Origin of the sequence: Bradyrhizobium sp. SYSU BS000235, from assembly GCF_049747295.1 — a bacterium.
Lineage (GTDB): Bacteria > Pseudomonadota > Alphaproteobacteria > Rhizobiales > Xanthobacteraceae > Afipia.
Map to the genome: position 1 here is coordinate 1,143,833 of NZ_JBMHJM010000001.1, position 57,671 is coordinate 1,201,503.

Here is a 57,671-nt window from a genome sequence, read left to right on the forward strand (position 1 = left end):
TAGCGTGTCAGATTGAGCCCAAGGCTCTCGGCCGCGATTTGAGAATCCCTGATTGCCCGAAGGCCGAAACCAAAGCGATTGCGCAAAAGCCAGTAAGTCAAGCCGACAATAAGCAACCAGAGGAACACGATAACGTAGAAGTAAGCCACCTTGTGGGCGGCATCGAACGTCACCGGGCCGATGATCGGGAGCGAAAAGGATGTGAACGGCGGAATGCCCCACAGTCCAAGTTCGCCACGCGTGAAGTCCGTCAAATTCGAACAGACGATGCGCACAATCTCCGCAAATGCGAGGGTCATGATCGCGATATGGGGAACAGAGCGGATCCGCAGCACCGGCATCGAAATGAAACATCCCAGTGCAGCCGACATCACGCCTGCAATCCACATGGTCAGCCACGGGCTCAAACCCAGCTTCATGCTCATCAATGCGGAGCCGTAAGCGCCGAGACCAAAGAAGGCCTGATGGCCGAACGTGAAAATGCCGGCGTAGCCGTTGATCAAATTCCAGCTCGAGGCGAGAGCGCCGAACAGCAAGGCCAGAATGCAGACGTGCAGAAAATACGCCTCCTGCGTGACGAGCGGGACGATGCAAAGAAGCACCGCGATGCCGATCAGAATGTACGGATTGTTGAGGGGCTTTCTGTTGTCGGGTGTGGTCATGACTTTAGCTTTCCTTCACACCGAACAAGCCCCATGGACGGAACCATAGAATAAGAATCAGGACGGAGAACGAGATGACCTCGCGCCACTGCGAGGACCACACGATGACGCCAAGCGTTTCCACGATGCCGATAAGAATGCCGCCGACGATGGCACCCTGGAAGCTGCCTAGCCCCCCAAGCACGACCACAACGAATCCCTTGAGCATTAAGGGAGCTCCCATCCAGGGACTGATCGAATTGATGCTTGCGAGCATCGTTGCGGCGAGGCCAGCAAGCGCCGCCGCGATACCGAATGTCACGGTGAAAACGCGATAAACGTTAACGCCATAAAGAACGGCAGCATCGCGATCCATCGCAGTCGCCCGCAAGGCCATTCCGAAGCGCGTGCGTCGCAGAAGGTACCACATCGCCAACATGGTCCCCGCTGCAACAGCGAAAATGAGAAGGCGTTGATACGACAAACGCATGCCCATGACGCGCATGACGCCGTTGATGAAATACGGAACCGTCTTGAATTTCTCACCCCAGATATGAAGAGCCGCATTCTGAAGAAAGATCGAAACGCCAAGCGTCGAGACCAGCGTGCTGAATTCCCACTGCGGCTTACCGAGCAACGGGTGAACCGACACACGCTCGACCGCGAGGCCAGCGATGAAGACCAGCGCAATAGCGAGCGGCACCGCCATCGCGGCTGGCATTCCCATGGACGACATCAGCAGGAAGAAAAAATAACCACCCAGCATGTAGAACTCGCCATGGGCGAAGTTCAGCATGCGCATCGTACCCCATATCAGCGTCAAGCCGCTCGCAACGAGGGCATACATCGATCCAAGAATGATACCGTTGATAATTTGCTCGGCAAAAAGCGGCAGCGGCATTGAAAACATGATCCAGGCTCTTTCTCAGCGATCTGCGTCAAAGACCGAGATAGGCTTCACGAACAACATCATCGTTCATCAGGTCTGAAGCTTTCCCGGTTTTGACGATGCGGCCGTTCTCCATCAGATAGGCGCGCCGTGCGGTTTCAAGCGCAAGCTGCGCGTTTTGTTCGACGAGGACGATACCAACGCCTTCCGCATTGATGTTGCGGATGGTGTCGAAGACCGTTTCGATAATCTTTGGGGCGAGACCGAGGGACGGTTCATCGAGCAGAAGAAGCCGTGGCTTCGCCATCAAGGCGCGTCCAATGGCAGCCATCTGCTGCTCCCCGCCCGACATGGTGCCGGCCATTTGCTCCCGTCGTTCCGCGAGGCGTGGAAAAAGAGTGTAAACGCGCTCAAGATCGGCGCGCCCATCCGCATTGCGATGGTACGCGCCCATCATCAGGTTTTCCTGCACACTCATGTCGCGGAAAAGCCGTCGTCCCTCGGGGACATGGGCAATACCGCTCGATACAACCGACCAGGGATCAATTGCTGCGAGGTCCCGGCCATCGTATTTCAGAGTGCCCTCGCGCGGCTTCACCAGACCGGAAATGGTCCGCAGGACGGTGCTTTTTCCGGCGCCGTTGGAGCCGATAATGGCCACGATCTCGCCAGGCTCAACGATAAGATCGATACCGAACAGAGCTTGCGCGTCGCCGTAAAACGCCGAAACGTTGCTGAGCTCAAGCCGAGACATTGGCGGCTCCTCCAAGATAGGCCTCGATGACCGCCTCGTTCCGCGTGATTTCGGCCGGTGATCCTTCCGCGATCAGCTCGCCGTGGTGCAAAACGACGACACGATCGGCAAGACCCATCACGGCACGCATCACGTGCTCGATCATGATGATGGTCACGCCCGTCGCGCGAACCTGCCTGATGGCTTCCATGATTTCGGTCACTTCGTTCGGCCGTAAGCCACCCATCACTTCGTCCAATAATAGAAGGGTGGGCTTTGTGGCAAGCGCACGGGCAAGCTCGAGCTTCTTGCGAGCGCCAAGAGGAAGTGACGATGATTCATCGAAGGCCCATCGTTCCAAACCAACCTGGGCAAGAATGCGCGACGCTTCATCTTCAAGCTGGCCCGTATGCCCACTCGCTCCAAAGTGCAGCGCCACCATGACGTTTTCGAAGACACTCATTTGCGAAAACGGCTGCGGAATCTGAAAAGTCCGAGCGATGCCCAAATGGCATCGCTGATCGGGACGCAGACGGGTGATATCCTGCGAGCGAAAATCAATCGCACCGCTTGTCGGCTGTTCCTTACCTGCAATCACGTTGAACAGTGTCGTCTTGCCAGCGCCGTTGGGGCCAATCAGGCCGAGAATTTCGTTTTCCCAAACGTTAAGCGAGACATCCTTCAGCGCGACGACGCCGACAAAACTTTTGCGGATTTTCTTTGTCTCAAGAAGAGAGGTTTTCGTCATGCTTGTCTTGTTCGCTCCGTCGGGCAGACGTGGCTTAAGCGGGGAAACGGGAGAGAGATAACATCATCTCTCTCCCGCCATTTATCTTCTTACTGAAGATTGGGCTGAGTCTTGTACTTGCCGGATGCCCGCTGCTGCGGCCAGATCACGACGTTCTTGCCCCCTTGAATCTGCGCCGCGGGGAGCGGAATGAATTCAGGGCCCGCTTTTGCGGTGTGGTTCTTCGGATCGAAAACCCAGGTTCCATGCAAACCCGTGTACTTGGTCTTGCCGATAGCATCTGAGATCTTGTTGGCGTCACGCGATCCTGCAGAATCGATCGCGCTCAGTGCCACATTCATAATGCCGTGACCGAAAGCGTGATCCGATGAAGCGCCGGTGTTGTACTTCTGTTTGACGAGCTTGTCGAACTGCGCGTGGTCCTTGTTCGACGCCGCATCGAACTGCATCGGCACCCAGACCAATCCTTCTGCTGCACTGCCCGCCTGATCGAGGAATTCAGAACGCAGCGGATAGTAGACAGCAAGATGCAGGGCTTCGACGCCCAGTTCCTGGAACTGCTTCACAAGGCCCGCGCCGGAATTCACCGAGGTGAAGATCGACACCAGCACGTCAGGCTGGAGCGAGCGCATTTTGGTCAGCTGCGGATAAAAGTCAGCATGGCCGAGAGGGACGGTTTCCAACGCGACGACATTCCAACCGTCTTTCTTGAAGAGGTCCGCCGTCATCTCCGCATTCGAGCGGCCGTAATCCGTATCCTCTACCACGAATGCGATAGTTTTCTTCTTCGGCTTAAAGCCGGTTGCAGCAATGTCCTTATAAACATCGTGCAAAGCCTCGCCGTAAGCCTCGCTATTGAAGTCACCCTTCCAGAACAGCTTGTACTTCTCCGGATCGGCTTCGATCTTTTTCGAGATTTCGGTGCTGACCGGTTCGCCGCTCAATATTGGAAGCTTGAACTGGGACGCGAGCTCCATCAGAGCGATGGTGACCGAGCTATGGAACGCTTCACCGATGAGAAGATCGATCTTGTCGCGGTTGATCATCTTCTGAGCCGCACTCACACCCACCTCGGGGCGCGACTGGGAGTCTTCAAAGATCACAGTGACTGGGGTCTTCTGACCATCGATGGTAACGCCGCCCTTGGCATTCCATTCTGCCGCGGCAATTTCCATGCCCTGGCGCAGCGCGATGCCCGAATTGGCGGCGGGTCCGGTGAGCGGAGCAACCACGCCAATCTTGACGGGCTCCGCTGCAAGGCTCGGCTTGATCGTGAGACTGAGCGCGCTCACTCCGGCGCCGACCATCAATGTTCGTCGGTTTAATGTGATGTCTTTCATGGTTCCTCCTTTAAGGATGATGATTTTGCCTTGCTTCTCGTAAATCAGCCGGCGGCATAACAAGCGTAACGCGCGCGAGATGCACCGGTTCTGCCGTCTTAGGCGACCAATGCTTTCGCCAGAATGTCGAGCCCTTCGTCGACGATCTCATCCGACGCTGTCAACGGGACCAGGATACGGATCGTGTTGGCATTCGTGCCACAGGATAGCAACACAAGCCCTTCCTCAAATGCACGCTTCGTCACCCGGCTAGTGGCAGCCGCGTCCGGCGTATCGGTCCCTCGCTCCTTCACAATATCGAAGGCAACCATGGCACCGGGGCCACGTATCGCGGCGATCGGCAGAAGATCATTGCGATGCTGCAGCGCTTTGATGCCATCTTTCAACCGCTGACCGATGGCATTTGACCGGCCGAGGAGTTTTTCTTCCTCGAAAACGTCGAGCACGGCGAGCGCAGCCGCACAAGACAACGGATTGCCTGCATAGGTGCCGCCTAGTCCGCCGGGATCTGCTGCGTCCATAATGGGCGCGCGTCCGATGACGCCGGAGAGCGGAAAGCCGCCAGCCAGACTCTTCGCAACGCAGATCATGTCGGGCGAGACGTCATAATGCTCCATCGCAAACATCTTGCCGGTACGGCCAAAGCCTGTCTGCACTTCGTCTGCAATGAGAATGATGCCGTGCTCATCGCAGACCCGCCGCAGCGCGCGCATCAGTTCTGGTGGCGCCATGTGGAATCCGCCCTCGCCCTGAACCGGCTCGACGATAATCGCCGCAACACGGGAGGGATCGATATCGGCCTTGAAGAGAAATGCCAGATATTTGAGCGCGTCCTCAACCGTGACGTCATGCTGTGGTACGGGGAAAGGTACGTGCCACACGTCGGGGACCGTTGGACCCAAGTTCTTCTTATAGGGAACGACTTTGCCTGTGAGGCTCATTGCCATCACCGTCCGGCCATGGAAGCCGCCCGTAAAGGCGATAACACCGGGGCGGCCTGTCGCCGCGCGCGCGATCTTGATGGCGTTTTCGGTCGCTTCCGCGCCCGTTGTCAGAAGAATGGACTTGGCAGGCCCTGAAATGGGAGCCAGCGCGTTGAGACGTTCGCAGAGCTTAATGTAGGGCTCGTACATCACGACCTGGAAGCAGGTGTGCGTGAAGTGCTCCATCTGTTTCCGAACAGCCTCCATCACGCGGGGATGGCAATGTCCGGTGTTGACGACAGCAATGCCGCCAGCGAAATCGACGTAGCGCTTTCCTTCCACATCCCAAATTTCTGCATTGAGCGCGCGTGCAGCGGAAATCTGAGACGCGTGCCCTACGCCACGAACAACGGCCTCTTGCCGGCGGGCTGACAGTTCGGAATTGGTCGGCATGATTTGTTGTTCCTCCCAGGTGACCAAAATTGCGATGGCAACTTCCCGGTTAGTTCCTTGGAGAACAATTGCTTAATTTGCTTCGTTTTGGTGCTTTTTTAGCACCAATCTGAAGTCATTGTAATATCAATCGTTCTTGCGATTAACGATCCGCATGTGGCTCGGGGCGTAATGAGAGTCCCTGCAGCCAACTCCGCAGCGCCACCATGGCGGACTCGTTCCACCGCTCGGCTGGAGCGCGAAGGTAATAGCCCCAGAAACGGATGTCGGACGGAATGATCTCAATGAGAGCGCCCGTTTTCAGATCCTCCTCCACCAGCAACTCATTGGCGAGAGCAACGCCTTGACCAAGGCGCGCCGCCTCAATCGCAAGATGAGCATGCCAAAGGCGAGGACCGCTCAGGGGGTGCGGCGCGGCCGTCCCCGCGAGGCTGAACCACCGATCCCATTGATCAGTCGACTCTTCATGGATCAGTGGAAGGCGCAGGAGATCGCTGATTGTACCAATACCCGGATAGCGCGCCATGAAGGTTGGACTGACAACGGGAAAAACACGCGGACACGCCAATAATTCGGTGCGCACGCCGTCGGTGCTTTCAGTCCTGTCGGTGTAGATGACTTCGGCATCCGCCTCGCCGCCAACAAGGTCGGAGCGCGCAAGCGTTGGATGAAGAAATATCTCCCATTCCGGCAGCAACGCCTCCAATTCTGGGAGGTGGACCAGCAATCGACGGTTGGCCAGGCCCGGGAAACACCAAATGACAAGCTTACGTTGGGCAGCGGGTCTCAGATCAGCTGTCGCACGCGCGATGGCCTCAAACGCTCGCCCGATTTGTTCATGATAACGCGTGCCCTCGGCCGTGAGGACGACCCCTCGACCACGCGCTTCAATCAGCTTGACGCCCAGCCATTCTTCCAGATTCCGCAGGTGGCGCGAAACGACCGTGTGACTCACTGCGAGTTCATCACCGGCGCTGCGAATACTCTGCCTTCGGCCAACCGCATCGAAGGCACGCAAGGCAACGAGAGGAGGAAGGCGGGCATTCTTCATATGTCATGCCAATCTGAAATTGGCGCTTGTCTCGTGATAGCTTGTCCCGAATATCGCCGCTCCCGCGTATTCTGGCACGGATAGTATAATGCCGGCCTACATCCATGCCAGCCAGCACGAGAGCTGACAATGCTCGTTAGGTTCTGGAAAATAGGCCAGCAAACGAGATCAATAGAAGCGTTTACATTGCTCGGGGTCCGCATCAAGTCCTGCTGAACATCTTCGAGCCGACCTCCGCGGTCGCTTTCAAGAGACGGTCAAGAAACCTCGGCTTGCCGTTCTGCACCAATTGAGCCGTCAACGTTGTCATACTGAGACTTCCGACAAGCTGTCCCTTTCGATCGAAAATTGGCGCCCCCAGAGCGGCAAGACCTACGACAAAATCATCGACTGCCAGCTCCCATCCTCGCTGCCGGATGTGCGCAGCTTCTCGCGCAAGCAATTTGGGATTTATCTGACTCTTTGCGGTGCGTTTTATCAGTTCCAGGGAAAGCGCGTACTTCAACTCTTCCGGAGAAACAAATCCCAGAAGAGCCCTGGGGCCGCCCCCACTGTTCAGAGGCGCGCGGGAGCCCACTGTAAACCAGGCTGCATCGACATTCGGTATCGAGGCGCGGACGCGCTCGACACAGAGCGCATGACCTTCGTGATAAACCCAAAGATAGGCCGTCGTACCCGTCTGCTCAGTCAGCTCTCTCATGTATGGCGCGGCGACCTCGCGCAAATCTCTGCCGGTCTCGACGGACGAAGCCAGTTCAAGGACGCCGATACCCAAGCAGTAAAGGCTACTCAAATCGTCATAATCGATCAGGCCAGCCCGCTCGAGCGTATCGAGCAGCCGCCGTGCCGTTCCTTTATCCAGCCCCGTGCGCTTTGCTAACTCGGTGAGTGTCTGACGCGGCTTCGAAACGTCGAAGGCTCTCAAGAGAGCCACCCCGCGGTCGAGAGCCCGCACAATGGGGACTCCGGGTCTTTCCACGACCGCCCTCTCGTACGCGCGGCGCGGAAGCTGCTTTTCGCTGCCCATCGATGCCTTCGAATTTCTCACAGCAAGCGTCTCTTTGATCGCCTCTGATCTACATAACTGCTGACGAGGCAAAGTGTCAAACCATGACACTTACGTTCGTTTATTGACACAAGCATCCATGCGATGGATACAAGGGCTTGGGCACACTCAGCGGGTATCCGGAAATGGCACTAGATCAGGCAATTCGCGACAAAATCATCGCTTCCGTGGAACGCGGTTTCGACGAACAAATCGCTTACACCCAGGATCTGATCAGTCTCCGATCGGTTCGCGGCGATGAGTACGTCATTCAAGATCGCGTTTTCAACGAGCTCCGAAGCCGAGGTTACGCGATGGAGCGGTTCGACATGGACCAGGACGCCATCGAACGCCATCCGGGCGGCTCCCCCTTCTCAGAAGATCACTCGCGTGCGCCGATCGTTGTCGGCACCCACCGGCCACGCAATGAGACCGGGCGCTCCCTCATATTGCAAGCCCATGTGGACGTCGTCCCTCCGGGCCCTGAAAGCTTGTGGACCCATCCGGCGTTCGATCCTGTCATCGAAGGTGATTGGCTCTATGGCCGAGGCGGCGCTGACATGAAAGCCGGTCATGCAGCCAACCTGCATGCTTTGGACGCGCTGCGGAGAATAGGCTTTCAACCTGCCGCGACGGTCTACGTCCAGTCAGTCGTTGAAGAAGAGTCGACCGGCAATGGCGCGCTCATGACGCATCTGCGCGGGTACAAGGCTGAGGCTGTTCTCATCCCCGAACCTGAAGACGAAAAACTGGTGCGAGCCAATACCGGGGTCGTGTGGTTTCAGGTCGAAGTCCGCGGGCTCCCCGTCCACGTCCGGGAAATGGGAACGGGCGCGAACGCCATCGACGCTGCATATCGGGTCATAGGAGAGCTCCGTAAGATCGAATCCGATTGGAACACCAAGAAGGCAGGCCGGCCTCACTTCGAAAACGAAGAACACCCCATCAATCTCAACATCGGAAAGATCGAAGGCGGAGACTGGGAGTCATCCGTTCCCGCGTGGTGCCGAATTAGCTGCCGGATATCTATTTATCCCGGCTGGACGGCTCAAGACGCAGCGCGTGAGATCCATGACCGCGTCGCCAAATTCGCGCTCTCCGATCCATTCCTTTCGAACATTCCGCCGGCTGTCACTTTCCACGGCTTCCATACCGAGGGTTACGTCCTTGATCCGGGCTCTGAGGCCGAGACCGTTCTCGCGAACGCACATCGCGCTGCAACGGGCAAGCCCCTTCAAAGCTTCATGACCGCGGGTTATCTCGATACGCGCGTCTACGCGCTTTACGACAAAATTCCGGCGCTTTGCTACGGCCCATATTCGGAGAATATTCACGGCTTTGATGAGCGTGTGAGCCTCGCCTCCCTGAAACGGATCACCACGACAATGGCGCTTTTCATTGCCGATTGGTGTGGTCTGGAAGCGATCGAGTAACCTCCACGTCGAGAGCGCAGTTCCACTGCTCCTGCGTCTTTGTCCCGTCGTCGAACAGGCCGGCCTTCTTTAGCTCTGGACCCATCGCAGGGCTAACCACTTTCGCCGCCCGGACGTTGGTGTATGAGGCCATTCTCCAAAAACCAAGTTCCGATGCACATGAAAATTCATGGTGAACGTCAACTGATGGCGCGCAGAACCGCTGCTTTGAACGCGTAATATTCGGCCCGTAGATCGACGCTATAGCCGAGCGAGAATGGAGGCTGCGGATGACAGGACAATGTGACGATCACGACGTTCTTCGCGCGATTGATGTAGAGCGATTGCCCCGCGAAACCCACCGCGACCATCGCCCCGTCAGCATCGATCCACCATGAGTAACCGTATCCGGCTGCACCATAACGATTGGTGTCCGCGCCGAACCTGAACCACGGATGGCTTGCATCGCTAACCCAGTTTGCAGGGAGTACCGGCTCGTTGCCGATAAGTCCGTTCCCTAAAATGAACAAGCCGAAACGGCCAAAATCACGTAACGCCATCCCGGCTCTGCTGCCGCCGATCTCCTGCCCACCCTCGGATTCGAGCGTGTAGAACGCATCGAACTCCATGCCGAAGGGCGACCAGATTTTTCGCGACATATAATCCGCCAGCGTCTCGCCCGTCGCCGCGGAGACGAGACACCCCAGGATGTAGCTGTCGCCTGTGTTATAATTGAATGTAGTCCCGGAAGGATGTTTCCGCGACAGCTCTCGCATCAGCGCGAGAACGCCTCCGGGGACCTTGTCTCCCAGCGACTTGCTGTAACGGTTCACATGGGAGTTGCGATCGACATAGTCTTCGGTCCAATCGACGCCCGAGGACATGGTGAGAACATCGCGCACACGCACAGAATCGTAGGCGGATGCCCGAAGTTGGGGGATGTAGGTCGAGACACTGTCATCGAGACTCGCGATGGCCCCATCCGCCACGGCAGCCCCGATGAGCGTCGAGGTGAGAGACTTGATCATCGACATCGATGACCAACGCGTGCCCTCTTCAAGCCCAAGCGAATATCGCTCCAAAACGATGGAGTTGTTGTGAAGAACGAGCAATCCTGCGACGTTCGCACGATGGATATAGTCCTCTACTCCATAAGATCGCCCGTCGATCTCGTAATTTGGGAGGATCTCTGCTCTTCGATCTAGTTGACGGGTGCTGCCGCCTCGTCGAACTGTCCGCGTCGCAAACATCCGATCGACATTGCGGTAAGCGTAGGCCTGTTCTGTTGGGGAAAGGAGCAGGAAGTCTTCGCCCGCAGGCACGACAACACGAGGGTAGGCAATCGCATCCGTCATTGGGAGTACCCTGTCAAAGAAACGCTAAGGCGAGCCTTGTTTCCGCATAAGTCGAGCGACTTCGCGGTCTCTTTCGTTCTTATTGTTCGATAAACCAACCATCGCACCCGGTTTTCCGCTGGCTATCGGCATCGCCATCCCTGAAGTCAGAGGGGGAATACAACGACTGCTCCTTTATCCGAGGTTTTGCTGTTGGCTGGTGGAAACCGCCTCGCTCTGAGCCAACTCGAAGCCACTTGCTCCGCCTGGCATCGCGGCGATGAGCCGGCGCGTATAGTCATGCTGCGGCTCCTTGAAGATGCGTCGCACCGGACCGATTTCGACAAGCTCCCCTTGATGCATGACTCCGATCCGGTCGGAAACGTTCGACGCCACGCGTAAGTCGTGTGTGATGAAAATCATCGAAAAGCCGATCCGCGTACGAAGGTCTTTCAACAAATTCAAGACCTGCGCTTGGACAGATACATCGAGCGCCGATACGGCCTCGTCTGCGATGATAAGCTTCGGCTCCATTGCCAATGCCCGTGCAATGCAGATGCGCTGTCGCTGCCCGCCCGAAAATTCGTGAGGATATCGCTTGAATGAATCTGCGCGAAGACCCACAAGCTCAAGGAGCTCCTGTGCACGCTCCGTCGCAAGCTTTTTGGACAGTCCGTGTTGAACTGGCCCTTCGATTAAAGACTGCCCTACCGTGCGACGCCCATTGAGCGATGCGTAGGGGTCTTGAAATATCATCTGCACGGATTGTCGGAAGCTCTTCAGTGCCTTAACCGGTAGCTTGGCGACGTCGTGTCCTTCAAATCTAATTTCACCACTTTCTGGCGTTTCAAATCGCATCAGACATTTGGCCAAAGTCGTCTTTCCGGAGCCGGACTCGCCGACGATTCCGATCGTTTCGGCCTCGCCCAGCGTGAACGAAACACCCTTTAGCGCCTTCACGGTCCGCTTGGCGCGAAGAAAACCTTGCGTTCGGTAGGTCAGTTCAAGAGATCTGATGTCCAGGACCGTCTTTCGGTCACGCTCGGGAGCCGGACCGAGATTGAGTTTGGGCACCGCATCAATCAGCGACTTTGTGTAGGGGTGCGATGGATTGCTGAGAACCCGCGAGGGTGGCCCACTCTCAACCACTTTTCCGCGCTGCATGACGAAGACGAAGTCTGCCACATCCGCAACAACACCGAAATCGTGCGTGATGAGTAGAATTCCGCTATCGTGTTTCGTCGAAAGGTCCCGAAATAGCTTAAGGATCTGAGCTTGCGTCGTGACATCAAGGGCAGTCGTGGGCTCGTCGGCGATGATCAGCGCGGGTTCTAATGCAAGCGCCATTGCGATCATGACGCGCTGGCGCTGACCGCCCGATAACTGATGTGGGTAGGACTCGCGCAGAGTCTCTGGGTTAGGCAGCCGAACGTCTTCCATTAACGACAGAATTCGCGCCGCGACTTCGGATCGCCTCATCTGGGGTCGATGGATGAGGAGAACCTCGGCAATCTGGTCACCAACCTTCATGACGGGATTCAGCGCCGTCAGAGGTTCCTGGAAGACCATTGATGCTCTGTCGCCGCGTAGCCGCTTGAGGTCACGGCCGCTCAAGTTAGTGACCTCTTGCCCGACAACTTGGATCGATCCACTTGTTATCCGGAGCGCTTTTCCCGGCAGCAGGTTGAGAACCGAATACGCGGTAATGGATTTTCCCGAACCGGATTCACCGACAATGCAGGCGATCTGCCGACGGTGAACCTCGATAGTGGCTCCCTCGACGGCAAATGCTCGATCGCCCCCCTTTGGCAGAGCCACGTGCAGATCGCTGATTTTGAGAACGGGCTGCTCATTCATCATTGCGCAGACGCCGATTTACTGAACTTGGGATCAAGCATATCACGCAACCTGTCTCCGAGAATATTGACAGATAAAACCGTGAGGCTCAGCACCAGGCTTGGGCAAAGAACCGTCCAGGGGGCGCGCTGGAAAACGCTTCGACCATCCGCAATGATGTTGCCCCAGCTCGGAATTTCAGGAGGAAAGCCCACGCCGAGAAATCCAAGAACGGCTTCTGCCAAAATCGCGGCTGCAAACATAAACGTCGTCTGAACAACGAGCGGAGCGAGGCAGTTTGGAAAAATGTGGCGAACGATGATCAACCGGTTTGGAATTCCAAGCCCCACCGCCGCCTGAACAAACGTCGCCTCGCGAACGGATAAGACGACCCCGCGAACCAGCCGAACCACTCGTGGCAGCTCCGCAATCGAGATAGCCGCGACAATCGACACCACGCTCGGCCCGACAAGGGAAACGATGGCGATCGCAAGAAGTAGCGACGGGATCGCCATCAGGCCGTCGATGAACCTCATCATGATCGCATCAAGTGTGCGAAAAAAGCCCGCCACAAGCCCGATGATCGTGCCGAGGACCGCGGACACGAATGCCGACAGCACCCCGACCAGGAGCGACACCTGCCCGCCGTACAACACGCGACTCAAAACGTCGCGGCCCAGTCCATCGGTTCCGAACAAATGAATCCAGCTCGGCGCTTGCAACCTCGCACGGGGCCGGATCTGCAAAGGATCGAACGGCGCCAAGAGCGGAGCAGCAACCGAAACCGCGACCAGCAGTAATAGAATGAGGACGCAAACCACGATGCCGGGATGCATCCAAAGCCCTGCCAACTGGCGGCTTGGACGGCGGCCGACGGGCTCCACGTCAATAACGGATTCTTGGATCGACGATGACATAGACGATATCAATCAGAAGGTTGATAAGGATGAAGATCAACGCGAAGAACAAGATCAGGCCCTGCACCACGGGATAGTCTCGCGTAAGGATGGCATCTATCGTGAGAAGCCCGATACCCGGAATATTGAAAACACTCTCGGTGACCACAACACCGCTGATCAACATCGCGATGCCGACACCGATCACGGTCACGATCGGAATAGCCGCATTGGGCAAGGCGTGCCGCCACAAGATCCGGCGATCGCTTGCTCCCTTGGCGCGCGCCGTGCGGACGAAGTCTTCATTCAATATCTCTAGGACACTCGACCGCGTGACCCGCGCAATAAGCGCGACAAACACGAGAGAAAGCGTCAACGCCGGCAGAAACAGATGGCGCAATGCCAGGATCGGCTGCTGAAAGGGACTGACATAGCCCTGACTCGGAAAAAGATCCGCCCAGATTGCAAGTGTAAGGACAAGAATATAGCCGGTCACATAGGCCGGGATTGAAAATCCCCCAATCGATAACGCCAGCACGAACTTATCGATCCAGCGCCCACGATACCACGCCGCAAGCGCCCCGAGCGGCACGGCGATAAGGACCGTGAGCGTGATAGCGGCAAAGGCCAAAACGAAGGTCGGCTCGAGCCGCGCCGCGATGAGATCCGCGACCGGCTTCTTGGATTGAATGGAATTGCCAAGCCGGCCGCGGACGACGTCAGCGACCCACGCGCCGTATTGAACGTAGAGCGGACGATCGAGGCCAAGTTCGGTACGGATATGGCTGACGGTCTCAGGGCTCGCCATGTCGCCGGCAATCACCGTAGCGGGATCGCCAGGCGTCAAGCGCAGCAATGCAAACACGATCGTGATCACGATGAGCACGACCGGCACTGCTGCAAGAATGCGTCTCAAAATGAGGATCGGCATACTGCGAGCTCCTGACAACCGATCCTAGTGTTTCTCGACACCCCAGAAGACGGCAATCGGCGAGTCGATAAAGTTGGATACGTTCTTCCGATAGGCCGCATAGTTATAGATAAGACCAAGCGGAATATAGAATACTTGATCGTAAGCGCGCTTCTGGATTTCGTCTGCGATCTCTTTCTGCTTCACCGGATCCCCTTCCCGGATGAAGGCGGTTTTGAGTTCCTCGGTTTTCGGATCGTCAACGAAGCCCGTGTATGCTCCCTTGCCGCGCGTGTCAAAATTCATGTTCACGAGTGGCGACATCAAATCAAGCGTCGTCCACACGGCATTCGCGATGTTCCAGCCGCCTTCAGCCGGCGGGGTTTCCAGCGTGCGGCGCGAAAGGAATGTGCTCCATTCCATCGTCTGAATCTCGGCGTTGATGCCGATTGATCGCAGAACCTGCTGCGTGAGTGGCGCGAGACCCGAATAACTCACGATGTTCGGCGCGATCATGACCACGCGCTCACCCTTGTAGCTCGACTCCGCCATAAGAGCTTTGGCCTTCTTCAGGTCCGGCCCCTTCACGGCACCAGCCGAAGATTCAAGCGGCGTTTTGCAGATGAACATCGCGTCGCACGTCATGTAACCATCAGGGTCACCCACGACGGCATCCATGAAATCGCGCTGACTGACGGCGTATTGAACGGCCTTACGCACCTTCACGTCGTTGAACGGAGGGTTGAGCCAGTTGAACCTGATCGTGGGCGCGTTTGTTCCCGAGCGTTTCTGGATAACAATGTCAGGATTACCCTGAAGCTGCGGCTTCGTATCCGCGGTCATATTCTCGATGATATCAATTTCTCCCTTTTGCAGAGCGTTGATCGACGCCTGCATATCGGGGAACGAGATCCATTCGATCCGATCGACCTTGGCGATTTTTCCGCCCGCAAGCCCGCTGGCCGGCTCGGATCGCGGGACATAGTTTGTGTTCTTTTCATAAACGGCTTTGACACCGGGCTGAAATTCCGATGCAACGAATTTGAAAGGTCCGGAGCCGATCACTTCTGTGATCTGCTTCTCCGGCGGCGTCTCCGCAATCCGCTTAGGCATGATGAACGGAGTGATCGAACTTGGTTTCGACAGCGCGTAGAGCATCTGTCCAAACGGCTCCTTCAGGACGATCTTGAACGTCTTTGGATCGACAGCAGTCATCTGCCCGGTTGCTGACGCAAGCCGTTTGCCGAGGATATCGCGCTTCTCCCAGCGCTGCAGCGAAGCGATACAATCGTCGGAAGTTACGGGCGAGCCATCGTGAAAGGCCAGCCCATCTCTCAAGGTGAATGTGTACGTCAGCTTGTCATCGCTGACGGTCCATTTATCGACCATCTGCGGCTGTGGCTTGAACGCGGCATCCTGCGAGAACAGCGTATCGTAGACGAGATAGCCATGGTTTCGGGTGATGTAGGCGTTGGTGTAAACGGGATCGAGCACGCGAAGTCCCGCGTGCGGAGAGACGCGGAGGGTCGTCGTGGCGAGAGCAGCCGCTGGGAAGGCTGCTGCGGCAATCAGTAATGAAGCGATCGCGGCGGCGATTTTGAAGCTCGATTTTAGCACGGGCGTATCTCCTCAGGATTTTGGTTTGCGGTTGCGGGTGGGATCCGGCCAGAAAGCTGTCTTGCGCCGTGCTAATCCTCCGCCGATTCCCATCGGGGTTCCGTCAGCGCGCCAACAGGATGCGCCAACCATTGAGCCATCGTCATTGAAGAAGATTGCTCCCATGCCACCTGCGACGTGGTCGACGGGCATCACATTGTGCCCCATGGCTTGCAGTGAACCTTGAACAGATTCTGAGAATCCCCGCTCGAGTTCCGCCTCCTCGCCCCAGGTAAACAATCGCGGCGCCTCGACGGCCTCCTGCAAGGTCATGCCGTGATCGACGATATTCAGGATCATCTGGAAAACCGCAGATGGAATCCGATGCGCCCCTGGAAGGCCGACTGCAAACAATGGCTTTCCATTCTTGGTGGCAATAGTGGCCGATATTCCGCTTGTGATGCGCTTGCCCGGCTGCAACGACAAAGCCCGGCCCGGATGCGGATCAAACAGATACATGTAGTTGGTGGGAATAATGCCGGTTCCCGGCACCATGATCCGCGCGCCGAACAGACTGTTGATGGTCTGCGTGGACGAGATCACGTTGCCATGGCGGTCCGCGATGGTCAGATGCGTTGTGTTCGCCGATTCAACCTCAAGCACCCGCGCGCCGAATTTTCCAGCGCGGCCCTGCTGGATCTCCGGTCTGCGCAAATCAGCATAGCTCTTCGAAATCAACCGCTCGACGGGGACATCGACAAACGCCGGATCGGCTGTCGCTGCGCGGCGATCTGCTGCTGCGATCTTCAAAACCTCCAGCATCAAGTGGAGAGACTCGGGCGTCCCATAGCCAAGTGATCCGATATTGAATGGCTCCAGGAGATTGAGCATCTGAGCAATATGAACGCCACCGGTGCACGGCGGCGCGACGCCGACGATATCGACACCGCGATAACGCGCACGAATGGGTTCACGTTCGACAGTCCGGTAGGTCTTCAGATCATCCAGCGAGACGAAGGACCCAGCCGCCCGCAGTTTGCGCACAACCTCTTCACCCAGAGGGCCTCCATAGAAGTGGTCAGGGCCGTTTGCGCTGATCGCACGGAGTGTTCGCCCGTAGTCGGCTTGAACGAGAAGCGCGCCATCCTCCAGCGGCTTGCCACCCGGGAGAAAGAGCGAGGAGATCACAGGATCGAGCGCCAGGTCCTCGGCGGTTTCCTCGATGCATGACGATAGATATGGCGTGACCCGGAAGCCGCGCTCGGCATGCCGGATCGCCGGCTCCATCACCTGTTCGAGCGACAATGTTCCGAAGCGTTGGAGCGTCTCGCACCAGGCTTTGAGATTGCCAGGAACCGGGACCGCCGCGCCGCCAACGCGATTTCGACGCCCTTCGGTCTCCATATAGTCCGGCCAAGTCTCGGAAACCGGCACGAAACTGTCAGGACGCGCCTCCGCCGGTGCAGTCGCAAGCCCGTCGATGGTCAATTCACGACCATCGGCCAGGCGAATAAGGGCTGTTCCACCGCCGTAGATCCCAACCATCATCGGCTCGACGACCGTCAGCGTAAAAAGCGCTGCGATCGCGGCATCGATTGCATTGCCACCGGCCCCCAGCATTTCGACAGCTGCAGCAGATGCCAATGGGTGGTTCGTCACCACCATTCCACCCTGCGCGATGACCGGCGTTTTCTCGCACTTAAATGTCGTGCCCGCCCGTTGACGCCATCCAGTCTCCGTCACCTAGACTTCTCCCCCCACATTGACTTGTTGTTCTTTTGCTACGCCGTGTTGCCATTCACGGATCAGGCTCTCGATACAATCCGCATCGTAGCCACCCTCTTGCAGGATTTCACGTGAATGCTCGCCCTTGCGCGGCGCCAGGCGCATCGGGTCCGGCTGGCTTTCACTCCAACGGCTCGGAACGCGCAGCGTGCGCACGCGACCTTCCGCTGGATGATCCGCCACAGCGAAAAAGTCTGCCGCTTGAAGATGTGCGTCATCGACGAGCGACTCTAACGTGTGGACGCGCGTGTGCGGGACATCGAGGCTGGTTAGAAGATCGCACCATTCGGAGGTTCCGCGCGATAACAGAATCGATGCCAGGCGCTCATTGAGTGAATCGGCATGCTGTATTCGTCCGGCATGGGACGCGAACCGTTCGTCATTCAGAACGTCATGCTGCCCGGTCGCCGTGAAGAAATCTCGCCAGTGCCGATTGCTATAGAGAAGGACAGCGAGGTAACCGTCAGATGTGCGGAACGGACGTCGTTGCGTTGATAGCAGGCGCGCATAACCGCCCTGGTCCAGCGGCGGATCGTAGGTAAGTCCTCCCATGTGATCGCCAAGAACCACGGTAGCGAGCGTTTCGAACATCGGGATTTCGATGTGCTGGCCTCTTCCTGATTTTGATCTGAATAGAACCGCGGCCAGAATAGCGCTCGCAGCGTGGAGACCCACCATCCTGTCAGCGATGTTGATCGGGATGTAGCGCGGAGAGCCGCCTCCCGAGGTCCCGATGAGGTGGGGAATGCCAACAGCTGCCTGGATAAGATCATCATAAGCTGGACGATCAGCATACGGTCCGCCGGAGCCATATCCAACCATGCTCATATAGATGATGCGTTCGTTGACCGCCGACAGGGTTTCGTAATCGAGTCCCAACCGGGCCATAGCTTGAGGTCTAACGTTGGAAACGAAGACATCCGAGGATTCTGCTAAACGCAGCAAAGCCCGCCGTCCCGACTCCGATTTGAGATCAATAACGATACTGCGCTTGCTGCGGTTGGCATGAAGAAACATTCCGCCCATTTCGCCGCTGCGGCTTGGTCCGACTTGACGAATGACGTCGCCTTCCGGACTTTCAACCTTAATGACGTCCGCGCCCATATCGCCGAGGATGCTGGTGGCGAACGGCCCCATCAACACAGTCGTGAGATCCAGGATCCGCAGACCACTCAGCGGTCCCGTGGCTTTCTGTTCCGGATCACGCGTGCGTTGCACCATTTCAATCAAGCTTTCTCGCTCTGCCCATCAATAGCGCCCAGCACTGAGGTGAGCATCACAACAGATTTGTGATCGGTCCATCATGCGACACTATGATTTTTGATAATTACGACTTATGGTTTCGAATGAGCAAGAAATCGGAACCACCTCAACTCGAACTGAGGCACCTGCGCTATTTCCTGATGCTCGCAAAGGAGCGGCACTTTGGACGGGCCGCGGAGCGACTTAAGATCGCGCAACCAAATTTGAGTCAGCAGATCCAGAAATTGGAGAAGATTGTCGGATCGCGGCTCCTGGATCGCACCCGAAAGGGTATTCGGCTCACCCCGGCTGGCGAATCACTTGCTGCAGGAGGAGGCCGCACGCTCGATCAGGCCGAGCGGGCAATGCAGGATGCGCGACGTGCGGGTCGCGGTGAATTGGGAAAACTAAGGGTCACCTACGTCGCCTCAGCCGCTTATAACGGCGCGCTCACATCGATGATCGCAGAATATCGACGGAGTTATCCGAATGTCGAACTCGAGCTGTCCGAACTCGAAATGCGCCAGCAACTCAACGCACTCGCCGAAGGGTCCGTTGATATTTGCTACGTTCGACCGCCCGTCGAACTTCCCGAGGGTATCGCCACCATTCGCATCCTCGAAGAGCCGACTATTCTGGCGCTACCCGCCACACATCGGCTTGCACAACGTGCACGCGTTAACGTCCGCAGCCTCACGAACGAAGTTTTCATAACGCCGCGTCACGATCCCGGCGTTAGCTTTCACCAGCACACCGTGGCGGCGTGCAAGGCGGCGGGGTTTTTACCTCAACTGGGACCTCAGGGACGCGATTTCATGACAATTGCGAGCATGGTGGCTGTCGGCCTCGGTGTTGCAATCGTACCGCGTTCCGTGAGCTGCGTAACCCTACCCGGTGTTTGCTATCGCGAGTTTACAGGACACACCATCATGGCTGACCTCTCAATTGCATTCCGCAAGAGTGATCCTTCAGAAGCGGTGCGTGCCTTCGTCAGGTATTCCCGATCCAGTGGCTCAGGACGACTCCAGCCTTAAGATCACTCCGATTAACTTGCCTCGGGACCTGGCTCAATCGTGAGCATAGGGAAAGCTGGTGGTACCGCGTACTTAGCTTCTCGCCACCGACCGGCGATCGCCATCAGCGAAACGCCGTTGAGCGTGAAGCGATGCTTGTGCGTCGCTCAGTAGACATTGTTCACGTGTCATCCCTTCACCTCGACCTCACCACGCGCCCGAGATATCACCGAACGTAGGTCGTCTTGCTCCAGGCATACGGTCTCTTGTGTCGCCAGAGGACTCATTGATTTAAGTTATTGAAAATCCACAAACCGCATATTGGACCAATCGAAGAGACGAGGGCAATATCTCCGGGCAGTAACGTCTTTCCAACGCAACGCTGCCCTATGACGGTGATTTGATGTCCGATTCGAACTTCAATGATCGCCAGCCCAGTTCATCGACTCACAGCGCGCATTGGGGCGCGTTCTCCGCACGATGGAATGGCCAAGATGTCGCTATCGAGCCTTATGCTGGCGATCCATCGCCGTCACCGATTTTGAATAACTTCAAGGGCGCGCTACGTCACAAGGCGCGCATCCTCAAACCCATGATCCGGCGCAGCTGGCTCGACAACGGTCCAGGGCCGCAGCGGCGAGAAATCGGCGATGCCTTTGTCGAGTGCGAATGGTCCACGGCACTCGAGTTGCTCGCCAGCGAATTAATCCGCGTCCGGGACAATTTCGGCCCGCAAGCCATTTACGGCGGCTCGTATGGTTGGTCGAGCGCCGGGCGCTTTCATCATGCCCAGAGCCAAATCCACCGTTTTCTGAATGTCGCCTGTGGCGGTTATATCCGCTCGGTCAATAGTTACAGCGCGGGCGCGTCATCGGTCATCCTCCCGCATGTGATGGGTCCGTTCGAAAACCTCTCGCGGCGAAACGTCACCTGGGACCAGGTTCGTAACCATACCGATGTTGTGCTGGCGTTTGGCGGCATGGCCATCAAAAATTCAATGATTGCCAGCGGTGGTCTCAGCCGCCACATCGAAGCCGGCGCTATGCGTGATGCAGTCAAGCGCGGCACGCGCTTCATCTCGGTCAGTCCATTACGCGACGACTTTCCGCCGGAAGCGAATGCGCAGTGGATTCCGATCCGCCCCGGCACAGACGTCGCGGTGATGCTCGCGATGATGCATACGCTATTGGTCGAAGACCTGTGCGACCACAGCTTCCTGGAACGCTACACGACCGGCTTTGATATCTTCGCCCGCTACCTGCGCGGCGAAAGCGACGGCCGTCCTAAACATGCCGATTGGGCCGCTGCGCTCTCCGGCATCGATGCCGACACCATCCGAGACCTCGCGCGCGCGCTGGTTCGCTCGCGCAGCCTCATAACGGTTGCTCATGCATTACAGCGCGCCCAATACGGCGAACAACCTGTTTGGGCCGCCGCAGTCCTGGCCGCTATGGTTGGGCAGATCGGCCTCCCCGGTGGCGGGTATAACTACGCGTTGGGAGCCATGGGTCACACCGGACGGCGGGTCAATGCGGTGCCGATCCCAACCATGCCGCAAGGCACCAATCCAGTCGGCGACTTCATTCCGGTGGCACGCATTGTTGATATGCTACTCAATCCGGCGGCGCCATTCGAATATAATGGACGCACTCTATTCTATCCGGACATCAAGCTTGTGTATTGGGCCGGCGGCAATCCGTTCCATCATCATCAGGACATTCATCGTCTCCGCCGGGCGTTCATGCGACCCGATACGATCGTTGTCAACGAACAGGCATGGACAGCGATGGCACGGTCGGCCGATATCGTGCTGCCGGCAACCATGACGCTCGAACGCGACGATATCGGCGCAGCAGCAACTGATCCGCGATTGATTGCAATGCGTCAGGTTGCGCCGCCGATCGGCGAGGCCCGCGATGACTTTGCTATTTTCTCCGAGCTCGCCGCACGGCTTGGCGCCGAGAGGCCCTTTACCGAAGGACGCACTGCGCGCGAATGGTTGGCACATCTCTATGAACCAACACGACAAGCTCTCGCCGCGCGCGGTTGGGAGGCACCCGACTTCGAAGAATTCTGGAAGCGCGGCGAACTAGCCCTGCCATCGGAGGACGATGATGGCGGTATTTTACGCAGTTTCCGAGCTGATCCCGACAAAAGCGCGCTACCAACCCCGAGCGGCAGGATTGAGATTTACAGCGAGACTATCGCGAACTTCAAATACGATGACTGTCCCGGCCATCCAGCGTGGCTGCCGTCCACCGAACCACCGAGCGAAACTGCACCGCTCATGCTCGTGGCCAATCAACCTGCAACGCGGCTGCACAGCCAACTCGACTTCGGTCACTACAGCCAGTCGCGCAAGGTCCACGGTCGCGAGGTGGCACGACTGCATCCGCACGACGCGGCAGCTCGTGGGATCGCCGAGGGCGACATCATCCGTATTTTCAATTCGCGCGGTGCTTGCCTGGCTGCCGCGCATGTCACGTCGGATATCATGCCGGGCATTGTCCACCTTCCAACCGGGGCCTGGTACGATCCGGCACCGGGCAACGAACCAGATCCGATTTGTGTTCACGGTAATCCGAACGTGTTGACGCGCGATGTCGGAACATCACGACTGGCACAGGGATGCTGCGGGCAGATTACTGCGGTCAATTGCGAAAAATTTCTCGGCGATGCACCTGCTGTCCGCGCTTACGAGCCACCAATTCCGATCACGGCAGCCGTCGAAAATTCGTCCTAATCAACTTCCGTTCGCCGGTTGTCGTCACGGATCTGGCATTTATCGAGCCGTCCGCGTTGAGCGCGGTGTGGCAGAGTCATTTTTCAAGTGCGAGCCTGACGCGCGCCCTCAGCTCGTCAATGTTTCGAACCACACAACCGGCGCCTGCCGCGGCCAACTGCTCGGCCTGATGATAGCCCCAGCCAACGCCGATCGAGCGCAACCCGGCAGCCTGGGCCATCATCATGTCGAAGGTTGTGTCGCCGACAAAGATCGCATCGTCTGGCGAGACCCCGGTGACCTGGAGCGCCTGAAGCAGCATTGCCGGATGCGGTTTGGATGGTGCCATATCGGCAGCCTGAATCGTCTGGAAATAGGCCCCCCAGCCTAACGCTGCCAGCGCCGGAGCGATCGTATCGGAGCGATGTCCGGTCGCGATCCCGAGGACAAAATCCGGCATAGAACTAAGTTCATGAAGTAACTCAGCTGCGCCCTCGAACGGCTTTTCCGCGAATGCGGGGTCTGCCCTCAGTTGCGGGAGCAACAAGTCGTAGGTCGCGACCATTTCTGCAATTGGCGCGGCCTCGCCTGCCAGTTGTGTCAGGATGATTGACAGCGACTTGCCAACCAGTGACAAACTGTCGATTGGCGACGGAACAGGCAGCCGAAATTGGGGAAAGACAATACGGTGGCTCTCGAGGATCAAGGAGCGGCTGTCAACCAGCGTGCCGTCGAAATCAAAGATGATCAACTTCACAACGATCACCGGTGCAGGCAGGAGTAAACGCGAACCAATTCACGAGTTTGCTCGGGAACGGCGAGCTTGGCGTCTTTATTGCGTGTTGCCGTTTCGCAAGATAACCAGAAATAGTTTCCCTTGGGATCGATAACCAGTCTCTTGGGGGAGAAGTCGGCAAGTATGATCGACAGGTAAGGGATAGTCGAGAACCACGCGAGACGTTCGAGGCTTGGCGAAAGCCGGCGTGAAGAGACAAACTCGGCGCTGCCAAGTGAGGCATCTGCCTCGTCGCTCATTGCCAGCGCAGCAATCGCGTTGCGATAAGCCGACCATCCAGCAATGAACTTGCTCGTTTGGACAATGTTGATCGCAAATACCACCGCAAATATAGACGCGCCAGCACACAAGGAACGTTTCGAAGGAGTAGTAATGGCTTTCTGCAGCCTGCCCAACCGCGCGAAGACAATTCCCTCCCTGGTCATTGCGGCGAGAGCTGCTAAGCCGCCCAGCAAGGGAGTGGCAAGAACCAACGCAGTCCGAAGGTAGTAGCGACTATTCGCATGGATGGCGTCGTCAAAGCCTATCCAATAGATCGAAAGCAATCCGAACACAGCTACCAGCGCGACGATGCATGCCCGCTGGGGATTCCACCGGGAGATCGCAACATGTATCACGGCGTAGGCGGCGATCGCGGAGAGCAAAGAGACCACGACTTCGACTTTGAAGAGCTCGGGATCGAAGAAGTGTAATGCGGCCCTGACAAACGCATCAGCGTAGTAGGAATCCGGGGGAAGAAAGACCTTGGCCGCGATTGCCAACGTCATGACGATGGCGAGGGTGAGGGCGCCCCGCAGAAACACCTTGCTTCGCAAACCTCGCAGCGCGAGCGTCCCGAGAATTGCCAACAACAGCACGAGGGCCCCCTCGTGACAAAATGCCAACAACACCCACGCGACTAGAACCAAAACGGCTCCTGCCAAAGTCGGTTTCGCATAGTGGCTCAGCGCCAGCGTTGGCCAGAAGATCGCATGCGCAAACCACATCTCCGTCGGGAAGCCGAATATCAGCGGACAAAGCAACGCTGTGGAGCCGCACGCGTACACAAAAAGAAGTCGCCCCTGCGAACGATCGGCGGCGTAGGTCAGAACCAACCCCACCAATGGAGCGATATAAAATACCGCTCCATAAGCGATGATTCCCGCCCAAGGGTTGCCAGTGAGCCCAACCAACATCTCGGCCGGCAATAGAGTGAGCAGGTAGACCGCCATTCGACCGGAAATATTGTGCCAATGGAAAGCCCATACGTCTCGCACGGCAACGGCGTAGGAAAACATCGCGCCATCGCCGTAGAGCTCAAGTTGATTTGCGAGCGCGAGGGCGACAAATGCGACAGACCAGCCCAGCCCTAAGAAAATGACTAAACGTCGCAAGCAGATCGAATCTGGTTTCAGCGGGCGGCTGAACATGTCAGCGGGTATTCCTGAATGTATCCACACGACACGCGGCCGATACTGGTCGCAGCAACGCTAGGCGTCATTTTCATCCGGAATTGTCAAGCCATTCAGCTTGTGTCCCGAGCGCAATGCTTTCGTCCTCAGATAGCGCACGTTATGCGAATGAACCGGCGCCTGCAGCGGTATGCGAGAAGAAACCTCAACCCCTGCCCTTGTCAATCCATCCATTTTGGCCGGATTGTTGGTGAGCAGAACAATCTGCGTGCAGTTGAGGGCTGCCAACATTGCCGCCGCAATGCCGTAGTTGCGTTCGTCGTCCTCAAATCCCAGCATTGTGTTGGCGTCATGCGTATCGAAGCCGTCATCTTGCAGCCGGTAAGCACGCATTTTGTTGGCCAAGCCAATCCCGCGTCCCTCTTGAGCAAGATAGAGCACGACGCCGCCGCCGAGATCTTCGAGACGTTTCAGCGATAGCTTTAACTGATCACCGCAGTCGCACCGTCGAGATCCAAACACATCCCCGGTCAGGCAAGCAGAATGAAGCCGCACCGGAACCGGCGCTGAGAAGTCTGGCTGGCCCACGATAACGGCGACTTGGTCGAGTCCGAGAACATCACGAAAGATGACGAAGCGCGCGGTTGTTTTTGATGACAAAGGAATAAGGGCGTCACTGGTCATCGTGACGGTATTCGCCGCGTGGGCGAAGAACCAATCTACTTCTGAAATTTCGACACCAGCGATCGATCGCAGTACATCGCCCCCGCCATCGGCGATCTTCGCCACAAGCGCGGCTGGCACACCGCGGCTCAACTTGATGAGCCGGATGGCCGCCGTAGCCGCAGCGTTGGCGGGCTCAGCCGCGACAGATTGAATGTGTGGGGCAGTCGCAAGAGCAAATACGTCGCGCGCTTTTATATCGGAAGGAATCGACAATGCGGTTGTCGTGGATGCTTCGATGCCCATCGCGCGCGCGCGTTGTGCCGTCACGATGAGTTCCGCTGCGCCAGCGCATAAGGAGCAAAATTCCCGGCACCTCTGATCGTCCAATCCCTCCACGGGAACGGCGATGAAGTCCGCGTTTGGTGTCAAAAGACGTATTGGCCTCTGCGCCCGCAATTCGTTTAACGCGCGGGTTACACCGACGTGCATTGAGGTGCCGATGAGATTTGAATATTCTGTCACAACGCTCACTGATGGGCCTTCTTTGGCTGGACCCGCTTTTGGAACACCAAAAGTCCTTGATTATTCCAAAAGAAATCGGATGGCTTTTTCAGACTGGGTGGCCGATAGTATTGCCAGTCAATTTCTCACCTCGAACTTTGTTTCTGCTGTGCACCTTAGCAATCCTACCACCAGCAAATTTGCTCATCCCGATGCCTGGGCGAACTTCGTCGAGTTGTTTCGCAACGGACGGCCGCACATGCCTCAAGCTTGGGCTGACGTATTCGGCCCGCTGCAGAGCGGGACTGTCGACGATCTGGTGATTGTAGGACAAATAGGACAATCACTCGATGGCCGGGTTGCGACAGCAACAGGTCACTCGAAGTACGTCAACTGCCCGGCGGGCATTGACCATCTGCATCGTTTGCGCGCCTTGGTCGATATCGTCGTGGTGGGCGTCGGAACTGCATTGGCCGATGACCCGCAATTGACAGTCAGACACGTCTGCGGTCCGCAGCCGGTACGGGCCGTGATTGATCCGCGCGGTCGGCTGGGAACAAACGCGAAAGTATTCGCAGATGATGGGGTTCGACGCATATTGATTACAGCGGAGGGATCTCGCGCGGCGCCACCCGAAGGGGTTGAGGTTGTTGTTTTGCCGTCCGAAGACGGAAATATCGCTCCCTCCGCCATTGCTTGCTTTCTGCGAGGCGCAGGGATGCGCCGCGTGCTTATTGAAGGCGGGGCCGACACGGTATCGCGCTTTCTCACGGCCCGATGCCTCGACCGCTTGCACGTGACTGTTGCGCCAGTCATGTTGGGTATGGGCGGGCCTGGCATTGCACTGCCGCCGCTTGAACGCGCCGATCAGGCTCATCGCATGCCGACCCGCGTCCATAAGATCGGCGACGACGTTCTGTTCGATTGTGACTTGTCGGGTCAGCGCTTGACGCTGGGCACTGCAAAGAAGTCGACGTGACCGACGCGCATTGTTGAAACGCGTTCGTTGACGAAACTTTTCCGATTGAACAACCAGCGATCAAGATCGGATCTCGACAGGGCGTGGATCTCATTGGCAGCCGCGGCCCACCCCTCGAGCAGTTCGTTCTGCATACGCAGATCGTCAGTTCCAATCACCCAATCCGAAGCGCCTTGGACAACCGAGTAGCCAGCCGCTTCGAACTTGGCGATCGCCGCCGCGGCGGCGGACGGTCCTAACGCGGGTCCAAATCCTTTATCCGTCAACTGATGGGCGTTGACCGCGGTCACGACCATCGTATCGCATGGATCAGACGGAGAAAGGTCGATGCGTCCGTCATAGCTCAATGCCGCATAGACCGGTAACTCATGAGCAGCGCTGCGCCCGACAAGCCGCTCCAGCCATTCTTCCGATACGAGGTCGAGCAGAGCCGAGGTTGTAATCAGATCCTTTCTGCCGTCCAGCATCACTTCGAAATCGGCAGTGAGATCCAGTTCGGTCGGACTCAGCTTAATCTCGTTGGAGGACGCTCTGTTGCATGCGACCGCCAACAGCTGCGGATCGTTATCGACCAGATCCCAATGCTGTTGGGCTGGCAAATGCCCGGCAACCGCACGCGACGTCGAACCCGCACCGCAGGCAAGATCGACAACGCGAGTTGATTTACTGGACCGAAATGCAGCCGAGACAGCCGCGAGCACGGCGGGATTTCTTGCCCTCAAATCGTGAGGTTCACGCAATGCGAGCCATTCCGCCGAGAATCCGCTCATGCAAATTTCTCCAGTACGCGGGCGAAAGCCGCGCCAGAGTCGCGCCATGTGGGCAGCTTCGCAGCCGAAGCCAACGCCGCTCTGGACATCCGGCAGCGCAGCTCACCATCGCTGATGACGACCTTTAGCGCCGCAGTCAGGGCGCCTGTGTCACCCGCCGTCACCAGTACGCCTGCGCCACCCGGAACTGTCTGAGAAATCGCGCCGGCGGTCGTTCCCACGATCGGAAGCCCGCGCGACAATGCCTCAGCATAGGCCATGCCGTACCCTTCAAACCGCGAGGCCAGAACGAAAGCGTCGGCCTTATGATACAGCTCCGCTAGCTGCTCTGGCGGGACGGCCCCGCGCATAGCGACGCGATCACCGAGTCCGTGTCGATTGATACTCTCCCGAAGCTTGGCAGTCTCGTTTGGATCGCGGGTCAAATCCCCTACGATCGTGAGCCGCCATGAAAGGTCAGTCAGCGTCGCGAGCGAGGCAATCAGCACGTCAAAGCCCTTACGGGGCACGATGGCGCCGACGGACAGCAAATGCGGAACGTTGCTTTCGCTTCCCACTGATGGCGGGACCGGATCGCTGCCGGGAATAACGACTGTGATGCGTTCAGGTCGAACACCGTAATCGGCCTCGACGAGCCTTGCCGTCGTCGCGCTGGTGACGACGACCTTGCGCACGTGAGCCAGGGCAGATTGCTCGCTGGAGCGAAACGCAGCTGCTTGCTCGCCGGACAGCCCCCACTCCAGCGCGAGCGGATGATGCACCAGCGCGAGCAAAGGATTTCGATTTGCTAGTTTCGCCGCGACCTGGGGCAGCACGCCCAACGCCAGTCCATCCAGCACGATGGGGTAGTCGACTGGTACATCGAATAGCTGAGACTCTGCGTTGCGGAGCGCGACCTCATTTGCGAAGGGGAATCCTTCTCCGAGATTGAGGTATTGGGCATCCCAGCCTAGGTCTCGAAGTTCCAGGATGATCCTGCGATCGTATGCAAAACCGCCTGTAGGCGTATCGAGATCTCCCGGCGCGGCAAGGACGAAGTGCTTCACCACAAAGGGGCCTCGTATTGAGCACGCGCCACATGCGATTCTGAAAGCGTGATGCGCAGTCCCTTGAGTTCACGTCCGGGACGTCCCAGCTCCCCGTCACGGGCGGCCTTTGCCAAACCGTCATAGACGTGCTTGCACAGGAATTCCGTCGTCGTGTTTTTTCCCTTGAACTCAGGCACCTCATCAAGATTGCGATAGCTGAGTGGCGTAAGGATAGCTTTCAGCGCTTCGTGAGCCCGACCAATATCGATCACGATGCCATTGTCGTCGAGTGTGTCAGCCATAAACCCTGCATCGACCACGAAGGTTGCGCCATGCAATCGCTGCGCGGGGCCAAAGACCTCACCTCGAAAGGAATGAGCAATCATGATGTGGTCGCGAACTTCAACGGTGAACACGGATGGACCTCATGGATAGACAACGGGTTGGCAGAGTGTATCGCTTCGATCGCTCAACACCTTTGGCAGTAGCTTGGGAAGATCGCCAAATTCGATTGGGGGCGCGAGCAGTATATCGAGCCGGGGATCAGCCAGCAGCGCAATCGCGGCAGTCAGACGGCGGATATGTGTCCAACGCGGACGGTGAGACGGCGCGATACTGCCGACCTGGCTGGACACCAATCGAAGCCGGCGGCTATGGAAAGGACCGCCCAGCCCGGCGGTCACCGGCGCGTCACCATACCAGCTCATCTCAAGTACCGTCGCCTCAATACCTGCGAGCTCTAGTGCCGTGCGTAACCCCTCGGGAGAGCCGCTCGCATGAACGACGAGATCGCAATCTCCGGTCGCCCGTCCTGGCTCTTTGAAAGCAACCCCGAGCTTTCCCGCTAATTCCGCGCGCTTCGGATTTATATCGACGAGGGTGACGTCTGCGCCGGGCATCTGACCGCAAAGATAAGCGACCAGAGACCCAACGGTGCCCGCTCCGACGATGGCGATCCGATCCGATGGCCCCGGTGCGGCGTCCCAAACGCCGTTGAGCGCCGTCTCCATGTTGGCCGCTAACACCGCGCGGTGCGGCGGGACGCCTTCCGGCAAAAGCACGACCGCGCTCGTCGGCACGTTGAAGGTTGTTTGATGCGGATAGAGGGCGAAGACATTCTTGCCTTGCAGCAGCCCACCGCCCCCCTCGACCTGCCCTACCGCGGAATAACCATATTTGACCGGGAACGGGAATTCCCCCTCCATGAACGGAGCACGCATTCTCTCAAATTCGGTTTTGGGAACACGCCCGCCAAACACGAGGGATTCGGTGCCTCGGCTGATGGCGCTATAGAGCGTTTTTACGCGTACTTCGCCGACGCCGGGCGCAGCAATAGGCTCCTGTCGGATATCGACACGTCCGGGTTCGCGATACCAGAGAGCAGATGCAACATCGACGGTCGCGCCAGTAGCCATTTTCTACGATCTCGCACTGGAATTTCAGCCCATAGGCCGTGTTATAGAGGGGGCCGAACGCTCTGAGCGAGCGGCGGCGTCATTGTTTCTCAGCGTACGATATTGGCTAGATGGCACAAACTGAAGCTGATCAACGGATAATTTTTGCCAGGCGTGCGATCTTTGCCGTCCTGTGCTTGGGCACCATGGCATGGACACTGTGGCTGGCCATCCTCACGCTGAGGCCGGGCGGGTTTGGGCCGCTTGATCTCGTGGCTCTCTCCTTGTTCGCGATCATTTTGCCCTGGATGGTTGTCGGATTCTGGAACGCGGTGATTGGATTCATCATCCTGCGGTTTTCCCCTGATCCAGTGGCGGCTGTCCTTCCGGTGGCTGGATCGGTCCGTGGCAACGAACGGATCACGGCGTCCACCGCGATCCTCATGTGCACCCGCAACGAACACCCTGCCCGCATCATCCGGAACCTGGAGCCAATGCTCGAGGGCCTCCATGCGTCTGGTTTCGCGGATCGCTTTCACTTGTACGTCCTCAGCGATACCAACGATCCCGAGTTTGCGATCGGTGAAGAGGCTCGTTTTTCCGAATTGATCGCCACTTGGCGCGATCGGATCGCCATGACTTATCGTCGGCGAACTGTAAATACCGGCTTCAAGGCCGGGAACATCCGCGATTTTTGCGAGCGTTGGGGAGATCACCACGAACTGGCAGTGACACTCGATGCGGATAGCTTCATGCCATCCGACGCGATCCTTCGGCTTGTCCGCATTATGCAACTCGATCCCAGAATCGGCATCCTGCAGGGTCTGATCGTTGGACTTCCGTCGACGAGCTTGTTTGCGCGCATATTCCAGTTCGGGATGCGGCTTGGCATGCGCTCCTACACGATTGGAAGCGCCTGGTGGCAATCGGATTGCGGCCCCTACTGGGGACACAACGCGGTGTTGCGGCTTGAGCCGTTCATCAAGCATTGTCAGCTTCCGCTGCTGTCAGATGCGGGCGAGGAAGAACAGCATATTCTTAGTCACGATCAGATCGAGGCGGTGCTGATGCGCGCTGCCGGTTACCACGTAAGAGTGGTGCCACAGGACGATCTCGGTTGGGAAGAGAACCCGCCTACCTTGCTGGAATTCATGCGTCGCGACGTACGTTGGTGCCAGGGCAACATGCAGTATTGGCGCTTTGTGTCCCAGCCCGGGTTAAAGCCCGTCAGCCGATATCAGTTGGTTCTGGCGATCCTGATGTTCATCGGCTCGCCCGCATGGGTTGGATTGCTTGCGCTGACCACGGCCGCTCTCGTGCTGTGCGACAGCCCTTCCACCGTCATCGAACCGGATGCTGGCAAGGCGTTGCTGCTCTGGCTGCTCGTGATGTGGTTCTCGCCAAAGATCGCGCGCGCTTTGGATATTCTGTTTTCACCGCGAGAATGCCGTTCATTCGGTGGCGCGAGCCGTTTCGTCATTAATCTCGCGATCGAAACGATCTTCTCGATCCTGCTATCTCCTATCCTTTGGATTAGTCACACCATCTTTCTCACTGGCTTATTATTCAACCGAGAGATTCACTGGCTTGGCCAAGTTCGCGACGACCATGCCGTACCATTCAGAGAAGCATTGCTTCGCCTTTGGCCACAGACCATCATAGGCTGCGGCTCACTTGGACTCGTTGCGATGAGCCAACCCTCAGCGTTGCCTTACATGCTCTTGCTCGCGGCCGGTCCAGCCGTGGCCGTTCCGCTTGCAGTCATCACGTCCTTGCCTGCTTTGGGTGAATTGGCTGCCCGGATAGGCGTTGGCCGTCTTCCCGAAGAAACCGCAACACCGGAAGATTTGCTGGAGCTGGCACTGCCAGCCATCAAGTCGGCAAACCCGGCGCCGCTGCCGACCTCGGTCTAGACGTGCTTCGCATTCTCAGGACCGCGCGAGCGACCGCAAGATCACTCCGCATCTACTACGGAGATCGAAGACGAGCAGCGGCCATGGACCAGCTGTATGGCGGCTTGATTCGGCCTGGTGATTTGGTCTTCGATGTCGGAGCTCATGTCGGCGATCGCGTGGCCTCGTTCCGCCGGCTAGGCGCGCACGTCGTGGCTGTCGAGCCTCAGCGCGCGATGGTCCGAACACTGCAGCTGCTCTATGGCCGCAACCGATCCGTGACCATCGAAGCGGTCGCGGTGGGACAGGCTGCCGGCAGGATCAACATGCTGATCAACGCCGACAATCCCACCGTATCATCGGTATCGCGGGCTTTCGTGGAAGCCGCTCAAGGCGCGCCGGGATGGGAAGCACAGCGCTGGAATGAAAGCATTGATGTCGAGGTTACCACGTTGGATGCGCTCATAGCCAAGCACGGCGTTCCCGCATTCATAAAGATCGATGTCGAAGGCTTCGAAGCGGAGGCGTTGGCCGGCTTGTCGCAGGCAGTACCGGCACTTTCATTCGAGTTCACCACGATTCAAAAAGACGTAGCGCTCGCCTGTATCGAGCGTTGCGTGGCGATGGGCTACGCGCGCTTCAACGCCGCCCTTGGAGAGAGCCAGGCGTTGGTCGCCCCCTGGACAAGCGCGAGCGAGATCACACGCTGGCTCACCGAATTGCCGCACTCGGCCAATTCAGGAGACATCTATGCCGTCTCATCTTGACGAGGGATAAGGTAACGCCCTCGACACGCCCTACTGTTTTGGTTGCACCGCAGCAGTCCAAGTCTTGTAATCGGCTTCGGATGTCTCAGGGATCTTCTTAACGAAGGCCGCAATCGCCCAGATTTCGTCGTCAGTTGCACCTGCCAAACCAAAGCTCGGCATTCCTGTCATGTTGATGCCGTTCTTGATCACCCAGAACAACTGAGGCGGGGACAATTTACCGGCGACTTCCTTGAGATCCGGTGGATCAGGGTGTAGCCCTTCAGAGTATTTGAGCCATTTGACACCTGGCGCGCCGTGGCAATTCGCGCATCCGAAAGATGCATATGCCTTCGCACCATCCTGAACCTTTGCGGCGTCGCCGAACGAGGCTGGAGGTTTATCGTTGGCGTGCCGCTCAATCGAGGCGATTCTCACCTTCGTCAGTGCCCACGTCACTGCGGCGGGATCCTCGCTCGTCCCTGCAACAGAATAGAACCCTCCGAAGAAGAACACTGCACAGGCTAGTCCGGCGACAATCGCCAACGCACCAATTACCGCAAGGAAGCGCATGTATAAGCCTCCGTATTTTTTCCAGAGAACAAATTATGGGTCAGGAGTGGAATAAGCGGTAGCCTGAAAGGTTGCATATCACGAGATATCACGCGCATTTTGACGCAGCGGCTCGCAGCGAATCTGGATGTCGCCGACTGGAAGGCGGTACAAATGTCGACGGAACCGGCTCTCGAAGCCGGGCCAAACATATTGGGTGGCGCGTCCGGTGCCCTCGTCGGAGATGCGATCACCGCGGGGATCACCGGCCGCAGGTCCGTCGCATTCTGGCTCGCAATCCTGTTGCACGCGACAGCGCTCGCCCTGGCGATCACAACAGAGGTCAACGCCTTTGGATTCGCTATTTGCCTGCTCGTCTGGATCGTGCTGAACGCATTGTGGCTTGCAATGGTGCGACGACCGACCGTCGCGGCCTTCATCTCTCTCGAAATCTTCGTTGTCCTGATTCTGCTGTCGCGATTCAAATTCGACAAGCTATGGGCGACGCTCGACTTCATCGACGTCATGATCGTCGATCACGACACGACCGCATTTCTGTTGGCCACCTTTCCGGCCTTGCGCTGGTGGATTCTGCTGGCAGCGACGGCCACCATGATTGCAGGCATCTTCACGTGGCGTCTGGACCGACACCGCATCGGGTCCTTTGCAAGCCTCGTGGCGTTCGGCGCCGCCGGGGCTGCATTGATCGTCCTGTGCCTGCTCCATCCTACCGGCCTCAACGAAGACTTCGAAGGCAAAAGCTATGTTTCGAAATTCGCACGGACCGGTGTCGAGACCGTCCACGAATTGATGACCCATGGTTACTTTGAAGCTGCTGACGAGGTGAACGGGAAAGCGATCGAAGCAGCTGCGACGTTCGGTTGTCATGCGACTCGAAGGCTTCCGCACATCATCCTGCTCCACGATGAGTCGAGCTTCGATATCACCGCCGCACCCGGGATCAGGGTCCCTCCCAACTATCAACACCATTTCGAGTCGTTCGACGGCAAGGCGCGCAAGCTTGTTGTCGAAGGTGTCGGCGGGCCGAGTTGGTTTGCAGAATTCAACGTGTTGACTGGCCTCTCCGTCCGGTCATTCGGACGATTTGCGACAGCGGTGACGCGAATTGCAGCCGGTCATGTGTTTAGAGGCTTGCCACACAGCTTGCGAGATTGCGGGTACCAGACATTCAGCCTCTATCCGTTCTATGGCTCGTTTCTCGCATCTCGTGCTTTTCAAACAACGACCGGCATCGAACACTATCTGGATATGCGCGATCTAGGCACGACCGACTTCGAAGCAGACAGCTTCTACTATAATCGTGCTATCGATCTGATTCATCGCGAACGCGGTGATCACCCCCTTTTTCTTTACGTTTACACCGTGGCTAATCATTTTCCGTGGAACGAGCGGCTGCGCCCGAGGCTCACTCCTGATTGGCACGACCTGGGGAATGCACCTGACGTCAACGAGTATATTCGCCGCCAGAGAATGTCAGCCCATGACTACCAGGAATTCCTGGCGAAGTTGAAACGCGACTTTCCTGGAGAGCAGTTCCTCATCGTGCGTTATGGTGACCACCAGCCCCAGTTCGGCGCACGCGTACTCGATCCACTGTTGAGCAAGGAGGATATTGCCAGGCATGCCGAACAATTGGATCCACGCTACCTGACCACCTACTACGCGGTAGACGCGGTGAACTTCACGCCCGCCGGCATGTCATCGGCGCTGGTTAGGCTCGACGCGCCATACCTGCCCCTTATCGTGTTGGAAGCCGCAGGGATTCCGTTGGACGCGACGTTCACAATGCAACGACAGATTTTGAGGAACTGCAGAGGGCTGTTCTATAGTTGCGAAGGCGGAGCACGAGTCAGGCAACTGAACCGGCTGTCGATCGACGCAGGCTTGATCAAAGGCCTATAGTCGTGGTGCCGATAGGAGCGGGCCAAAGACCGCAATACTGACGGATTCGAAACCACGCAGCGAGAAGTTCGAGCGCGGACTAAAAACTACAGCCGCTTGCCAGTTTCTTCGTCAAAGACATGAATGTTAGTCGCCGTTGAACGAAGATGGAGCATATCGCCCGGTGCGGCTGAGATGCGCTCACGGCATACGACCGAGACATCCACCTCACCTGCTCTCAGGATGACCTGGGTTTCTGAACCCGTCGGCTCGACGACGACAACCCGCGCAGGAGTACCCGAGTCCGCAAACTCGAAGCTCTCCGGACGCACTCCATAGATCACGCGACGACCGTTAAATGTTGCGTATTCCGCTCCAAGATCGAAGGTTGGACCGTTATCCGCCATAAAGCGGGCCTCATCAATTCGTCCTTTGATGAGGTTCATGGCCGGCGAGCCGATGAATCCTGCGACGAAGGTATTGGCGGGCCGATCGTAAACATCAAGCGGGCGACCATACTGTTCGACAACGCCTCCTCGCATCACGACAATCTTATCTGCCATGGTCATGGCTTCGATCTGATCGTGAGTGACATAAACAATCGTGGTCTTTAGCCGCTGATGCAGTTCCTTCAGTTCGGTGCGCATGGCAACCCGGAGCTTGGCATCCAGGTTTGATAGCGGCTCGTCGAACAAAAAGACTTTCGGATCGCGAACAATTGCGCGACCCATGGCAACTCGCTGGCGCTGGCCACCGGACAGTTCGCGCGGATAACGTGCGAGATACGGCTCAAGCCCAAGAATGGCAGCAGCCCGATTGACGCGCTTTTCAATCTCGTCCGCGGATGCCTTCCGAAGCTTGAGCGAAAACGCCATGTTGCCGCGGACCGTCATATGCGGATAGAGCGCATAGTTCTGAAATACCATCGCGATGTCGCGATCCTTCGGCGGGACATCATTGATCACTCGCTCATCGATGCGAATTTCACCCCCGGTGATGTTCTCCAATCCGGCAATCATCCGCAGCAGTGTCGATTTTCCACATCCCGACGGACCAACCAGAACGACAAACTCGCCCTCCTTGATATCGACCGATGCGCCATGAATGACTTCCAATGGGCCATACGCCTTCCGCACGGCGTCAATTGCAACAGATGCCATATCCAAGTCTCCGGATGCAGTGTGACCCTGCAACGATGTGATGAAAAGAGCCAGCGGAGCGTGTTGCTCCTCACATGAGGCTCACGAACTTCCGATGGAGGTAACCTTCGATGCCTTCGGTGCCGCCCTCATAGCCCTGCCCGCTGTCCTTTACGCCCCCCATTGGCGTTTCGGTCAGAGTCATCGAGAGACTGTTCACCGCCACCATTCCGGATTGGATCTCGTCGGATGCAGCCAACGCAGTCTTGGTGGATGACGTAAACACATAGGCCGCCAACCCGTACGGCAGCGCATTGGCCTTCGCGATTGCCTCATCAAATTCTCCAAACGAAGAAATTGGGGCGATCGGACCGAATGGCTCTTCACGCATCAATCTGGAGTCGTCCGACGGGTTGTGAATGATCGTCGGCTCGAAGAAATAACCGCGGTTTCCGGTTCGTGATCCGCCGGACAAGACCTCACCGCCCCGGGCCGGATCATCCATAAAGCCGTTCATCGCGTCGATACGCCGGGGATTGGCCATCGGCCCCATCGTGCTTGACGGCTCGGTTCCGTCACCGAGCTTCAGCTTTTTCGTCTCCGCGACGAATGCCGAGACAAACGCATCCTCGATCTCTTTCTGCACATAGAAGCGGCTCGGCGCGATGCAAACCTGACCGGCATTACGGTACTTTCCGCTGACAAGCACCTTTGCCGCCTGCACAGGGTCAGCATCCGCGAAAACGATCGCCGGCGAATGGCCGCCAAGCTCCATCGTCACGCGCTTCATGCCGTCGGCTGCGAGCCGTGTCAGATGTTTGCCGACGGGTACCGAACCAGTGAATGATATCTTTCGGATCACCGGACTTGAAATAAGTCTTTCCGATACATGTGCAGGCTTGCCAAATACGAGGTTCAGAACTCCAGCCGGCACGCCGGCCTCGTCAAACGCACGTACGATCTCAACACAGGTCCCTGGCGTTTCCTCCGCGGCCTTGATGATGATCGGACAGCCAGCCGCAAGAGCCGTCGCAATTTTCCGTGCCGGCGTGGTTGCCGGGAAATTCCACGGCGTGAAGCCAGCTGCGGGACCGACTGGCTCCGGCACGACCAGTTGCCGAATGTCGGACGTTCTGCCCGCGACCACACGACCATAGGCACGCCTGCCTTCATCGGCAGCCCACTCAATGATATCCACGGCCGCATCGACTTCCCCGCGCGACTCCGCGAGGATCTTTCCTTGCTCCAGCGTCAGCGTCAGCGCGACCTCTTCGCGCCGGCCGCGCAATACATCTGCCGCTTTACGCAGGAGCCGCGCGCGCTCGTAGGGCGAAGTCTTCCGCCACGTTGGAAAGGCACGGTCTGCCGCCGCAAGGGCGCGCGACAAATCCTCATCCGTTGCATGCCAAAGGTCGGCGATCGGCTGCTCGGTGGCAGGATTGATGACGGGCTCAGACACCCGGCCACCGCCGCGGATCCATTTCCCGTCGATGTAAAGTCCAAGCTCGGGATACATGATACGTCGCTCCACTGCGGCTTCAGGCTGCTTTTGAATTCTGAAGTGTTGCTGTCCGGAGAACGAATTCCGCACCCATCTCACCGATCATGATCGAGGGCGCATTCGTATTTCCAGAGATCAGCGTCGGCATGATCGACGCATCGACGACGCGCAGGCCAACGAGGCCGTGAACCCTGAGTTGGTCATCCACCACGGCATTTTCGTCATTGCCCATCCGGCAGGTCCCGACCGGGTGGTAGACCGACATTGCCTTTGCGCGTAGGAATGAGAGCAACTCCTCATCACGCAGGGAGGGACCGGGCTCTTTTTCCGACTCGATCATGCTGGCAAGCGGCTCCGCGGCAGCCACACGGCGTGCGATTTTCATGCCTGCGGCCAACACGTCCGCATCCCGAGGATCACTCAGATAGTTTGGCGAAATAGCGGGTGGCACCATTGGGTCCGCACTCTTGAGGCGCACGTGGCCACGCGAGTACGGCCTCAACTGGCAAACCGTCAGCGTGAATGCAGAATACGGATGCAGAACGGGACGATCCTTCCGATCCGTGCTGAATGGGTACACATGAAACTGGACATCCGGACGGTCGAGATCAGGGCGCGTCTTGATAAATCCGCCGGCGATGCCCGCCCACCAACCGAGAGGTCCCTTACGCGTGAAGATGTATTTCACCCCCATCCACAACTGACGGAATGGATTTGCCATATCGTCGTTGAGCGTGATCTTCTTCTTTGTCTCGAGAATGAAGCGCGCCTGGACGTGATCCTGCAGATTTTCTCCAACCCCGGGCAGCGCCTTGACGACTGGAATGCCGTACTGACGCAACAATCCTTCTGGTCCGACACCTGATAGTTGCAGAATATGCGGCGATTGAATCGCGCCGGCGCACAGCAGTATCTCGCGGTTCGCCGTGACTTCAACATTGGCGCCCTCATGGACGAAGGCTACACCTCGCGCGCGCACGCCGTCGAAGAGAATACGGGTCACCTGCGCGTGGGTGACAAGATCGAGATTCGGGCGCTTCAGCGCGCGGCGCAGAAACGCCTTCGCCGTGCTGTAACGAAGGCCGCGCTTGGCCGTCGCCTGGAACGGCCCAACGCCCTCCTGACGCTCACCGTTAAAATCAGAATTGTACGGAATTCCGGCCTTCACGCCCGCGGCAATAAAGGCTTCGGCAATCGGATGCTTCTCCGGCAGGTCAGTCACGGGTAACGGCCCGCCTGCCCCATGCCACGGCCCGCTGCCGCGCTGCTGATCCTCGCTGCGCTTGAACATCGGCAGCACATCACTGTAACCCCAACCGCGGTTACCGAGATCACGCCATCCGTCGTAATCCTCGCGCTGGCCGCGCACGTACAGAAGTCCATTGATCGAACTTGAGCCGCCCAATCCCTTGCCGCGCGGCTGGGCGATCCGGCGACCATTCAGGCCAGCCTGCGGCTCGGTCTCGAACATCCAGTTAACGGTGCGATTGAAGAAGGTGCGGCCGTAACCAAGGGGGATATGGATCCAGATATTGCGATCCGGGCCGCCAGCTTCGATCACCAACACGGAATGCTCTCCGCTGGCGGACAGCCGATCAGCCATCACGGACCCTGCCGATCCAGCACCAATGACGATATAATCGTAATTCTTCTTCATGATATTTGTCGCTCTTAGTTCGCAAGGCCGCTGGTCTGGAAGCCGCGGACGAGATATTTGCGGCCAAACAACACCAGCAGCAGACCGGGCAACGCGAGCAGGAAGTTCGCGGCCTGGATCACCGCCCAGTTCAATTCCATCTGCTGCACGAACAGGCTCATGGCGATCGGCAACGTGAATTTCTGATCGTCGCGGATCAGCATCAGGCCCAGCACGAAGTCGTTCCATGACGCGGCGAAGGCAAAGATAAAGACGGCCGTCAGCGCAGGGATCGACAAAGGCACCATGACCATCAGGAAAGTCTGGAACTTCGACGCTCCATCCATCTCCGCGGCTTCCTCGTAAGACATCGGAAGCGCCTGGTAGAACTGCCACATCAACCAGAGTCCGAAGGGCAGGCTGAGCGTGACGTGAGCAATCGCCAGCCCCCAGATGGAGTTCAACAGCCCCAGTTTCTGAAAGAGCGCGAAGAATGGAATTCCGAGCAACACTTCGGGGAACATGTAGGAGAACAGCACAATCTGGGCGATGAGCGCCTTGCGCGGGATATTTGTTCTCGCCAGTGCGTATCCGCCGAGGCCGCTACAGACCACGACGATCGTACTGCTGATCAGAGCAGCCTGCAGGCTGTTCGACGCTGTCACGAGAAAATTCGTCGTCTTCAGAAGCGTGCTGAAATTCTCCAGCGTGAAACTGCCGAGCAACAGCCGCGGCTTATAGACATCCGCCGGCGTCTCCAGCGCGGATTTGAGCATCCAGTAGAATGGAAACAGCGTCGGGATCAAATAAATCCCGATCAGGATTTTAGGCAAAAGAGATCGACGCTCAGCCACGTGCCACCTCCTTCTCCGGATGGAAAGCACGGATGTAGACGATGCCGAACACCAGAAGGATCATGAAAATAACGGTCGAGACTGCGCCGCCGACGCCGTAGTCGTTGTTTCCAAAGGCCTGGACGTAGGCATAGAGCGGAAGCGTGGTCGTTCCACCGATTGGGCCACCTGACGTGAGCAGCCAGATGATATCAAACCGATTGAACATCCATATCCCGCGAAGCAGGATGACCAGCAGGATCGGCGCGCGCAGCATCGGAATGGTGACATAGATCAATTCCTGCCACCAATTCACGCCATCTACGCGGGCCGCCTCATAGACGCTCGGTGAGATCGTTCCGAGATTTGCGAGGACAACAAGAACCACGAAGGGCGTGAATTGCCAGACACTGGCGGCCGTCACCAAAGACATGGCGAGCACGCCGGTGCTGGTGAACTCGATAGCCGAGTGAATCAAACCCGAATGCACCATCAACTGGTTGAAAATGCCATTGAGGCTATCTGTCATCCAACGCCAGACCAGTGCAGTGGTCACCGTTGGGATCATGTAAGGCATCAGCACGAAGCTCGTCACGAACGGGCTGCCATGCCGAAAAATGAGAATTGCGATCCCGACTCCCAGGACTACCTCAAGTGCCGTCGAGATGGTCGCATAGATCAAACCGATAACGAGGGCGCGCCAGAATGCCGGATCGCTGAAAATGGTCTGATAGTTGTCAAAGCCGGCAAACGTCATGCCGGCTTGGAACGGTCCACTGTTGGTGAATCCCAACACGATCGCCCAAGTGACGGGAATGATCATCACTGCGATGAACAGGATCGCCACAAGTAACAAGGCGATTCCTGAAAAATCGAGTCTGCGAAGTACGTTCGTTCCCGTCACGATCGGCGTCCGTCAGTTCAGGCGTTCTTGACCAGCGCGCGAGCCGCTTTCGCAGCTTGATCGATGGCGGCCGCAGGATCAGCGCCGCCCTGCACCACGTTCGCCAGCATTTTGTTGTAAACAGTGCTCGTGTAGATCCTTGCGCGCTGCCAGCTGGGCTTCGTTCCCTTCAGGTCGTAGACGGGATTACGCGCGTGATCCCACGCGGAATCGATGACCTTCACGATGTCCTGATGCTTCTTGACGAAATCATCCTGCTGATAGCCGCCGAGGAAGTCTTCCTTGGTGGCCGGAAGAACATGCAGGGGAATTGACCAGAGATAGTCGAAGTAGCGCTGCCCTTCGCGCAGATACGTGATGATGGATTTTGCCACTTCCTTGTTCTTCGAGCCTTTGAAGACCATGAAGCCCTCGGCCGACAGGCGATTGGCGGTCGCCTTTCCATATGGCTGCAGCATCGGCTTGGTGACTTCGGCGAGCTGAGGATTGTTCTGGCTCGTCACTGCGAACAGGCGCGATCCGATGTAGTCGGCCATCGCGACCTTGCCGGACGCAAACGAGTTGATGATCTCACCCCAGCCAAAGTTCGTTCCGCTCGGCGAGAACTTCGACATCCGCGTGATAAACGCCAGCGTCTCCGCAAGCGCAGCCTTGTTCTCTCCTTGATCGAAGACGACATTGCCGTCGTCATCGACGAAGTTCACGCCGTTGGAGAATGCGTAGCTGAACAGCGAGGATACCGGATTGTCCCCGGTCTCGTTGGAGCTCACGACATAGCCGTACTGACCGTCGCCGGTCAGTTTCTTTGCCGCGGCTTCGAACTCCGCCCATGTCTTCGGCGGCTGCAATCCCGCCTTTTCGAACAAATCGGAGCGATACCAGCTATAGGTGAACTTCACGCCCATTGGCACGAAGAAATCCTGGCCATCGATGCGCGCACGCCAGCGATCCGGAAGATTCTTGATGGTGCCAACGATATCGGACACCGGCTCAAGCAACTTGGAGTGAGCGTACAGCGTCGCATCCTCGATATCGAGATTGACGATATCAGGCGCGGTGCCGCTTTGCAGCATCGAGGCCACCTGCTTGCGAACGGCTTCGGGCGATGTGAAGAGCGGATTGATCTTCAATCCCGGATTTGCCGCTTCCAGCGCCGCGATCAGATCGCCCGTCACCTTCTTTGTTGTCGGCAGCGATTCATAAGTCAGGTAGCTAATCGTACCGGTCAGACCTGCGGCGAAAGCCTTGAGCGGTGCACCAATCGCGGCGCCCGCGCCCATGCCCAATGCCAGCTTCAAAAATTCCGCACGTGTCATTTCCATCGCTTTACTCCCTTGATGCTACTGATTGCGAGTAGGCGCCCTGTTCAGGCGCTTCTTGATCTTCTGTTGTGATCGGCGCTGTCCGGTCCGATCAAATGGCGCTTCGCGGCTTCAGTGTTCCACCCTGCGTCAGTGGCTGAACGCGATCCTGATAAAGCCCGAGCCAGCCGGTCTTTTCGGAGTTGACGAACGGCGGCAGTGCCGCGCGGCGCTCGTCCAACTCGGCTTGGGGCACTTCAAGTTCGATGCTGCGAGCCTCAACGTCGATCGACACGCTATCGCCGTTACGTACAAGCGCGATCGGCCCACCGTCGGCCGCTTCGGGCATCACCTGCCCGATGGTGAAACCTCGATTGAGACCGGACAGCTGGCCGTCCGTGATCACGGCAATCTCTTCTCCGAGCCGCGCGCCATTGACAGCAGCAACAAACCAGGACGCCGATGCTACGCCCGGCCCTCCCCGCGCGCCCAGCCCGCGCAGTACGATCACTTCGCCGCCCTTGATCTCGCCACGCGCAAGCGACTCCATGGCCGCTTCTTGAGATTCAAAGACACGACATTGTCCACGGAAGCTCGCGGCCTTGCCTGTACCGAGTTTCATGATGGAGCCTTGCGGTGCGAGCGAACCGCGCAAGATGACGACAGAGGGTCCCGGACTGACCGGCTGTTCCAGGCTGCCGAGCACACCGCCTTCAACTGTGATGTTTGACAAGTTATCGCCGACGGTCCGGCCAGACACCGTCATGACGCCGCGATCGAGGACTGGCTCGAGCTGCTTCATCACCGCTCGTGCGCCGCCGGCAGCTTCAAGCTCCTCGATGCGTCCGCTGCCGTTCGGCTTGATCGCGCACAATAACGGCACCTTCCGGCCGAGTTCGTGAATGAGTTCATAGACATTTGCCTCGATCCCACCTTCAGAGGCAACCGCCTGAAGATGGCGCAACATGTTGATCGAACCGCTCACCGCGAGTCCGACCGCCATCGCATTCGAGAAGGCTGCAGGAGTCATAATGTCCCGCGGCCGCAGATCCTCATTCACGAGAGATACGATCCGCTTTCCAGCCTCCCGCGCGAAATCGCGCATGCGTAGTCCAGATGCGGCGACCGGCGCGCTCCCCGGCAGCGTCATGCCAAGGGCTTCGGCCATGATGTGCATCGTGTTGGCCGTCCCCATTCCGGCGCAAACGCCCGGACTGAGAACCGCAATTTCGCACATCTCCTCGATTTCCTTCGTGGTGATATGGCCCGTCGCGAGCTCGCCAACCGATTCGAAAACATCTTCGATATCGACCGGCTTGTTATGAAGCCGGCCACACGCCTGGTATCCTCCGATCACGAGGATGCTCGGAACATTGAGCCGCGCTGCAGCCATCAGGTGAGCCGGCGCCGTCTTGTCGCAACTCGACAGACACACCATGCCGTCCAGCACAGCGCCCTCCACCGCCACTTCGATGTCATTCACGAGAAGATCCCGCGACGGCATCAGATAACGTCCGCCGCGTCCTGCACCCGTGATGAAATCACTCGGCGCTGTGGTCTTGATTTCGAACGGCAAGCCACCCGCTTCGCGAATTCCCTGCTTCACGATCTCCGCGACTTCATCGAGGTGGCTAAAGCAGATCGATATCTCCGAAGACGAATTGATCACGGCGATCTTCGGCTTCGTCATGTCTTCGTCGGTCAATCCCAGCGCGCGCCATTGCGCGCGGCGGATCGCCCACCGTGTTGTACCCGGCTCGAAATTGGATCGATAATTGCGCTTACTCATGCGTGGATAACTTGTCCGGACTTTTGTTGTTGGGAGCCTTCGGGAAGCGGGCCGATCAGTGCCCCTTGCTTCTCAAGCTGCTGGCGAATGCCGCTCGCTTTGAGCCGGCGAATATCTGTGTTGCCGGCCTGCGCAGCAGCGACACCGGCAGCTTCGCCGAGCGCCATGCAGACAGCGGCAATACGCATCGACGCGTGCGCATCATGCGACGCGGACGAACACCGCCCTGCAACGAGCAATCCGTCGACACCGACTGGCAGCAGCATCCGGAACGGCAACTCGTAGAAGGTACCTGGTTTGAGGAATATCCACTTTGTCGCCCGACCTGCGCCGTGCTCTTCGACTGGCCAGGCACTGCACGCGATTGAATCCTCGAAGCGAGCTTCATTCATCACGTCATCGAGCGTGAGCCAGTAATCGCCCTTGATGCGGCGGCTTTCACGCACGCCGATCTCAGAGCCGATATCCGCAATGAACGCGTTTTCGTAGCCGGGTACAAACCGACGGAACGCATCTAGATAAAGTTTGAGTTGCCTACGGCCATTGATCTCAGCCTCCGACACCTCTTCCGTGTTGAGCGGATCCGGCGAACGCTCGCCGCGCAGAACGCGCGTGATGTTCAGATGCATCGCTCCTTCGCGGAAGCTGAACATGCCCCCGGCCGTGCGGGGCAGCGGCAGTCCGGCCGCGACAGCCTTTTCGAGATGATTGCGAAGGTCGTCGCGCGTCATCGCAGTCGCCCGCGCCGTATCCACACCGCCAAAACGGAACATGGTCGTCGGCGCCTGGATCAGCGACGGATCGTGTTCGAATTCAGCATTGCACAAGGCAGCGATATTCGCGTCCCCCGTGCAATCGATCACCGTCGTCGCCATACAGGCCCAACGGCCATCTCGCCCCTCAAAAATCACGCCCTTGATGCGGCTTCCATCCTTGACGACGGCAACAGCAATATTGTGGAAGGCGACCTTGACACCCGCCTCGGTCACGATCTCATCCGCGACCAGCTTGATTGAGGTCGGATCGTAAAGCAGCGAAGCGGTCTCGAACCAACGCATGGGCCCCTTGATGCCGCCAACGCGATCCATCCGTTCGATCAACTCGCTGGCAAATCCCCTCACCACCGGGATGACATCCGTTTCGGTGACCGTGTACAGGCCGCAAATACTCCCAAGCGTGACCATTGCGAGCGTCCCGCCGAGATAGCCATTCTTCTCGACCAGCAGCACATCGGCCCCCAGTCGCGCGGCAGACGTTGCCGCCGCAAGCCCCGCAGATCCACCACCAATGACAAGAACATCGACCGTTCGTCGGACCGGCGTCTGACGCACCGCTTCAGTGATCGTTTGCATCGTTTTACTTCTCACTCACTTTTCCAGCCGGTGACCACCGGTCGAACCACGAATGACGAGATCGTTCGGCAGGCAGATTGTCTTGTGATCGATTGCAGTGCCGGCAATGCGCTCCAGCAGAAGCGCCACTGCTTCCTGCGCCATTTGCTTCAACGGCTGACGAACAGTGGTGAGATCGAACGCCGGCCATGACGCCATCTCGATATCGTCGTACCCGATGATCCAGAGCTTGCCCGGAACATCCACACCTCGCATACGCGCGGCATCACGGGCGCCGAGTGCAATCACGTCGTTGACGCAAAACAGAACATCCGGCGGCTGAGCAAGATCGAGAAGATAGGAGGCCGCATCAAATCCCGTCTTGTGGGAAAAGGAATCCACGCGGATCGACAACGACGGATCCAATGGACGCTTAAGCTCATCCAACCGAGTCCGGAACGCCGTCTGACGTGCACGAATGGTGCTCGCCAGAGGCAGCCCTTCGATGACACCGATGCGTTTGCGATTGGCCTGCACGACATAATCAGCGACCGTCGCAGCCCCTTTCGCATTGTCGCTCGTGACCTGATCACAGGGCCACCCCTCGACGACACGATGGATAAGGACGACCGGTGCGTTCAGCATCACCGCCTCATAGAGCGGTGTCGAGAGCGACGTGGCGGTCGTCATGATGACGCCGTCGACAAGACTCTCTCTGACGGCAGCCGCAGCCGCCCCTTCATCCGTCTCGTCCGTATTCCAGACCATCATCCGCAGCCCGGCTTCAGTGAGCCGTTGCCCGAGGATCTGCAACATTTCCGGATAGAGCGGATTGGCGAGGCGCGAGACGACAACCCCGATGTTCCCGGTGCGATTGGTGCGCATGGCGCGCGCCATCGCATTCGGCCGATAGTTCATCTGCCTCATCACGGCCAGAACGCGCTCCCGCGTCTCCGGCTGGACGTTTGGATTTCCCGACAGAACGCGCGAGACGGTCGCCTGCGAGACCTTCGCGGCCCGCGCTATGTCCTTGCTCGTTAACGGAAAACTCTGTGTAATCGTATTCATGAAGTGACTGAAAAACGTCCCACTTGTCCATTTTCGCGACTTATCATGCATGTATACGAATTCATGACAACCCCATCCTCGCAGATTCCATTGACAGTTCGCACGCGAATGCCCGCGTGCCGAAATCGAGGAGATCGAAATCAAGCCCGGAAATCGATACTGCCCGCTACGGGAGGCCTAAGCCTTTGAGGACGGAGTTCGGTCGGAAACCGCTGCAGTCTGCGAAGGCGGATCTGTAGCATCGTCAGCCCGCGGTTATGGGCGGTGAGAGCACGCCTAACTGGTAAGCTTTCGGTAGCTTTCTTGTCAGTCGGCTGACTGACTTCATTTCTATCTTTTGCTCGCCGATATCTGACTGAATCCGCTCAATGCACCCGGTATCGTTTCGCGCCGCAAGCGGACATTGCGAATGCCGCGACCATCAGCTCGAACCTTCAGTCTTATGTGAGCTTTGCGATGGATCACACACTCGGCAATGCGGCGACCATATCCAGTTCGACGCGAGCGCCGGGAGTCGAAAGCTGATTAACGCATACTGTCGTGCTCGCCGGCGTCCAATCACCAAAATACTCTTTCAAGACGGCGACCATCCCGTCCTGATCACGAATGTCCGTCAGATACTTGGTGACCTTCACCACGTCGGTCCAGGCCAGCCCTTGATGATCGAGGATGGTTTTGATGGTCTCCATGGCGCGCCGCGTTTGATCTTCGATTTTGTTGGGGTGATCGTGCTCGGCGATATCATGCGGATGTTTGTGATAAAGCGGCGATGGCGTTGCTCCTGAAATAAACAACAGACCGCATGGGCTTTCGATACGGATTGCTGGCGCATAGGGCATGTCAACGCGCCGCTCCGGAATGGTCTGTATCTCCTTGATTTCGGGATTCGTCGGAGAGGACTTGAATGCTGGTTTCGGAATCATGTCTTGCACTCTAGCCACACCGGGTTGCTGATATGGTTCGATTTCCACTTCGCATCCTGTCCCGCATTTCTCGTTACCTACGCTTGCGCGGTCCGAATTAGGTCCCGGAGGCGCGCCGGTGACACCGGATGTTCAGTGATCCGGATATGAAAGGGCTTCAATGCATCCTCGATCGCGGCAATTACACATGCCGCGGCGGGAATGGTGCCACCTTCACCTGCCCCCTTGACGCCGATCGGGTTGAGCGGTGACGGCGACTCGACATGGATGATCTCGATGCGTGGAATTTCGGGCGCAGTGGGAAGCAGATAGTCCGCATAGTTGGTCGTCACCGGCTGCCCGGCCTCGTCATAGATCATCCGTTCGAACAGCGCGTTGCCGATGCCGTGGACGACTCCGCCGCGCACTTGCCCATCCACCAGCATTGGATTGATCAGCTTTCCACAATCATGCCCGACCACGTAGCGCGTAATTTCCACCCGGCCGGTGTCAATGTCGACTTCGACCTCGCAGAGATGGGTGCCATTCGCAAACGTATTCTTCCGCACCTCGTAATAGGCCGTCGCGGAGAGACCGGGCTCGACGCCGGCAACCATCGGCATGCCCGACATGCCGTTCAGACGAAACGCGATCTGCGCCAGCGGGACCTGCATTCCGGGCACGCCGACGACACGGACAACTCCGTCCTCAAGCACCAAGTCGGCTTCCGAGACCTCGAACATCTCGCTCGCAATCTTGATGGCCTTGCTGCGCACGGCCACCGATGCCTGATGCACGGAAGAGCCGGCGGTGACCGCCGTCCTGCTCGCAATCGCACCGATTCCAAGCGGGAATTTATCGGTGTCTGCGGCTTCGACGACGATATCTTCGAGGCGCACGCCGAGAATGTCTGCGCAGATCTGCGCAAAGATGGTGGCGTGGCCCTGCCCCTGGCTTGCCGCACCGCTCTGGACCACCACCTTCCCGTTCGGCTCAACGCGAACGGTGGCGCCTTCGAACGGTGCGAGACCGGTGTCCTCGACGTAGCTCGCGATGCCGCGCCCGATGAAGCGACCCGAAGCACGCGCGCTCTCCTGCCGCGCGATGAAATCATCTCCGGCACGTTCCAGCACCGCCTCCAGGCAGGCATGATAGTCGCCGCTGTCGAAACTGATGGGCGATCCGTCACGTGCCTTCATACCCGTGAGATACGGAAACTGATCCTTGCGGACGAAACTGCGGCGCCTTACGTCCGCAGGATCAAGTGACAGTTCGCGCGCGACCCGATCGGCGAGACGTTCGAGAACAAAGCACGCCGTCGGCCGTCCCGCCCCGCGAACGGGCGTATTGGGCACCAGGTTGGTGAAAACGACGTCGATCTGAATGTCGACCGCCTGCAAAGCATAGGGTCCGGGAAACGCCGCCAACGACGTTACGGCAGCGACGGTACCGTACGGCACATAGGCACCATTATCGTGAATGCAGCGACCGCGAACCGCCAACAAACGACCATCGTGATCGGCGGCAACCTCTACCACCCAAGCCTGGTCGCGCTGCTGCGCCGTCGAGACGAAGTGCTCGCTGCGGTCCTCGACCCATTTCACCGGCCGTCCCAGCTTCAGGGCGACGAGCGGCACGACGACTTCTTCGGAATAGAACACGCCCTTCGGCCCGAAACCGCCGCCGACATTGGGCGCAATAACCCGAACCGTGCGTTCGTCGCACCCGAGATGATCGGCCACCAGTCGGCGCACCATGTGCGGCATCTGGGTCGAGGTCCAGATCGTCAATCCTTCGCCCATTGGATCGGGCAACGCGGCGACGCCTCGTCCCTCCATGGAATGACAGCCGCCCCGATGTGTTTCGAACGTCTCGGAGAAAACGTGAGGTGCCTTTGAAAAGACCTCCTCAACCGCCCCGAAGCGGCCGTGAAGCGAGGCGACGAGATTGTCTGGGGAGTCCAGATGCACCCGCGGCGCGTCGGCGTTCAGCGCAGTACGCCAGTCGGCAACAGCATCGAGGACCTCATAGTCGACCTCGACGAGCGCCGCCGCGTCTTCCGCGATCGATCTACTTTCTGCAATCACGACGACGATCGGAACGCCGACATGGCAGACTTCGCGATCCGCGAGCGGCTGATAGTTCAGCGGTTGCTTGAGATGCCCGACTGGCACCGTATGAGGCATCTCTTTCCTGGCGACTTCGCCGAGATCCGCCGCAGCATACACCGCCACGACGCCCGGCACTTTTCGCGCTGCTGTGCAGTCAACAGTTACAATGCGGGCATGAGCGTGGCCTGCGCGCACGAAAGCCGCATGCAACACACCCGCGATCTTCAGATCGTCGAGATATTTCCCGCGTCCGGTGATCAGGACCGGATCCTCGACCCGACGGACTGCTGAACCGAAATAGCGGACGCCCATCAGGTATCCTCTCGCGATGCTCGTGCCGCATCGAGCGCTGCATCAACAATGGTCTCGTAACCGGTGCATCGGCAGAGATTGCCCGAGATCGCGTCTCGGACCTCGCCCTCGTCTGCTTCCGGCCGCTCCGCCAGCAGGGCGACGACTGTCATGATCATCCCGGGCGTGCAGAAGCCGCATTGGAGACCATGCCGATTCCAAAATGCCTGTTGAACGGGATGCAATTCGCCGTCCGCACTCGCCAGCCCCTCGACGGTCAGGATCGACGCACCATTCGCCTGGCCTGCAAACATCAGACACGAACGAACCGGCGCTCCGTTCACAATCACCGTGCACGCTCCGCAGACCCCGTGCTCGCATCCGATGTGCGTGCCGGTCAAATTTAGATCGTGCCGAAGAAAATCGCCGAGATGCCGGCGCGGCTCAACGTCGCGCTCGAACGTCGCTCCGTTTACCGTCAGGCGGACATGTTCGAGTGCGGGCCGATCGTCCATGAGATGTCCTGCTTCTATCCGCCTTCGACAAAATCCGTCCTGGAAGCCCGCGAGCCGAGCGTGATGTTACTCCGGCTTCTTGACCCGAGGCCTCGGCCGTCCACCGTCCGCGAGGGCCACCACCACCACGATCTCATCCGGTCGCGGCGCATTCGGGACCATCACGCTCAATGTGTCGAAATGATCAAAAGACCAGACGTCGTCCTTGTGTCCGAGCGGCACGTCGAGAACTTCACCGACAGCACCGATTTTGACGTTCGACGGAATGATGGCGGCCCCGCCCCCAATGGCAGCGCGCATCGGCTTACCCATCCGGGGATGGAGTAGCGCCGCAGCATGTTCGAGATCGCCGGCCGTGCCAACGATCGCCGCCTTGCCGTACGACGTGGCAGGCCCGGAGAGCAGCGGCAGCGCTTCTTGGACCAGTTTCTCGCCGAGTTCGGCGCCGAATGCGATCAGTTGCTCGACATCGTCTTGCGGATTTCCCGCGTACGGATTTGCGATCACCGCGCATGCCGCCACCCGCGTCACCGGCCGAGCCGCCGACAAACCACCTTCGGTGAAAACGACATCCTTGATGACGGTCAGACGGCGGATTTCCATTTAGGCCTCCAGCATACGATCAAAATTGCGGCTGAGGATCAGATCGGCTTTATCCGAAGGCAAGGCGTTCCGGACGAAATTGACCGGATCAGGCTCGCCCAAGGGGAACGGCGCATCGCTTCCCAGCATCACTCTTTCCACCGGCACCACATCGACAACGTATCGTAGGATCGCGGGCTCGAAGCAAATGCTATCGAAGTAAAGTCGCTTCAGATAGTCCCCGACCGGCATCTTGAGGGTCTGTTGCAACTGAGGATTCGTATCGACTTCGCGCTGCATGCGTGCACGCAGTATCGGACTGAACGCACCAGCGTGAGCGCAGACCAGCTTGAGCGACGGCCATTTGTCAAGGAAGCCCGAGCAGATCATCTTCAGGATGTTGATCGTGTTATCAAAAAGGTAGCCTGCGACGATCGTCAGCTCGTATTCCCGCATGCGGTCCTTGCCGAGAGGATCGGCTGGATGCACGAACAAAGGCACATTGAGGTCCGTCGCCGCACGTACGATCGGCTCGAATTGCTCGTCGTTGAGGTAAACACCGCGCACGTTCGACGCGATATGACCGCCCAGGAATCCATAGTCTCGCACGCAGCGCCGCAGCTCGTCCGCGGCGGCTTTCGGATTTTGCATCGGCAACACGGCCCAACCGCCAAAGCGCTTGCGATCGGACCCGATAGCTCCGGCGAGCGCATCGTTGAACACGCGAGCTGCTTCGACAGCGATGGCGGCGTCGAGATGATAGTCGATGAACGGTGTCGCGAGAGAAAGTATCGTGCGCTCGACACCATCGCGCTGCATGCGTTCGATCTGCTTGCCGAGATCGAAGAACGTCGTGTTCAGACCGAAATGCATGCCGCGGATATCGAGGTCGACAAGATCTCCCTCGCGGCGCTTGACCTTGATCGCGAACTCATCACGGGCTGCAGCGAAACGAAAGAACTCGTCGGGAACGAAGTGGCAGTGGATGTCAGTAATCATCTCTACAGTCCTAAATAGGCCTTCTTCAATCGATCATCGTTAAGCAGCTGCTTGCCCTCGCCTTCCATCACGATGTGTCCGTTCTCCAGGACGTAGGCTCTGTCCGCTGTAGCGAGCACGTGATGGACATTCTGTTCAACGATCATGACCGTGAGCCCCTTGGCGCGAAGATCGACCACGAGGTCAAACAGCAGCTTGACGTATATCGGCGCGAGTCCCTCGGTCGGCTCGTCGAGCAGGAGGACGCGCGGCTTCGCCATCAGCGCGCGCCCGATCGCCAGCATCTGCTGCTCGCCGCCGCTCATCGAGCCGGCAAGCTGCTTGCGCCGCTCCGCGAGGACCGGCAGAAGCGCGAAGACTTCTTCAAGCGTTGTCCGAGCTTGGGCGCGCGCGTCCTTCGAAAAGGCGCCGATCTCCAGATTTTCGAGCACCGTCATGAATGGGAATAGCCGGCGACGTTCCGGCACCAGAACAAGCCCCTTCGCCGGCCGCTCATAGGCAGCGAGGTCGTTGATCGCCACACCATCGAGCAGGACATCGCCCTGATGGGATGTGCGCAACCCCGCCATGGTGAACATCAGCGAACTCTTGCCGGCGGCATTCGCGCCGACAAGCCCGACGATTTCGCCGGCCTTTACCGTGAGATTGATGTCGTGCAGGACCTGCACATCGCCGTAAAAGGCGTTCAGATGCCGGACGTCAAGCAATTGCGATCTCCTCACCGAGATACGCTTTGACGACGGCAGGATCGCGCGCCATCATCGCCGGCGTTCCTTCGGCAATCTGCTTGCCGCGATTGATGACGATCATCCTCGTTGCGGTCTTCATGATCGCGTACAGAACGTGTTCGACCCAGATCACCGTGATGCCACGCGAGGGAAGCTGCGCGACAAAACTCGTCATGGAGCCCACTTCGGTGGGTGTCAGCCCCGCCATGATTTCGTCGAACAGCACCAGCTTGGGCCGCATTGCGAGAGCACGTGCCACCTCCAGCCGCTTCAGGAGACCGACGGTCAGAGAGCTTGCCGGCGACTCCGCGAAGTCTGCGAGCCCGACGTCATCCAATGTCGCTGCAGCGACTTTTCGGGCACCGACTATCGACTTCTCTCGGAGAAACGCGCTCAACATCACGTTCTCGATGACGGACAACTGGCGATAAGGCTTCGGAATCTGGAATGTACGGGCGATTCCAACGCGCGCCATGTCGTGCGCCTTCCATCCGGTGACGGTCCTGCCGTCATAGACAATCTCGCCGGCAGATGGTGGGAGTACGCCAGCGATCAGATTGAAGAGCGTGCTTTTTCCGGCGCCGTTCGGTCCCATCAAACCGACCAATTCGCCTTCCCGGACCGAGAACGAGACATCATTGACAGCAAGCGTCGTTCGGAAGGAACGGCTGATGTTGCGGACTTCGAGCAATGCGCTCATGCGAAAGGCCTCCACCGCGTCAGCTTATTGAGCGCGCCGGCGAGACCAGAGGGAAAATAGAGCATCACAACGAGGAGTCCGAGGCTGTAAATGACGAGATGCAGGCCTGCTGCGGAGTTGCCGAAGTACGAGCGTAGAAGCTCGGACAATGGAGTAATCAGGAAGGATCCGAGGACGGGACCTATGGCGGTGCCAAGTCCGCCAACCGCAGGCAGCAAGGCGAACTGGAACGACAGCTCCGGCGAGATCACGTAAGTCGGATCGAGATAGAGGAAATACTGCGCAAACAACGACCCGCCGATCCCGGTGAGCGCTGCGCTGAGCGCCATGGCGGCGGCTCGCCCCATCAGAGGATTCACGCCCGCTGCGCCAGCAGCGTCTTCGTTGTCCCTGATGGCAAACAGGTAATAGCCAAAACGGGACGCTTCGAGCGCCTTGGTGATACTGTAAACGGCGACAAGATACCCGAGCATCAACGCCGCGTAGGCCGATTTTGATGCGAACACCATTCCAGCCACGGTAGACATGGGGGGAATGGAAAGTCCCTCCGCTCCGCCGGTCAGCGACGCCCAGTTCAGCGCAACAATGCGGACGACTTCCGCGAACGCCAAGGTCGAAAGAATGAAAAACGGTCCGCGCAGACGCGCGCAGATCACCGCGAGAAACGAACCGAAGACCGCGGCGATAATCGCTCCGGCCCAGATTCCGATCCACGGCGTCAGATCGTACCTCGTCAGCAAGATCGTAGAAGTGTACGCGCCGACCCCGAAGAAGGCGGAGTGACCGAACGAAATCAATCCGGCATATCCGCCGGCAATGTTCCATGCCAGCGCCAATCCCGCAAAAAGGAAGCTCAGAACGATGACGTCGAGCAGGCTCGGCGCAACGTCAAAAGCGACCACCACGATGCATAGCAACAGGAGAACGATCTCGAACCACGACACCTGGCCGCGCCTCGGTAGCGTTGGGATGCGCCCTCGGGGCGCGTTTGCATTAGCGACGATAGACATGGAGACACTCAGTCATTCATTCCAACGGTCGCGGCGCCCTGTTGGCCGAGCAGACCGTTAGGCCGGAAGATCATCACGAACAGGAACAAGACGAAGAAGAAGAGCTGCCCGAACGCCGGTGCGACGTAGTATCCGCTGAGGGACTGAATCACTCCGACACATATGCCGCCGAGCAACGCTCCCTCGATGCTGCCCATGCCCCCGAGCACGACGATGACGAAGGCAATCAACACGAAGTTCAGGCCAACCGACGGAAACACCGAGAACAGGGGCACCATGACGCAGGCGGCAAGGCCCACAAGGGCGGAGCCGGCGGCGAACGTAATGAGAAAGATGCGCGGCACTGGGATTCCCATCAGCATCGCGGCTTCCCCGTCCTGCACCGTCGCCCGGATTGCCTTGCCGAGATACGTGCTCTTGATCAGCCATTGCAGGGCAACCGTGCAAACCAGCGTGACGAGAAACCCGAGCAGCAGCTCAACCTTCACATAGATCGGGCCGATCGTCAGCGACCGGGAAAAGATGGGCGGAATGTCGCGCAAGTCTGCCGTCATCGCCATCAATGCGGCGTTCTGCAGGAAAATCGACAACGCCATGGTCGCGAAGACAACGACGAGGTGAGGCTTGTCGAGCGCCGGGCTGACGATCAGCAGGTAGACCAGACCGCCGAACAGAAACATTGCCGGCACGATCGCTATCGCCGCGAAGTAAGGATTGAGGCCGAGAAAGTGCGTGAATGCCCATGCGCCATACATCGCGATCATGAGGAACTCACCGTGTGCGAAGTTGACGATCCTCAGAACGCCGAAGATCAGCGTGAGGCCGATGCTCATCAGCGCGTAAACGCTACCGATGAGCACCCCAGATAGAAGGAGCTGTAAGAAGGTGGCCATATCAAAATTCCTGCGGAGGGTTGCGCGAGGACGTACCTCGCGCCCCGCCCCTCAGCGCGCGCTCCATTTCGGCATCGGCACCATGATCGCTTCATGGGTCGCGAGGTTCGGCGGATAGACCTGCTCGTTGCCTTGCTTCGTCCACTGCCACACGCCGATCGAAGCTCGGAGATTTTGACCAGCATCCTTGGGATCATCGGCCCAATCGAAATGCGTGAACTTGATGCCGCTGCCGTTGACGAGCGAGCCTTCCGGCAGGTCAAGCTTCAACGCGATGTCGCGAAGCTCATCCGGCTGATAGGTTTTTGCCTTCGGAAGGACCTCCGTGAACAGAGCCCAGATTGCCGAGAACCCGGCCGCCGCATGGCCTGCCGGCGGACGCTTCAACTTCGCTTCGTAGCGCTTGTAGAATTCCTCGGCGACCTTCTTGACCTCTGGTTTGAGTACGTCCTCGTTCACTTTGGGCGGGAAATCAGCCACGAAGATCCCGACCACCGAGTCGCCGATCGAATCACGCAAGTCGGCTGACGAATAGCCCGCGCTCACTCCGACGAACGCGCCTACGTTGAAATCAAGTTCCTTGGCCTTGCGCTGGAACAGGATCGCATCGTTCGGAAACGAGATGGCGATCAGTACGTCTGGCGCGACGTCCTTGAGCTTCTGCACGATCGGCGTCATGTCAGTCGCGGTCTGGTCGTACCCCTCGTCGAACACGAGCTTCAGGCCTTTTGTCTGCGCATAGGCACGAATTCCGTCACCGACCGACTTCCCGAATGCGCGGTTCTCCCACAAAAGAGCGACTTTCAGGTCGCCAACCGACTTGTTGAGACGCTTGGCGAGGTCGTTCATGGTGAAATCAACCGCCGCCTGCCCGTATTTGCGGGCCGGCGCGCCGACCTGGAAGGTGTTCTTGAAGCCGCGTCGCGTGATCACTTCGGCGGCGCCCGTGGTTTCCCAATGGAAGGCGCCATTGCGCTCGGCTGCCTGGCTGACCGCGATGGCGATCGGCGAAGCGAACGAACCGGTGGTGATCTTGATGCCCTCTTTGTTGATCAAGCGCTCCGTTTCGCTGATCGCGGCGTTTGGTGTCGTGGCGTCGCCCTGGACGTAGACGATCTTATGGCCGTTCACGCCGCCGCGCTCGTTAATCATGTCGCGGGCGATCTGGATGGCTTCCCAGTTCTCGATGCCGTTCTTCGCGAGCGGGCCGGTAAATGGCAGCAAAACCCCAATCTTAATCGGTTCCTGCGCGTTCGCCATCATTGGAAAGGCCAGTGCAAGCCCCACAAACAAAGCACTTAAGCGAAGTATCGGTCCCATCCGTACGGCTCCCCCCGTCGATTACTTTTTCTAGGGCTGAAGGCTATGCAGAACTTCTTCATGCAGCAATCGAATTTTTGAGATAACTTCTATTCATAAAACGTATACTGCAGGGAACTCTCGTGGATCAGCGCAAGATCAAATTCTTCTTTTCCGTTATCGAGCACGGCAATTTGAGCAGCGCCGCACAAGCTTTACGCGTTTCGCAGCCAACACTCAGTCGACAAATCCAGGCGATCGAAGAGGAGTTTCAGACCCCGTTGTTCGTTCGCGGCAGTCGCGGCATGCTGCTCACCGAGGCAGGAAAGCAATTGCAAGAAGGCCTTCAGAGCATTGAGCGGCAGCTCCGGCTCTTGAAAGGCGACGTGGCGGCGGTGACGCTGGAACCCGCAGGCGAAGTGGCTTTCGGCATCCCTCCCTCTCCTCGCGGCCTGATCGCCATCCCGCTCATCAAGAAATTCAATGCCGCGTATCCCCGCATCGTGGTCCGCATTGTCGAAGAGACATCGGGGCAACTGCGCGATCTTGTCGCGAACGGATTGCTCGACGTTGCCATCACCAATTCCAGCGAGCCTACTCATGGCATTGGCGCTCAGCAATTGGGGCGGGAACGGATGATGCTGATCGGACCGGCAAGCGAGAAACTATCGATCCGTAAGGCGACGCCGCTCAAGGCTTTGGCAGGCCTGCCTTTGATTTTGACGATGCGCCCGAACAGCTTACGACTCACGATCGAGAATGGGATGGGGCTTCATGGCCTCCAGCCGAACATCCGTTTCGAGGCGAACACGCTCCCCCTGATGACCGATCTCGTCATTGGAGGTTTGGGCTACACCGTACTGCCGATGTGCGGTGTCCGCAGCCTCCTGAAGCAGGGGCTGGTCTCCGCCAGTCCGATCGCGGATCTCTCAATCACCTGGCTCGTCGCACGA

50 protein-coding genes (2 of these 50 running past the window's edge) are annotated in these 57,671 nt (G+C 58.1%); 8 read left to right on the plus strand and 42 right to left on the minus strand.

The annotated features are described in order from the left end of the window. From ACP0KA_RS05295 to ACP0KA_RS05330, 8 genes are all read right to left on the minus strand, one after another. Positions 1-662, minus strand: partial view of a branched-chain amino acid ABC transporter permease gene (locus ACP0KA_RS05295; protein ID WP_424627795.1) — the 5' portion only. The gene continues 340 nt to the left of window position 1, outside the view; the window shows 662 of its 1,002 coding nt (coding positions 1-662); its start codon is at positions 660-662; its stop codon lies beyond the left edge, outside the window. 4 nt (positions 663-666) lie between these two features. Continuing rightward, positions 667-1,551: a branched-chain amino acid ABC transporter permease gene (locus ACP0KA_RS05300; protein ID WP_424627796.1), complete on the minus strand. Its 885-nt coding sequence runs from the start codon at positions 1,549-1,551 to the stop codon at positions 667-669. A gap of 28 nt (positions 1,552-1,579) precedes the next feature. Further along, positions 1,580-2,284, minus strand: coding sequence for an ABC transporter ATP-binding protein (locus ACP0KA_RS05305; protein WP_424627797.1), 705 nt, complete (start codon positions 2,282-2,284; stop codon positions 1,580-1,582). Next, positions 2,271-3,011 carry an ABC transporter ATP-binding protein gene (locus ACP0KA_RS05310; protein ID WP_424627798.1) on the minus strand — a complete coding sequence of 247 codons (741 nt, stop codon included), beginning with the start codon at positions 3,009-3,011 and terminating at the stop codon, positions 2,271-2,273. Before ACP0KA_RS05310 ends, ACP0KA_RS05305 begins: the two co-directional genes overlap by 14 nt. A gap of 89 nt (positions 3,012-3,100) precedes the next feature. Further along, a complete protein-coding gene (locus tag ACP0KA_RS05315) occupies positions 3,101-4,351 on the minus strand; it encodes an ABC transporter substrate-binding protein (protein ID WP_424627799.1) in 1,251 nt (416 codons plus the stop codon). Positions 4,352-4,449: 98 nt separating this feature from the next. Beyond that, entirely contained in the window at positions 4,450-5,727 is a 1,278-nt protein-coding gene (gene gabT / locus ACP0KA_RS05320) for a 4-aminobutyrate--2-oxoglutarate transaminase (protein WP_424627800.1), read from the minus strand. 142 nt (positions 5,728-5,869) lie between these two features. After that, positions 5,870-6,778 (minus strand): LysR family transcriptional regulator, encoded by a 909-nt coding sequence (locus ACP0KA_RS05325; RefSeq protein WP_424627801.1) that lies wholly within the window; start codon positions 6,776-6,778, stop codon positions 5,870-5,872. A 202-nt stretch (positions 6,779-6,980) separates the two neighbouring features. Continuing rightward, positions 6,981-7,805 carry an IclR family transcriptional regulator gene (locus ACP0KA_RS05330; protein ID WP_424627802.1) on the minus strand — a complete coding sequence of 275 codons (825 nt, stop codon included), beginning with the start codon at positions 7,803-7,805 and terminating at the stop codon, positions 6,981-6,983. A gap of 164 nt (positions 7,806-7,969) precedes the next feature. On the opposite strand from ACP0KA_RS05330, the gene ACP0KA_RS05335 reads away from it, so the two are divergent. Further along, the gene (locus tag ACP0KA_RS05335) at positions 7,970-9,256 is read left to right on the plus strand and encodes an ArgE/DapE family deacylase (RefSeq protein WP_424631487.1); all 1,287 of its coding nucleotides are present in this window, start codon (positions 7,970-7,972) and stop codon (positions 9,254-9,256) included. A gap of 179 nt (positions 9,257-9,435) precedes the next feature. On the opposite strand, the gene ACP0KA_RS05340 is transcribed toward ACP0KA_RS05335, so the two are convergent. From ACP0KA_RS05340 to ACP0KA_RS05370, 7 genes are all read right to left on the minus strand, one after another. Beyond that, positions 9,436-10,590, minus strand: coding sequence for a serine hydrolase domain-containing protein (locus ACP0KA_RS05340; RefSeq protein ID WP_424627803.1), 1,155 nt, complete (start codon positions 10,588-10,590; stop codon positions 9,436-9,438). A gap of 174 nt (positions 10,591-10,764) precedes the next feature. Then, entirely contained in the window at positions 10,765-12,429 is a 1,665-nt protein-coding gene (locus ACP0KA_RS05345; RefSeq protein ID WP_424627804.1) for a dipeptide ABC transporter ATP-binding protein, read from the minus strand. Beyond that, complete coding sequence (locus tag ACP0KA_RS05350; protein ID WP_424627805.1) at positions 12,426-13,322, minus strand: ABC transporter permease; 897 nt, start codon at positions 13,320-13,322, stop codon at positions 12,426-12,428. The genes ACP0KA_RS05345 and ACP0KA_RS05350 overlap by 4 nt, the downstream gene beginning before the upstream one ends. Continuing rightward, positions 13,291-14,232 carry an ABC transporter permease gene (locus tag ACP0KA_RS05355; RefSeq protein WP_424627806.1) on the minus strand — a complete coding sequence of 314 codons (942 nt, stop codon included), beginning with the start codon at positions 14,230-14,232 and terminating at the stop codon, positions 13,291-13,293. The genes ACP0KA_RS05350 and ACP0KA_RS05355 overlap by 32 nt, the downstream gene beginning before the upstream one ends. 24 nt (positions 14,233-14,256) lie before the next feature. Further along, positions 14,257-15,828, minus strand: coding sequence for an ABC transporter substrate-binding protein (locus ACP0KA_RS05360; protein ID WP_424627807.1), 1,572 nt, complete (start codon positions 15,826-15,828; stop codon positions 14,257-14,259). 12 nt (positions 15,829-15,840) lie between these two features. Then, the gene (gene ggt / locus ACP0KA_RS05365) at positions 15,841-17,472 is read right to left on the minus strand and encodes a gamma-glutamyltransferase (RefSeq protein ID WP_424631488.1); all 1,632 of its coding nucleotides are present in this window, start codon (positions 17,470-17,472) and stop codon (positions 15,841-15,843) included. A gap of 78 nt (positions 17,473-17,550) precedes the next feature. Then, the gene (locus ACP0KA_RS05370; protein ID WP_424627808.1) at positions 17,551-18,813 is read right to left on the minus strand and encodes a CaiB/BaiF CoA transferase family protein; all 1,263 of its coding nucleotides are present in this window, start codon (positions 18,811-18,813) and stop codon (positions 17,551-17,553) included. A gap of 92 nt (positions 18,814-18,905) precedes the next feature. On the opposite strand from ACP0KA_RS05370, the gene ACP0KA_RS05375 reads away from it, so the two are divergent. Both ACP0KA_RS05375 and ACP0KA_RS05380 read left to right on the plus strand, forming a co-directional pair. Further along, positions 18,906-19,868, plus strand: coding sequence for a LysR substrate-binding domain-containing protein (locus ACP0KA_RS05375; protein ID WP_424627809.1), 963 nt, complete (start codon positions 18,906-18,908; stop codon positions 19,866-19,868). Positions 19,869-20,250: 382 nt separating this feature from the next. Then, a complete protein-coding gene (locus ACP0KA_RS05380; RefSeq protein WP_424627810.1) occupies positions 20,251-22,590 on the plus strand; it encodes a molybdopterin guanine dinucleotide-containing S/N-oxide reductase in 2,340 nt (779 codons plus the stop codon). A gap of 76 nt (positions 22,591-22,666) precedes the next feature. Here the strand turns inward: ACP0KA_RS05380 and ACP0KA_RS05385 are convergent, their stop codons facing one another. From ACP0KA_RS05385 to ACP0KA_RS05395, 3 genes are read right to left on the minus strand one after another with little or no spacing between them, the layout of a single operon-like run. Continuing rightward, on the minus strand, positions 22,667-23,326 hold the full coding sequence (locus ACP0KA_RS05385) for an HAD family hydrolase (protein ID WP_424627811.1): 660 nt from the start codon (positions 23,324-23,326) through the stop codon (positions 22,667-22,669). A 5-nt stretch (positions 23,327-23,331) separates the two neighbouring features. After that, positions 23,332-24,774 (minus strand): hypothetical protein, encoded by a 1,443-nt coding sequence (locus ACP0KA_RS05390; RefSeq protein ID WP_424627812.1) that lies wholly within the window; start codon positions 24,772-24,774, stop codon positions 23,332-23,334. Between the two features lie 60 nt (positions 24,775-24,834). Further along, positions 24,835-25,749, minus strand: coding sequence for a GTP cyclohydrolase II (locus ACP0KA_RS05395; RefSeq protein WP_424627813.1), 915 nt, complete (start codon positions 25,747-25,749; stop codon positions 24,835-24,837). A gap of 79 nt (positions 25,750-25,828) precedes the next feature. Between ACP0KA_RS05395 and ACP0KA_RS05400 the strand changes: the two genes are divergently transcribed. Continuing rightward, positions 25,829-26,902: a RibD family protein gene (locus tag ACP0KA_RS05400; RefSeq protein ID WP_424627814.1), complete on the plus strand. Its 1,074-nt coding sequence runs from the start codon at positions 25,829-25,831 to the stop codon at positions 26,900-26,902. Here the strand turns inward: ACP0KA_RS05400 and ACP0KA_RS05405 are convergent. Genes ACP0KA_RS05405 through ACP0KA_RS05420 form a run of 4 tightly spaced genes read right to left on the minus strand, consistent with a single transcriptional unit; the run spans position 26,863 to position 30,115 of the window. Continuing rightward, entirely contained in the window at positions 26,863-27,672 is an 810-nt protein-coding gene (locus ACP0KA_RS05405) for a class I SAM-dependent methyltransferase (protein WP_424627815.1), read from the minus strand. The genes ACP0KA_RS05400 and ACP0KA_RS05405 overlap by 40 nt on opposite strands. Further along, positions 27,669-28,718 (minus strand): glycosyltransferase family 4 protein, encoded by a 1,050-nt coding sequence (locus ACP0KA_RS05410; RefSeq protein WP_424627816.1) that lies wholly within the window; start codon positions 28,716-28,718, stop codon positions 27,669-27,671. Before ACP0KA_RS05410 ends, ACP0KA_RS05405 begins: the two co-directional genes overlap by 4 nt. Further along, entirely contained in the window at positions 28,715-29,116 is a 402-nt protein-coding gene (locus ACP0KA_RS05415) for a 6-pyruvoyl trahydropterin synthase family protein (RefSeq protein WP_424627817.1), read from the minus strand. Before ACP0KA_RS05415 ends, ACP0KA_RS05410 begins: the two co-directional genes overlap by 4 nt. A gap of 9 nt (positions 29,117-29,125) precedes the next feature. Next, positions 29,126-30,115, minus strand: a complete 990-nt coding sequence (locus ACP0KA_RS05420; RefSeq protein ID WP_424627818.1) for a zinc-dependent alcohol dehydrogenase — start codon at positions 30,113-30,115, stop codon at positions 29,126-29,128. Between the two features lie 110 nt (positions 30,116-30,225). On the opposite strand from ACP0KA_RS05420, the gene mdoH reads away from it, so the two are divergent. Continuing rightward, positions 30,226-32,007: a glucans biosynthesis glucosyltransferase MdoH gene (gene mdoH / locus ACP0KA_RS05425; protein WP_424627819.1), complete on the plus strand. Its 1,782-nt coding sequence runs from the start codon at positions 30,226-30,228 to the stop codon at positions 32,005-32,007. An 83-nt stretch (positions 32,008-32,090) separates the two neighbouring features. Beyond that, positions 32,091-32,753, plus strand: coding sequence for an FkbM family methyltransferase (locus ACP0KA_RS05430; RefSeq protein WP_424627820.1), 663 nt, complete (start codon positions 32,091-32,093; stop codon positions 32,751-32,753). 30 nt (positions 32,754-32,783) lie between these two features. Here the strand turns inward: ACP0KA_RS05430 and ACP0KA_RS05435 are convergent, their stop codons facing one another. Beyond that, positions 32,784-33,305 (minus strand): c-type cytochrome, encoded by a 522-nt coding sequence (locus tag ACP0KA_RS05435; RefSeq protein ID WP_424627821.1) that lies wholly within the window; start codon positions 33,303-33,305, stop codon positions 32,784-32,786. Positions 33,306-33,404: 99 nt separating this feature from the next. On the opposite strand from ACP0KA_RS05435, the gene ACP0KA_RS05440 reads away from it, so the two are divergent. Continuing rightward, positions 33,405-35,207, plus strand: coding sequence for a sulfatase-like hydrolase/transferase (locus tag ACP0KA_RS05440; RefSeq protein WP_424627822.1), 1,803 nt, complete (start codon positions 33,405-33,407; stop codon positions 35,205-35,207). A gap of 86 nt (positions 35,208-35,293) precedes the next feature. On the opposite strand, the gene ACP0KA_RS05445 is transcribed toward ACP0KA_RS05440, so the two are convergent. The 19 genes from ACP0KA_RS05445 to ACP0KA_RS05535 form a co-directional block, all read right to left on the minus strand. Then, the gene (locus tag ACP0KA_RS05445; protein ID WP_424627823.1) at positions 35,294-36,346 is read right to left on the minus strand and encodes an ABC transporter ATP-binding protein; all 1,053 of its coding nucleotides are present in this window, start codon (positions 36,344-36,346) and stop codon (positions 35,294-35,296) included. Positions 36,347-36,416: 70 nt separating this feature from the next. Next, positions 36,417-37,841: an NAD-dependent succinate-semialdehyde dehydrogenase gene (locus tag ACP0KA_RS05450; protein ID WP_424627824.1), complete on the minus strand. Its 1,425-nt coding sequence runs from the start codon at positions 37,839-37,841 to the stop codon at positions 36,417-36,419. A 22-nt stretch (positions 37,842-37,863) separates the two neighbouring features. Beyond that, complete coding sequence (locus tag ACP0KA_RS05455; protein ID WP_424627825.1) at positions 37,864-39,483, minus strand: GMC family oxidoreductase; 1,620 nt, start codon at positions 39,481-39,483, stop codon at positions 37,864-37,866. Between the two features lie 14 nt (positions 39,484-39,497). Next, entirely contained in the window at positions 39,498-40,316 is an 819-nt protein-coding gene (locus tag ACP0KA_RS05460; protein ID WP_424627826.1) for a carbohydrate ABC transporter permease, read from the minus strand. Then, entirely contained in the window at positions 40,309-41,199 is an 891-nt protein-coding gene (locus ACP0KA_RS05465; protein WP_424627827.1) for a carbohydrate ABC transporter permease, read from the minus strand. The genes ACP0KA_RS05460 and ACP0KA_RS05465 overlap by 8 nt, the downstream gene beginning before the upstream one ends. A 17-nt stretch (positions 41,200-41,216) precedes the next feature. Further along, positions 41,217-42,521 carry an ABC transporter substrate-binding protein gene (locus tag ACP0KA_RS05470; protein ID WP_424627828.1) on the minus strand — a complete coding sequence of 435 codons (1,305 nt, stop codon included), beginning with the start codon at positions 42,519-42,521 and terminating at the stop codon, positions 41,217-41,219. A 91-nt stretch (positions 42,522-42,612) separates the two neighbouring features. Next, positions 42,613-44,289, minus strand: a complete 1,677-nt coding sequence (locus ACP0KA_RS05475) for a dihydroxy-acid dehydratase (RefSeq protein ID WP_424627829.1) — start codon at positions 44,287-44,289, stop codon at positions 42,613-42,615. Then, positions 44,286-45,641: an FAD-dependent oxidoreductase gene (locus tag ACP0KA_RS05480; protein ID WP_424627830.1), complete on the minus strand. Its 1,356-nt coding sequence runs from the start codon at positions 45,639-45,641 to the stop codon at positions 44,286-44,288. Before ACP0KA_RS05480 ends, ACP0KA_RS05475 begins: the two co-directional genes overlap by 4 nt. Before the next feature lie 15 nt (positions 45,642-45,656). Then, positions 45,657-46,688: a LacI family DNA-binding transcriptional regulator gene (locus ACP0KA_RS05485; RefSeq protein ID WP_424627831.1), complete on the minus strand. Its 1,032-nt coding sequence runs from the start codon at positions 46,686-46,688 to the stop codon at positions 45,657-45,659. Between the two features lie 461 nt (positions 46,689-47,149). Then, positions 47,150-47,659 (minus strand): RidA family protein, encoded by a 510-nt coding sequence (locus ACP0KA_RS05490; protein ID WP_424627832.1) that lies wholly within the window; start codon positions 47,657-47,659, stop codon positions 47,150-47,152. Positions 47,660-47,688: 29 nt separating this feature from the next. Beyond that, a complete protein-coding gene (locus ACP0KA_RS05495) occupies positions 47,689-50,013 on the minus strand; it encodes a xanthine dehydrogenase family protein molybdopterin-binding subunit (protein WP_424627833.1) in 2,325 nt (774 codons plus the stop codon). Continuing rightward, positions 50,013-50,507 (minus strand): (2Fe-2S)-binding protein, encoded by a 495-nt coding sequence (locus tag ACP0KA_RS05500; protein ID WP_424627834.1) that lies wholly within the window; start codon positions 50,505-50,507, stop codon positions 50,013-50,015. The genes ACP0KA_RS05495 and ACP0KA_RS05500 overlap by 1 nt, the downstream gene beginning before the upstream one ends. A gap of 66 nt (positions 50,508-50,573) precedes the next feature. Continuing rightward, complete coding sequence (locus tag ACP0KA_RS05505; RefSeq protein ID WP_424627835.1) at positions 50,574-51,110, minus strand: amino acid synthesis family protein; 537 nt, start codon at positions 51,108-51,110, stop codon at positions 50,574-50,576. Beyond that, positions 51,111-52,088, minus strand: a complete 978-nt coding sequence (locus ACP0KA_RS05510) for an amidohydrolase family protein (protein ID WP_424627836.1) — start codon at positions 52,086-52,088, stop codon at positions 51,111-51,113. 2 nt (positions 52,089-52,090) lie between these two features. After that, positions 52,091-52,795 (minus strand): ABC transporter ATP-binding protein, encoded by a 705-nt coding sequence (locus tag ACP0KA_RS05515; RefSeq protein ID WP_424627837.1) that lies wholly within the window; start codon positions 52,793-52,795, stop codon positions 52,091-52,093. Then, positions 52,788-53,516, minus strand: coding sequence for an ABC transporter ATP-binding protein (locus ACP0KA_RS05520; RefSeq protein ID WP_424627838.1), 729 nt, complete (start codon positions 53,514-53,516; stop codon positions 52,788-52,790). The genes ACP0KA_RS05515 and ACP0KA_RS05520 overlap by 8 nt, the downstream gene beginning before the upstream one ends. Next, positions 53,513-54,526, minus strand: a complete 1,014-nt coding sequence (locus ACP0KA_RS05525; RefSeq protein WP_424627839.1) for a branched-chain amino acid ABC transporter permease — start codon at positions 54,524-54,526, stop codon at positions 53,513-53,515. Before ACP0KA_RS05525 ends, ACP0KA_RS05520 begins: the two co-directional genes overlap by 4 nt. An 8-nt stretch (positions 54,527-54,534) precedes the next feature. Continuing rightward, positions 54,535-55,419 (minus strand): branched-chain amino acid ABC transporter permease, encoded by an 885-nt coding sequence (locus ACP0KA_RS05530; RefSeq protein WP_424627840.1) that lies wholly within the window; start codon positions 55,417-55,419, stop codon positions 54,535-54,537. Positions 55,420-55,470: 51 nt separating this feature from the next. After that, on the minus strand, positions 55,471-56,739 hold the full coding sequence (locus ACP0KA_RS05535; RefSeq protein ID WP_424627841.1) for an ABC transporter substrate-binding protein: 1,269 nt from the start codon (positions 56,737-56,739) through the stop codon (positions 55,471-55,473). 122 nt (positions 56,740-56,861) lie between these two features. Here ACP0KA_RS05535 and ACP0KA_RS05540 point away from each other — a divergent pair, with 122 nt between their 5' ends. Next, positions 56,862-57,671 carry the 5' portion of a LysR family transcriptional regulator gene (locus ACP0KA_RS05540; RefSeq protein WP_424627842.1) on the plus strand. 108 nt of this gene lie beyond the right edge of the window, so 810 of the gene's 918 nt are visible here — the first part of the coding sequence; the start codon lies at positions 56,862-56,864; its stop codon lies off the right edge, out of view.

Bases quoted from the DNA above. Each gene is read 5' to 3' on its own strand.
- ACP0KA_RS05510 (WP_424627836.1), bottom strand. From the start codon at position 52,088: ATGATTACTGACATCCACTGCCACTTCGTTCCCGACGAGTTCTTTCGT.
- ACP0KA_RS05485 (WP_424627831.1), bottom strand. From the start codon at position 46,688: ATGAATACGATTACACAGAGTTTTCCGTTAACGAGCAAGGACATAGCG.
- ACP0KA_RS05355 (WP_424627806.1), bottom strand. From the start codon at position 14,232: ATGCCGATCCTCATTTTGAGACGCATTCTTGCAGCAGTGCCGGTCGTG.
- ACP0KA_RS05340 (WP_424627803.1), bottom strand. From the start codon at position 10,590: ATGACGGATGCGATTGCCTACCCTCGTGTTGTCGTGCCTGCGGGCGAA.
- ACP0KA_RS05375 (WP_424627809.1), top strand. From the start codon at position 18,906: ATGATTTTTGATAATTACGACTTATGGTTTCGAATGAGCAAGAAATCG.
- ACP0KA_RS05420 (WP_424627818.1), bottom strand. From the start codon at position 30,115: ATGGCTACTGGCGCGACCGTCGATGTTGCATCTGCTCTCTGGTATCGC.
- ACP0KA_RS05380 (WP_424627810.1), top strand. From the start codon at position 20,251: ATGTCCGATTCGAACTTCAATGATCGCCAGCCCAGTTCATCGACTCAC.
- ggt (WP_424631488.1), bottom strand. From the start codon at position 17,472: ATGGTGGTGACGAACCACCCATTGGCATCTGCTGCAGCTGTCGAAATG.
- ACP0KA_RS05535 (WP_424627841.1), bottom strand. From the start codon at position 56,739: ATGGGACCGATACTTCGCTTAAGTGCTTTGTTTGTGGGGCTTGCACTG.
- ACP0KA_RS05475 (WP_424627829.1), bottom strand. From the start codon at position 44,289: ATGAGTAAGCGCAATTATCGATCCAATTTCGAGCCGGGTACAACACGG.
- ACP0KA_RS05345 (WP_424627804.1), bottom strand. From the start codon at position 12,429: ATGATGAATGAGCAGCCCGTTCTCAAAATCAGCGATCTGCACGTGGCT.
- gabT (WP_424627800.1), bottom strand. From the start codon at position 5,727: ATGCCGACCAATTCCGAACTGTCAGCCCGCCGGCAAGAGGCCGTTGTT.
- ACP0KA_RS05525 (WP_424627839.1), bottom strand. From the start codon at position 54,526: ATGTCTATCGTCGCTAATGCAAACGCGCCCCGAGGGCGCATCCCAACG.
- ACP0KA_RS05330 (WP_424627802.1), bottom strand. From the start codon at position 7,805: ATGGGCAGCGAAAAGCAGCTTCCGCGCCGCGCGTACGAGAGGGCGGTC.
- ACP0KA_RS05520 (WP_424627838.1), bottom strand. From the start codon at position 53,516: ATGAGCGCATTGCTCGAAGTCCGCAACATCAGCCGTTCCTTCCGAACG.
- ACP0KA_RS05430 (WP_424627820.1), top strand. From the start codon at position 32,091: ATGGACCAGCTGTATGGCGGCTTGATTCGGCCTGGTGATTTGGTCTTC.
- ACP0KA_RS05495 (WP_424627833.1), bottom strand. From the start codon at position 50,013: ATGGGCGTCCGCTATTTCGGTTCAGCAGTCCGTCGGGTCGAGGATCCG.
- ACP0KA_RS05305 (WP_424627797.1), bottom strand. From the start codon at position 2,284: ATGTCTCGGCTTGAGCTCAGCAACGTTTCGGCGTTTTACGGCGACGCG.
- ACP0KA_RS05335 (WP_424631487.1), top strand. From the start codon at position 7,970: ATGGCACTAGATCAGGCAATTCGCGACAAAATCATCGCTTCCGTGGAA.
- ACP0KA_RS05390 (WP_424627812.1), bottom strand. From the start codon at position 24,774: ATGTTCAGCCGCCCGCTGAAACCAGATTCGATCTGCTTGCGACGTTTA.
- ACP0KA_RS05315 (WP_424627799.1), bottom strand. From the start codon at position 4,351: ATGAAAGACATCACATTAAACCGACGAACATTGATGGTCGGCGCCGGA.
- ACP0KA_RS05450 (WP_424627824.1), bottom strand. From the start codon at position 37,841: ATGTATCCCGAGCTTGGACTTTACATCGACGGGAAATGGATCCGCGGC.
- ACP0KA_RS05435 (WP_424627821.1), bottom strand. From the start codon at position 33,305: ATGCGCTTCCTTGCGGTAATTGGTGCGTTGGCGATTGTCGCCGGACTA.
- ACP0KA_RS05505 (WP_424627835.1), bottom strand. From the start codon at position 51,110: ATGGAAATCCGCCGTCTGACCGTCATCAAGGATGTCGTTTTCACCGAA.
- ACP0KA_RS05310 (WP_424627798.1), bottom strand. From the start codon at position 3,011: ATGACGAAAACCTCTCTTCTTGAGACAAAGAAAATCCGCAAAAGTTTT.
- ACP0KA_RS05530 (WP_424627840.1), bottom strand. From the start codon at position 55,419: ATGGCCACCTTCTTACAGCTCCTTCTATCTGGGGTGCTCATCGGTAGC.
- mdoH (WP_424627819.1), top strand. From the start codon at position 30,226: ATGGCACAAACTGAAGCTGATCAACGGATAATTTTTGCCAGGCGTGCG.
- ACP0KA_RS05500 (WP_424627834.1), bottom strand. From the start codon at position 50,507: ATGGACGATCGGCCCGCACTCGAACATGTCCGCCTGACGGTAAACGGA.
- ACP0KA_RS05400 (WP_424627814.1), top strand. From the start codon at position 25,829: ATGAAGTCCGCGTTTGGTGTCAAAAGACGTATTGGCCTCTGCGCCCGC.
- ACP0KA_RS05300 (WP_424627796.1), bottom strand. From the start codon at position 1,551: ATGTTTTCAATGCCGCTGCCGCTTTTTGCCGAGCAAATTATCAACGGT.
- ACP0KA_RS05455 (WP_424627825.1), bottom strand. From the start codon at position 39,483: ATGAAGAAGAATTACGATTATATCGTCATTGGTGCTGGATCGGCAGGG.
- ACP0KA_RS05405 (WP_424627815.1), bottom strand. From the start codon at position 27,672: ATGAGCGGATTCTCGGCGGAATGGCTCGCATTGCGTGAACCTCACGAT.
- ACP0KA_RS05480 (WP_424627830.1), bottom strand. From the start codon at position 45,641: ATGCAAACGATCACTGAAGCGGTGCGTCAGACGCCGGTCCGACGAACG.
- ACP0KA_RS05325 (WP_424627801.1), bottom strand. From the start codon at position 6,778: ATGAAGAATGCCCGCCTTCCTCCTCTCGTTGCCTTGCGTGCCTTCGAT.
- ACP0KA_RS05370 (WP_424627808.1), bottom strand. From the start codon at position 18,813: ATGGTGCAACGCACGCGTGATCCGGAACAGAAAGCCACGGGACCGCTG.
- ACP0KA_RS05350 (WP_424627805.1), bottom strand. From the start codon at position 13,322: ATGTCATCGTCGATCCAAGAATCCGTTATTGACGTGGAGCCCGTCGGC.
- ACP0KA_RS05470 (WP_424627828.1), bottom strand. From the start codon at position 42,521: ATGGAAATGACACGTGCGGAATTTTTGAAGCTGGCATTGGGCATGGGC.
- ACP0KA_RS05445 (WP_424627823.1), bottom strand. From the start codon at position 36,346: ATGGCATCTGTTGCAATTGACGCCGTGCGGAAGGCGTATGGCCCATTG.